The sequence below is a fragment of the Phytohabitans maris genome, from assembly GCF_031085175.1.
In the GTDB taxonomy this organism is placed as follows: Bacteria; Actinomycetota; Actinomycetes; order Mycobacteriales; family Micromonosporaceae; genus Phytohabitans; species Phytohabitans maris.
In genome coordinates, this window is record NZ_JAVHUY010000021.1 from 1 (window position 1) to 56,798 (window position 56,798).

General features: G+C 71.8%; 52 protein-coding genes and 1 pseudogene (1 of these 53 running past the window's edge). 29 read left to right on the forward strand and 24 right to left on the reverse strand.

The window, feature by feature from the left end:
* Nucleotides 1-15: 15 nt before the first annotated feature.
* Nucleotides 16-1,680, reverse strand: a complete 1,665-nt coding sequence (locus RB614_RS22315; RefSeq protein WP_308711885.1) for an ISAzo13 family transposase — start codon at nt 1,678-1,680, stop codon at nt 16-18.
* A 162-nt stretch (nt 1,681-1,842) separates the two neighbouring features.
* Here RB614_RS22315 and RB614_RS22320 point away from each other — a divergent pair, with 162 nt between their 5' ends.
* A complete protein-coding gene (locus RB614_RS22320; RefSeq protein WP_308714533.1) occupies nt 1,843-2,553 on the forward strand; it encodes a M23 family metallopeptidase in 711 nt (236 codons plus the stop codon).
* A gap of 1,142 nt (nt 2,554-3,695) precedes the next feature.
* Here the strand turns inward: RB614_RS22320 and RB614_RS22325 are convergent.
* The 5 genes and pseudogenes from RB614_RS22325 to RB614_RS22345 all read right to left on the reverse strand — a co-directional run bounded on the left by RB614_RS22325 (nt 3,696) and on the right by RB614_RS22345 (nt 9,516).
* Nucleotides 3,696-4,886 carry an aminotransferase class V-fold PLP-dependent enzyme gene (locus RB614_RS22325; RefSeq protein ID WP_308714534.1) on the reverse strand — a complete coding sequence of 397 codons (1,191 nt, stop codon included), beginning with the start codon at nt 4,884-4,886 and terminating at the stop codon, nt 3,696-3,698.
* Nucleotides 4,887-5,022: 136 nt separating this feature from the next.
* Nucleotides 5,023-5,910, reverse strand: a complete 888-nt coding sequence (locus RB614_RS22330; protein ID WP_308714660.1) for a tyrosine recombinase XerC — start codon at nt 5,908-5,910, stop codon at nt 5,023-5,025.
* Between the two features lie 273 nt (nt 5,911-6,183).
* A pseudogene (dprA, locus tag RB614_RS22335) lies at nt 6,184-7,473 on the reverse strand (DNA-processing protein DprA); the annotation flags it as partial.
* Nucleotides 7,470-8,990, reverse strand: coding sequence for a YifB family Mg chelatase-like AAA ATPase (locus tag RB614_RS22340; RefSeq protein WP_308714536.1), 1,521 nt, complete (start codon nt 8,988-8,990; stop codon nt 7,470-7,472). The pseudogene dprA and the gene RB614_RS22340, both read right to left, overlap by 4 nt.
* 166 nt (nt 8,991-9,156) lie before the next feature.
* Nucleotides 9,157-9,516 carry a YraN family protein gene (locus RB614_RS22345; protein WP_308714537.1) on the reverse strand — a complete coding sequence of 120 codons (360 nt, stop codon included), beginning with the start codon at nt 9,514-9,516 and terminating at the stop codon, nt 9,157-9,159.
* A 361-nt stretch (nt 9,517-9,877) separates the two neighbouring features.
* Here RB614_RS22345 and RB614_RS22350 point away from each other — a divergent pair, with 361 nt between their 5' ends.
* The 8 genes from RB614_RS22350 (at nt 9,878) to RB614_RS22385 (ending at nt 18,835) form a co-directional block, all read left to right on the forward strand.
* Nucleotides 9,878-10,660 (forward strand): hypothetical protein, encoded by a 783-nt coding sequence (locus RB614_RS22350; protein WP_308714538.1) that lies wholly within the window; start codon nt 9,878-9,880, stop codon nt 10,658-10,660.
* A gap of 1,122 nt (nt 10,661-11,782) precedes the next feature.
* Nucleotides 11,783-12,613, forward strand: coding sequence for a 30S ribosomal protein S2 (gene rpsB / locus RB614_RS22355; RefSeq protein ID WP_308714539.1), 831 nt, complete (start codon nt 11,783-11,785; stop codon nt 12,611-12,613).
* A 41-nt stretch (nt 12,614-12,654) separates the two neighbouring features.
* Entirely contained in the window at nt 12,655-13,485 is an 831-nt protein-coding gene (gene tsf / locus RB614_RS22360; RefSeq protein WP_308714540.1) for a translation elongation factor Ts, read from the forward strand.
* Nucleotides 13,486-14,050: 565 nt separating this feature from the next.
* Complete coding sequence (gene pyrH, locus RB614_RS22365) at nt 14,051-14,788, forward strand: UMP kinase (RefSeq protein ID WP_308714661.1); 738 nt, start codon at nt 14,051-14,053, stop codon at nt 14,786-14,788.
* A 38-nt stretch (nt 14,789-14,826) separates the two neighbouring features.
* Nucleotides 14,827-15,384 (forward strand): ribosome recycling factor, encoded by a 558-nt coding sequence (frr, locus tag RB614_RS22370; RefSeq protein ID WP_308714541.1) that lies wholly within the window; start codon nt 14,827-14,829, stop codon nt 15,382-15,384.
* Nucleotides 15,384-16,472, forward strand: coding sequence for a phosphatidate cytidylyltransferase (locus RB614_RS22375; protein ID WP_308714542.1), 1,089 nt, complete (start codon nt 15,384-15,386; stop codon nt 16,470-16,472). Before frr ends, RB614_RS22375 begins: the two co-directional genes overlap by 1 nt.
* 69 nt (nt 16,473-16,541) lie before the next feature.
* Nucleotides 16,542-17,675, forward strand: a complete 1,134-nt coding sequence (gene rlmN / locus RB614_RS22380; RefSeq protein WP_308714543.1) for a dual-specificity RNA methyltransferase RlmN — start codon at nt 16,542-16,544, stop codon at nt 17,673-17,675.
* Between the two features lie 5 nt (nt 17,676-17,680).
* Entirely contained in the window at nt 17,681-18,835 is a 1,155-nt protein-coding gene (locus RB614_RS22385) for a DivIVA domain-containing protein (RefSeq protein WP_308714544.1), read from the forward strand.
* A 491-nt stretch (nt 18,836-19,326) separates the two neighbouring features.
* On the opposite strand, the gene RB614_RS22390 is transcribed toward RB614_RS22385, so the two are convergent.
* Nucleotides 19,327-19,548: a DUF2631 domain-containing protein gene (locus tag RB614_RS22390; protein WP_308714545.1), complete on the reverse strand. Its 222-nt coding sequence runs from the start codon at nt 19,546-19,548 to the stop codon at nt 19,327-19,329.
* Between the two features lie 152 nt (nt 19,549-19,700).
* On the opposite strand from RB614_RS22390, the gene RB614_RS22395 reads away from it, so the two are divergent.
* On the forward strand, nt 19,701-21,263 hold the full coding sequence (locus RB614_RS22395) for a Rieske 2Fe-2S domain-containing protein (protein WP_308714546.1): 1,563 nt from the start codon (nt 19,701-19,703) through the stop codon (nt 21,261-21,263).
* 69 nt (nt 21,264-21,332) lie between these two features.
* Here RB614_RS22395 and RB614_RS22400 read toward each other — a convergent pair whose 3' ends face one another.
* Both RB614_RS22400 and RB614_RS22405 read right to left on the reverse strand, forming a co-directional pair.
* Nucleotides 21,333-22,871, reverse strand: coding sequence for a phytoene desaturase family protein (locus RB614_RS22400; RefSeq protein ID WP_308714547.1), 1,539 nt, complete (start codon nt 22,869-22,871; stop codon nt 21,333-21,335).
* A gap of 94 nt (nt 22,872-22,965) precedes the next feature.
* Nucleotides 22,966-23,682, reverse strand: coding sequence for a TetR/AcrR family transcriptional regulator (locus RB614_RS22405; protein WP_308714548.1), 717 nt, complete (start codon nt 23,680-23,682; stop codon nt 22,966-22,968).
* Nucleotides 23,683-23,790: 108 nt separating this feature from the next.
* Here RB614_RS22405 and RB614_RS22410 point away from each other — a divergent pair, with 108 nt between their 5' ends.
* The 7 genes from RB614_RS22410 (at nt 23,791) to RB614_RS22440 (ending at nt 32,555) form a co-directional block, all read left to right on the forward strand.
* Complete coding sequence (locus tag RB614_RS22410) at nt 23,791-25,941, forward strand: MMPL family transporter (protein WP_308714549.1); 2,151 nt, start codon at nt 23,791-23,793, stop codon at nt 25,939-25,941.
* A 62-nt stretch (nt 25,942-26,003) separates the two neighbouring features.
* Entirely contained in the window at nt 26,004-26,579 is a 576-nt protein-coding gene (locus tag RB614_RS22415) for a Uma2 family endonuclease (protein ID WP_308714550.1), read from the forward strand.
* 158 nt (nt 26,580-26,737) lie between these two features.
* Entirely contained in the window at nt 26,738-27,940 is a 1,203-nt protein-coding gene (dxr, locus tag RB614_RS22420) for a 1-deoxy-D-xylulose-5-phosphate reductoisomerase (protein ID WP_308714551.1), read from the forward strand.
* The gene (locus RB614_RS22425) at nt 27,937-29,217 is read left to right on the forward strand and encodes a M50 family metallopeptidase (protein ID WP_428983087.1); all 1,281 of its coding nucleotides are present in this window, start codon (nt 27,937-27,939) and stop codon (nt 29,215-29,217) included. Before dxr ends, RB614_RS22425 begins: the two co-directional genes overlap by 4 nt.
* Nucleotides 29,218-29,227: 10 nt before the next feature.
* Nucleotides 29,228-30,400, forward strand: a complete 1,173-nt coding sequence (gene ispG, locus RB614_RS22430; RefSeq protein ID WP_308714553.1) for a flavodoxin-dependent (E)-4-hydroxy-3-methylbut-2-enyl-diphosphate synthase — start codon at nt 29,228-29,230, stop codon at nt 30,398-30,400.
* Nucleotides 30,401-30,514: 114 nt separating this feature from the next.
* Nucleotides 30,515-30,745 carry a hypothetical protein gene (locus tag RB614_RS22435; protein WP_308714554.1) on the forward strand — a complete coding sequence of 77 codons (231 nt, stop codon included), beginning with the start codon at nt 30,515-30,517 and terminating at the stop codon, nt 30,743-30,745.
* 142 nt (nt 30,746-30,887) lie between these two features.
* Complete coding sequence (locus RB614_RS22440) at nt 30,888-32,555, forward strand: ABC transporter ATP-binding protein (protein ID WP_308714555.1); 1,668 nt, start codon at nt 30,888-30,890, stop codon at nt 32,553-32,555.
* Nucleotides 32,556-32,977: 422 nt separating this feature from the next.
* Here RB614_RS22440 and RB614_RS22445 read toward each other — a convergent pair whose 3' ends face one another.
* From RB614_RS22445 to RB614_RS22455, 3 genes are all read right to left on the reverse strand, one after another.
* Nucleotides 32,978-33,541, reverse strand: coding sequence for a PadR family transcriptional regulator (locus tag RB614_RS22445; protein WP_308714556.1), 564 nt, complete (start codon nt 33,539-33,541; stop codon nt 32,978-32,980).
* A gap of 166 nt (nt 33,542-33,707) precedes the next feature.
* Complete coding sequence (locus tag RB614_RS22450; RefSeq protein ID WP_308714557.1) at nt 33,708-35,207, reverse strand: glycoside hydrolase family 53 protein; 1,500 nt, start codon at nt 35,205-35,207, stop codon at nt 33,708-33,710.
* Nucleotides 35,207-36,757: a glycoside hydrolase family 53 protein gene (locus RB614_RS22455; RefSeq protein WP_308714558.1), complete on the reverse strand. Its 1,551-nt coding sequence runs from the start codon at nt 36,755-36,757 to the stop codon at nt 35,207-35,209. The genes RB614_RS22450 and RB614_RS22455 overlap by 1 nt, the downstream gene beginning before the upstream one ends.
* A gap of 169 nt (nt 36,758-36,926) precedes the next feature.
* Here RB614_RS22455 and RB614_RS22460 point away from each other — a divergent pair, with 169 nt between their 5' ends.
* The 5 genes from RB614_RS22460 to RB614_RS22480 all read left to right on the forward strand — a co-directional run bounded on the left by RB614_RS22460 (nt 36,927) and on the right by RB614_RS22480 (nt 40,633).
* Nucleotides 36,927-37,766, forward strand: a complete 840-nt coding sequence (locus tag RB614_RS22460; RefSeq protein ID WP_308714559.1) for a GNAT family N-acetyltransferase — start codon at nt 36,927-36,929, stop codon at nt 37,764-37,766.
* Nucleotides 37,767-37,992: 226 nt separating this feature from the next.
* Nucleotides 37,993-38,535 (forward strand): hypothetical protein, encoded by a 543-nt coding sequence (locus RB614_RS22465; RefSeq protein WP_308714560.1) that lies wholly within the window; start codon nt 37,993-37,995, stop codon nt 38,533-38,535.
* A gap of 67 nt (nt 38,536-38,602) precedes the next feature.
* A complete protein-coding gene (locus tag RB614_RS22470; RefSeq protein ID WP_308714561.1) occupies nt 38,603-39,052 on the forward strand; it encodes a MarR family winged helix-turn-helix transcriptional regulator in 450 nt (149 codons plus the stop codon).
* Nucleotides 39,049-39,831, forward strand: a complete 783-nt coding sequence (locus tag RB614_RS22475) for an ABC transporter ATP-binding protein (RefSeq protein ID WP_308714562.1) — start codon at nt 39,049-39,051, stop codon at nt 39,829-39,831. The genes RB614_RS22470 and RB614_RS22475 overlap by 4 nt, the downstream gene beginning before the upstream one ends.
* Nucleotides 39,815-40,633 (forward strand): ABC transporter permease, encoded by an 819-nt coding sequence (locus RB614_RS22480; protein WP_308714563.1) that lies wholly within the window; start codon nt 39,815-39,817, stop codon nt 40,631-40,633. The genes RB614_RS22475 and RB614_RS22480 overlap by 17 nt, the downstream gene beginning before the upstream one ends.
* Nucleotides 40,634-41,009: 376 nt before the next feature.
* Here RB614_RS22480 and RB614_RS22485 read toward each other — a convergent pair whose 3' ends face one another.
* From RB614_RS22485 to RB614_RS22540, 12 genes are all read right to left on the reverse strand, one after another.
* Nucleotides 41,010-41,438 carry a hypothetical protein gene (locus RB614_RS22485; protein ID WP_308714564.1) on the reverse strand — a complete coding sequence of 143 codons (429 nt, stop codon included), beginning with the start codon at nt 41,436-41,438 and terminating at the stop codon, nt 41,010-41,012.
* Nucleotides 41,435-42,052: a RipA family octameric membrane protein gene (locus RB614_RS22490; protein ID WP_308714565.1), complete on the reverse strand. Its 618-nt coding sequence runs from the start codon at nt 42,050-42,052 to the stop codon at nt 41,435-41,437. The genes RB614_RS22485 and RB614_RS22490 overlap by 4 nt, the downstream gene beginning before the upstream one ends.
* 62 nt (nt 42,053-42,114) lie before the next feature.
* Nucleotides 42,115-42,510 (reverse strand): hypothetical protein, encoded by a 396-nt coding sequence (locus RB614_RS22495; RefSeq protein WP_308714566.1) that lies wholly within the window; start codon nt 42,508-42,510, stop codon nt 42,115-42,117.
* Nucleotides 42,507-42,806 (reverse strand): hypothetical protein, encoded by a 300-nt coding sequence (locus tag RB614_RS22500; RefSeq protein ID WP_308714567.1) that lies wholly within the window; start codon nt 42,804-42,806, stop codon nt 42,507-42,509. The genes RB614_RS22495 and RB614_RS22500 overlap by 4 nt, the downstream gene beginning before the upstream one ends.
* A gap of 339 nt (nt 42,807-43,145) precedes the next feature.
* On the reverse strand, nt 43,146-43,952 hold the full coding sequence (locus tag RB614_RS22505; protein WP_308714568.1) for an IclR family transcriptional regulator: 807 nt from the start codon (nt 43,950-43,952) through the stop codon (nt 43,146-43,148).
* Nucleotides 43,945-44,403 carry a 4-carboxymuconolactone decarboxylase gene (gene pcaC / locus RB614_RS22510; protein WP_308714569.1) on the reverse strand — a complete coding sequence of 153 codons (459 nt, stop codon included), beginning with the start codon at nt 44,401-44,403 and terminating at the stop codon, nt 43,945-43,947. The genes RB614_RS22505 and pcaC overlap by 8 nt, the downstream gene beginning before the upstream one ends.
* Nucleotides 44,396-45,163 carry a 3-oxoadipate enol-lactonase gene (gene pcaD, locus RB614_RS22515; RefSeq protein WP_308714570.1) on the reverse strand — a complete coding sequence of 256 codons (768 nt, stop codon included), beginning with the start codon at nt 45,161-45,163 and terminating at the stop codon, nt 44,396-44,398. Before pcaD ends, pcaC begins: the two co-directional genes overlap by 8 nt.
* Complete coding sequence (gene pcaB / locus RB614_RS22520) at nt 45,160-46,455, reverse strand: 3-carboxy-cis,cis-muconate cycloisomerase (RefSeq protein ID WP_308714571.1); 1,296 nt, start codon at nt 46,453-46,455, stop codon at nt 45,160-45,162. Before pcaB ends, pcaD begins: the two co-directional genes overlap by 4 nt.
* Nucleotides 46,430-46,978, reverse strand: a complete 549-nt coding sequence (gene pcaG, locus RB614_RS22525) for a protocatechuate 3,4-dioxygenase subunit alpha (RefSeq protein ID WP_308714572.1) — start codon at nt 46,976-46,978, stop codon at nt 46,430-46,432. The genes pcaB and pcaG overlap by 26 nt, the downstream gene beginning before the upstream one ends.
* A 156-nt stretch (nt 46,979-47,134) precedes the next feature.
* Nucleotides 47,135-47,854, reverse strand: a complete 720-nt coding sequence (pcaH, locus tag RB614_RS22530) for a protocatechuate 3,4-dioxygenase subunit beta (RefSeq protein ID WP_308714573.1) — start codon at nt 47,852-47,854, stop codon at nt 47,135-47,137.
* 172 nt (nt 47,855-48,026) lie between these two features.
* Entirely contained in the window at nt 48,027-48,779 is a 753-nt protein-coding gene (locus RB614_RS22535; RefSeq protein WP_308714574.1) for a CoA-transferase subunit beta, read from the reverse strand.
* Nucleotides 48,776-49,594 carry a CoA transferase subunit A gene (locus tag RB614_RS22540; protein WP_308714575.1) on the reverse strand — a complete coding sequence of 273 codons (819 nt, stop codon included), beginning with the start codon at nt 49,592-49,594 and terminating at the stop codon, nt 48,776-48,778. Before RB614_RS22540 ends, RB614_RS22535 begins: the two co-directional genes overlap by 4 nt.
* A 202-nt stretch (nt 49,595-49,796) precedes the next feature.
* Here RB614_RS22540 and RB614_RS22545 point away from each other — a divergent pair, with 202 nt between their 5' ends.
* From RB614_RS22545 to RB614_RS22575, 7 genes are all read left to right on the forward strand, one after another.
* Nucleotides 49,797-50,732, forward strand: coding sequence for an ABC transporter substrate-binding protein (locus RB614_RS22545; RefSeq protein WP_308714576.1), 936 nt, complete (start codon nt 49,797-49,799; stop codon nt 50,730-50,732).
* Entirely contained in the window at nt 50,729-51,496 is a 768-nt protein-coding gene (locus RB614_RS22550) for an ABC transporter permease (protein WP_308714577.1), read from the forward strand. The genes RB614_RS22545 and RB614_RS22550 overlap by 4 nt, the downstream gene beginning before the upstream one ends.
* Nucleotides 51,493-52,272, forward strand: a complete 780-nt coding sequence (locus RB614_RS22555) for an ABC transporter permease (RefSeq protein ID WP_308714578.1) — start codon at nt 51,493-51,495, stop codon at nt 52,270-52,272. Before RB614_RS22550 ends, RB614_RS22555 begins: the two co-directional genes overlap by 4 nt.
* A 10-nt stretch (nt 52,273-52,282) precedes the next feature.
* Nucleotides 52,283-53,113: an ABC transporter ATP-binding protein gene (locus RB614_RS22560; protein WP_308714579.1), complete on the forward strand. Its 831-nt coding sequence runs from the start codon at nt 52,283-52,285 to the stop codon at nt 53,111-53,113.
* On the forward strand, nt 53,070-54,497 hold the full coding sequence (locus tag RB614_RS22565) for a benzaldehyde dehydrogenase (RefSeq protein WP_308714580.1): 1,428 nt from the start codon (nt 53,070-53,072) through the stop codon (nt 54,495-54,497). Before RB614_RS22560 ends, RB614_RS22565 begins: the two co-directional genes overlap by 44 nt.
* A gap of 2 nt (nt 54,498-54,499) precedes the next feature.
* Complete coding sequence (pcaF, locus tag RB614_RS22570; protein ID WP_428983088.1) at nt 54,500-55,693, forward strand: 3-oxoadipyl-CoA thiolase; 1,194 nt, start codon at nt 54,500-54,502, stop codon at nt 55,691-55,693.
* Between the two features lie 125 nt (nt 55,694-55,818).
* Nucleotides 55,819-56,798: the 5' portion of a putative bifunctional diguanylate cyclase/phosphodiesterase gene (locus tag RB614_RS22575; RefSeq protein ID WP_308714663.1), read on the forward strand. The gene runs 1,162 nt beyond the window's last position; 980 of the gene's 2,142 nt are visible here — the first part of the coding sequence; its start codon is at nt 55,819-55,821; its stop codon lies beyond the right edge, outside the window.

Consider the following 56,798-nt stretch of genomic DNA (forward strand, 5'->3'; position numbering starts at 1 on the left):
AGGGATCGCAGATAATCAACTCGCAGGCTCTGTCTGTTCTGTAATGGTTTGCAACAGGTGGGTCAGGGTGGTCGGTTCCGGCATGGGTGCGATCGTGGTTCCGTGCAGTTTCAGCAAGGGCTGGATTTCGTTGATGGCTCGGCGGATGGTGTGGCGGCTGGTGGTGAACATCGCCGCCAGGGTCGGCTCAGGCAGTTGCAGGCGTAGGTGCAGGATCGTGGCCAAGACCTGGTCGGGCAAGGTGAATCGGGGTGGCCGGCCGGACCTTGGCGCGTGGGTGCGTTTGCCTTGCTGTTGGGCGAGGCGGGCGGCCTGCTCGTGTCGGGCGTCGCGGTGGGTTTGGCGCAGCTCGTCGAGGTCGGTGGTCAGCTGTTGGAGGTCCTGTGTGGACAGTCCGGTCAGCAGCGGATCTGATAGCAGGGCTGGGTCGGGCGCCGGACGGTCGGGCTGGTGGGCGGCGTCCCCGATCGTTGGTTGCGGGTGCAGGGTGTAGTTCCAGTCGCCGTGGAAGGCGTGTCTGGCGATCGGCACGGCGGCCATGTCGGCGTCGCTGACCTCGACGCCGGTCGGGTACTGGCCGGTGTCCAGTTCGGCGTGCACGCGTAGCCCGGTGCGGGTGGTCGTGGCGGCGATGGATTGCACGACGACCTCGTGGCTTTCCAGGGGCCGGCCGCGCCAGTTCATTGTGATGTGGCTGAAGAGCCGGTGCTCGACCTTGTTCCACTTCGAGGTGCCGGGTGGGAAGTGGCAGACGGTGACCCGCAGCCCGGTCTGTGCGGCGAACGCGGCCAACTCGGTCTTCCAGGCCCGGGTGCGGTAGCCGTTGGACCCGCCCGCGTCCGCGGTGATCAGCAGCCGCCCGGCGGTCGGGTAGTCGGCGCGACCGATCGCGTTCCACCAGCGGCGGATCGACTCGACCGCGAACGCGGCGGTGTCGTGATCGGTGCCGACGTTGACCCAACCGGCGTCAGCGGCCAGATCGTAGACGCCGTAGGGCACGACCTTGCCCAGGCTGTCGCTGGGAAAGTCGTGCGTGCGCGTGGCGACCGGTTCGCCCTTGGGCCGCCACTGCCGGCCCGGGTTGCTGAACTGCCCGACGAGTTCCTTCTTCTTGGTGTCCACGCTGATGACCGGATCTCCAGCGTCCTGATAGTTCTTGACCTGGTCGTTGATGTAGCGGAACTGGGCGTCCCGGTCCGGGTGCCGCTTGCCCTCGATGGTCTTGGTCGGGGCCTGCAGGCTGAATCCCTCCGCCCGCAGCAGGTCAGCGACAGTGTCCGCGCCGATGCGGTGGCCCTGCCGGGTCAACTCCTCGGCCAGTCGGCGGGTGGATTTCGTCGTCCACCGCAGCGGCGACATCGGATCGCCCCGCTCGTCCGGCTCGACCAACGCCAGCAACGCCGCGCGCAGCTCAGGATCCAACTCGACTAGCCGCTTCCGACCACCGCCAGGCCGACGCGTGCGACCCAACGGCTGACCGCCAGCGTCTAGATCGGACACTCCACGAGCCACCGTGTTCTCGGCCACCCCGGCAGCCCGCGCCACCGCCCGGATCCCGCCATACCCCAACGCGCGAGCCTCGGCAGCCATCAACAACCGACGCTGCCGCTCATCCAAATGCGGAAACAGCACCCGAAACTTCCCCGCCAACACCAACTCGGTCTCCACCGTCACGGCCATACCACATCAGACACCCGCACGAAGCAGAAACGCTAGTTATTCTTCGGTGATCCCTTAGCAGATCAACCAGATTTCCGGACGTTATCCACAGCAGGCCCGCCCATCCACAGGCTGACCGTGGCCCGATTGTCCTTCTCCCCGAGCCGCCCGATGCTGCCCTCCATGCAGGTGTTGGTGTGGCTATTTGCGATCATGCTGTCCCTGGTCGGTCCGCCGCCCGTAGTGGCTGGAGCCCCCGGGTCTGCCCGGCCCGCTTCTGCCCGGCCCGCTTCTGTCCAGCCAGCTTCTGTCCAGCCCGCGCGGTTCGTTCAGGCCCCGGGCTTCCCGCAGACCTCGGGCTTGGTGCGGCTCTCGGGTCCCGTGCCGCCTTCGGTCTTCGTCCGGGTCGTCGCCGTGGCGCCGGTGCCCGCCGGGGAGTTCCGGTGGCCGCTGGACGGACCGCCGCATGTGGCGCGACGCTTCGACCCACCACCGCGCCCGTGGCTGGCCGGCCACCGCGGCGTCGACCTTGCGGCCACGGCGGGCGTCCCGGTGCGCGCGGCGGGCGGCGGCACAGTCCACTTCGCCGGCAGCGTGGCGGGCCGCGGCGTCGTGAGCGTCACCCACCCGAACGGGCTACGCACCACCTACGAGCCCCTGGAGCCCACCGTCCACGCCGGACAGACAGTGGCACCCGGCGACCAGATCGGCACGCTGGCCGCCGGACACGCCGGCTGCCCTGCGGCGGCCTGCCTACATTGGGGCCTGAGGCGCGGCGACGAGTACCTCGACCCACTGGCCCTCCTCGGCCTGGGCCGTGTCCGCCTACTGCCCCTGGCAGCACCGGCACAGACCGCCGGTGGTGCAGCGTTCGGTCTGCGAGTGCTCCGATGACCCCCGAGCCCCAAACTGCCAAGCGCCCATCCGACGCCGCGCGCCCGCCTGACGCCGCACGCTCGTCCGGTGCTGGGCGGCCGTCCGGCGGTGAGCGTCGGTCGAGCGGCGACCGATCGTCTAGCGTTGATTCGCGTTCTGGTGGTGAGCGGTCGTCCGGTGGTGGCGGGCGGTCGGGTGATGAGCGTTCGTTCAGTGCTGAGCGGCTGTCCGGGGCTTCGCGGCCGTCCGGCGGTGAGCGTCGGTCGAGCGGCGACCGATCGTCTAGCGTTGATTCGCGTTCTGGTGGTGAGCGGTCGTCCGGTGGTGGCGGGCGGTCGGGTGATGAGCGTTCGTCCAGCGCTGAGCGGCTGTCCGGGGCTGAGCGGTGGTCCAGCGTCGAGCGATCGGCCGGCGGTGACCGGCCCTCCCATAGCGCGCGGCTTTCCGGCGGTGACCGGATGTCCAGCGGTGACCGATGGTCCAATGTCGATTCGCGTTCCGGTGGTGAACGGTCGTCCGGCGGTGGCGGGCGGTCGAGTGGTGAGCGTTCGTTCAGTGCTGAGCGGCGGGGCGGGCCCCAATGGTCGTCGGATGGACCTGAGCGGTCGGATGGGCCTGAGCGGCCGGTCGGCGAGGCTGCGATGGAGGCCATCGCCGATGAGCCGGAGTGGCGAGTGCGCATCCGAGCCGCCATCGAGCGAACTGCGCGACGGCGAGCCGTCCAAGCCGAGCACCGGCGATTGCTCGCTGCCCGCCGGATGGCCGGCCTGCAGGCCCGTCATGCCTCCCGCCTGGCCCGAGCCTACGAGCCGGAGATCGACCCGCCCTGATCTGCTGTAGTCCTGGTCCGGCCCGTCCGCCCAGCGGAGGCATACTCTTGGAGCCTTTGTTCAGCGGAGGCGTTGTCTGGGGCCCGCCGGCTCAGTGGAAGCGGTGTCTGGTGGCCCACTTGCCTACCGGAGGCGTTGTCTGGGGCCGCCGGCTCGGCGGATGCGTAGCTGTCGGGCCGCTGGTGTGGGCTTGTCGGGCCTCTGCTCAGTGGAGGCGTTGTCAGCGGGCCGCTGGCGCAGCGGGTGCCTTATTAGGAGTCGCCGGGCCGGCGGTGCCTGCGCTTCAGGGTCGCGGGCTCAGCGGTGCGTGCGTGATCGAGGCTCCCGGGCTCAGTGAAGGCGGCGCAGAAAGGCAGGCAGCCGCTCGGCTAGGCGGTCGTACTCGTCGTGGCGGTTGTAGACCTGGCCGCACAGCCGCAGCCACCCACGGCCGCTCCACGACATTACCGCCACGACGGTGGCCAGTTCCTCCTCGATCCGGGTGGCGAGGCGCTCCGCCGCCTCGAAGGTGGTCGCGACGCCCGCCGGCAGTGGCAGGATGCGCATCGCGATCTCGGGAGCGCCTGGGTCGGGCAGTTCCTCGGCCGTCAGGCCGAGCGCGGCCCCCACCACTCGCTGACCGTAGGTGGCCAGGTCGGCGTTGTGGGCTCGCACCCGCTCCGCACCGAGTGTCCGCAGCACGAAGAGTCCGGTCGGTGCGGCGAGCCACGGCGTGTAGTCCAGCGTGCCTTGCCACTCCACACGAGCCGGGTAGCCATTGTGCTGCTGCCACGAGACGGCGAGCGGGTCGATACGGTCGCGCCAGCGCGGGGCGACGCTCAGCAGGGCGGTGCCGCGTGGTGCGTACGCCCACTTGTGCAGGTTGCCGACCCAGAAGTCGGCGCCGATCGCGTCCACCGCCGTGGGTAGCATGCCGGGGACGTGTGCGGCATCGACGAGGACGGGCACGTCGCGTTCGCGGGCGGCCGCCACGATCTTCTCGACCGGGAAGAGGCGGGCCGTCGGCGAGGAGATCTGGTCGACGATGAGCAGCCGGGTGCGGCCGGGCTGGAGGGCCTTCGCGACCGTAGCGGTGGCCTCCTCGTCGTCCGCGTCGAGCGGCACGCCGACCGTGCGTACGGTGGCGCCGGTGCGACGGCACTCGCGCTCCGCGGTGAAGGCGATCGCACCGTACCGGTGGTCGGTCATCAGCACCTCGTCACCCGCGCGCAGGCCGAGAGACTGGAGCACGATCGCCGCACCGATGGTGGTGTTGCCCACTAACGCTGAGCCTTCCGGGTCCGCCCCAAGGAAGGCGGAGATGAAGCGCCGAGTGTGCGCGATGCGCTCGGGCAGGTCGCGGAAGTAGCGGATCGGGTTGGTCTCGCCCTCGTCGCGTACCCGCTGCTGGGCTCGCTGCACCGCGACCGGGACGGCACCGCGGGCGCCGTGGTTGAGGTACGCGATGGCGGGGTCGAGGGAGAAGCTCTCCTGGATCCGGTCCCAGCCGACGTGCACGCCCTCGACCACCGCACCTCCCACGCGCCAACCCTACGCGGCCCCCGCACCGCCGTCCTGCGTGTGATTCAACCGGACGCGTCTGCCCTCAACTCCGGCGCGGGTCCGCACATCGCGCCGGATCGTCCCTCTCCTAGGCGGGCGAGGCGGCGAGATGGCGTTAGGCGCGGGGATGAGCCTGGCGGTACGCGGCGCGGAGGCGTTCGACGGAGACGTGGGTGTAGATCTGGGTGCTGGACAGGGACGCGTGGCCCAGCAGCTCCTGCACCGCCCGCAGGTCGGCGCCTCCCTCCAGCAGGTGGGTGGCGGCGGAGTGGCGGAGGCCGTGCGGGCTGGTGTGTGGCAGGCCGGCGGCGCGGGCGTAGCCGCTCACGATGCGCCTCGCGATCGTCGGCTGTAGGCGACCGCCGCGCGCGCCGAGCAGCAGGGCGTCGCCACTGGACCGAGTGGAGAGGGCGCCGCGGCCCAGGCGGAGCCAGTCGTCGATCGCCTGCTCCGCGGGCAGTCCATAGGGGACGGAGCGCTCCTTGCCGCCCTTGCCCAGTACGCGCACCACGCGGCGACCACGGTCCACGTCGGCCACGTCCAGCCCGCACAGCTCGCTGACACGGATGCCCGTGGCGTACAGCAGCTCCAGCAGCGCACGGTCGCGCAGCAGCACGGGGGAGGCCTCGTCTCCGGGGGCGAGTACCAGTGCTTCGGCCTGGTCGGCGCGGAGCACGGCCGGCAGGTCCCGGTGGGCCTTCGGGCTGGCCAACTGGGCGCCGACATCGGTGGCGAGCCGGCCGGCGCGATGAGCCCAGGCGCTGAAGGTACGGGCTGAAGCGGCCCGCCGAGCCAGGGAGGCACGGGCTGCGCCCAGCGTGCGGAGCTTGGCCAGCCAGCTGCGGAGCACCGCGATGTCGATGTCACCCGGTGCGGCGCAACCCATCAGTGCGGCGTGCTCCAAGAGCGAGACGACGTCGCCGACGTACGCACGGACCGTGTGCGCCGAGCGGTTGTCGACGCGGGCGAGGTGGTCCGCGAAGTCGTCGACCGCGTCGCGCATCGGCTGGGGGAGACCCTCGTGGATCGCCCGGATGCTGACGCTCTTTCGCTTCACACCGCTGACCGTGGAAGCCGGGGCCGTAGGGTGTCAAGACGCCGCGCCGGTCTCGCGCTCTTTCAGGGCTCGCGACCCGGCCGCGCGACGAGTACCGCTGACGGCGGCCGCGCGGTGGTCGCCGTCGAGGGGCGGCGCTGAGGCTGGCACGGCCTTGAGGCTGTCGGGCGGAGGCGCGCCGGCAGCGGCCCTGCGGCGACTGGTGCTGGTGGTCGTGGGAGCTGAGTCGGCGTTGGGTGGTAGTGCGCTGGCGGCGGCCTTGCGGCGGTTGGTGCTGGCGGTCGAGGGCCCCGGCCCGGCGTCGGGCGGAGATGCGCTAGCGCGGGACGAGCGGGGCTTGGGAGCCAACACGTACCCGCTGGCGCGGCGAACGACGAAGCCCAGGCTCTCCAGCAGCGTGAGCTTGCGCATCGCCGTGCGGATGTCGATGCCAGCCTTTGCGGCCAGCTCGTCCGGGCCGGCGGAACCGCGGCGGGGGACCGACTCCAGCACCATCGCCGACTCGGCGTCGAGGCTGTCGTGCGGGCGCTGGGGGCCGCGTGGGCGGGGTGCCAGGTCGCTGCCGATGTGGCCGACCTCTTCGAGCACGTGGGCGGCGCCGGTGACCAGTCGCACTTCAAGGTGGTCGCGCAGCAGCTCGTGGCAGCCAACCGACATCGCTGACGTGACCGGGCCCGGCACCACCATCGGGCGGCGGCCGAGCGCGATCGCGCGGCGGAGGGTCTGGCTGGCGCCGCTGCGCGCGGACGCCTCGACCACCACGGTGCCACGGGTGGCGGCCGCGATGACGCGGTTGCGGATCAGGAAGCGGTGGCGGACCGGCACCGTGCCGGGCGGCCACTCGCTGACCAGGAGCCCCGCGTCAGCGATGCGGTCGAAGAGGCCGGTGTTGCCGGACGGGTACGGCCGGTCGACGCCACAGGCGAGCACGGCGACGGTGAGCCCGCCGGCGTTGAGAGCGCCGCGGTGGGCGGCGGCGTCGATCCCGTAGGCGCCACCGGAGACGATCGTCCACTCCCGCTCGGCCAGCTCGTAGGCGAGGGTGGTCGCCACGTGCTCGCCGTAGTGGGTGGAGGCCCGGGCACCGACCACCGCCACCGACTGGGCGAGCGACTCGTCCAGCCGGGGCGTGCCGCGCACCCACAGGCACAGCGGTGGTGCGACGTCGCGGTCGATGCGGTCGTCGGCCGGGCGGCCGAGCAGCTTGGTCAGGTCACGCACCGTCCGCGGCCACTCGTCGTCTTCCGGGATGACGATGCGAGCGCCCAGCCGCTCGGCGCGTTCGAGGGCCATCTCGGCCACCTTGTGCGGGTCACCGGCGCCCATCCTGGCGGCGGCTGCGCCGCGCAGCTGGGGGTCGGGCACGTCACCTTCGACGAGCCGCTCCAGTGCGCGGAGCGGGCCGTTGGCGTTGACCATGCGGTGCACGGCCTCGTTTCCCGGCTCGACCAGCCAGTGCAGGGCGATCCGGGCCAGCCGCAATCCCTCGTTCACGGAAACCTCTCTCATGGGGCTATGCCAGTGCGGAGCTGGGTCGCCTCGAACACGTCGTCGCCGTCCGGCCGATGGCGACCGTCGAGGTCGGCGATCGTCCAGGCGAGCCGGAGGATGCGGTCGAAGCCGCGGGCGGAGAGCGAGCCGTGGTCGAGGCGCGTGCGTAGCGCCTTGGTGTCGGCGGCCGGCAGGCGCCAAGGTGGGCGCCGCAGCGCCGCGCCGGGAACGTCGCCGTTGGTCCGCCAACCCTGCTCGGACCAGCGTGCGGCCGCCGCCGCTCGTGCCTTGAGCACCCGGTCGGCCACCACGGCGGACGGCTCGCTCCCAGAGTGGGGTGCCAACAGCTCGGCGGCACCGAGCGGGTCGAGCGTCACCTGTACGTCGATCCGGTCGAGCAGCGGACCGGAGAGGCGGCCGATGTATCGCCGGCGGGCAAGGGGGCTGCACTCGCAGAACTGGTCACCGGCCGGCTTTGCGCAGGGACAGGGATTGGCCGCGAGCACCAGTTGAAACCGTGCCGGGTACTCAGTCGCGCCGTCGGCACGGCGCAGCAGGATGCGGCCCGTTTCCAGCGGCTGGCGCAGCGCGTCGAGGGCTCGTCCGGTGAATTCGGCTGCTTCGTCCAGAAACAGCACCCCTTGGTGTGAAAGCGACACGGCTCCGGGGCGGGCCAGACCGGAGCCGCCGCCGACCAGGGCCTGGACGGTGGCGGTGTGGTGTGGGGCCTGGAAGGGTGGGCGGCGCCGCAGCTGACCACCGGGTGGCAGCACGCCGGCCACCGAGTGCAGCGCGGTCACCTCCAGAGCGGCCTCGTCGTCGAGCTCTGGCAGGATCGACGGAAGGCGCTCGGCCAACATCGTCTTGCCCGCGCCGGGCGGGCCCAGCAGTGCCACGTGGTGACCGCCCGCCGCCGCCACCTCGATCGCCCGCCGGCCGAGCGCCTGACCCGCCACGTCGGCGAGGTCGGGCCCGTCGGGTTCTGTCTCCGGCCCGCTCTCCGGCGGGTCGAGCAACGGCGCGCCATCGCGCACGAAAGCCACCAGCCGGTGCAGCGTGTCGACGGCTTTGACCTCCACACCGGGCACGACTGCCGCCTCCCCAGCGTTGCCGATCGGAACGACCACCCGGCTGATCCCACCCTTGGCGGCTGCCGCCACCATCGGCAGCGCGCCGCGCACCGGGCGGACGGTGCCGTCGAGCCCGAGCTCGCCGAAGATGGCCACCCCGTCGAACGCGGCCAGTGGCAGCTCGCCCGCCCCGCCGAGCAGTACTACCGCGATGGCCAGGTCGAATGCCGAGCCGGTCTTGCGCATGCCCGCCGGCAGCAGGTTGACCGTGATGCGGCGGCTGGGCCAGCGTTGCCCCGAGTTGACTATCGCGGCCCGGACCCGGTCGCGGGCCTCGTTGAGCGCGGTGTCGGGCAGGCCGGACAGCACCACGGCGGGCAGCCCCGGCGACAGGTCGGCTTCGACCTCGACCAGCTGGCCGGTGACACCGGCCAACCCCACCGACAGCACCTTGGCGTAACTCATCGCCGGCCCCGCTCGGCTGCGGATGGCCGCGAATCCTGGTGCATGCTGGACCTGCCTTGCTTCGGCGGGGGTGGCCACGAGCCCCGGTGCACGCTAGGCCTGTCTTGCATCGGCGCGGGTGGGCACGATCTCCCGCACTCGGCGGCACGTCTCTCGCGGTCGCTCATCAGAACGCCCCGCGCAGGTGCTCGACGCGGGCCGCGCCCCGCCGCTGCGGGAGCACGGACACCACGTCGAAGCGCACGTCGCGGCAGTGGACTTCGTGCTCGTGCAGCCAGCGCACAGCGAGTCGGCGCAGCCGTCGTGCCTTTGCCGACACCACCGCGGCGGCCGGCGGTCCGAACTCCAGGCTGCGCCGCGTCTTCACCTCGCAGAAGACGATGTCGTCGCCATCCCGGGCGACGATGTCGATCTCCCCATCGGCGCATCGCCAGTTGCGCTCGACGATCCGAATGCCCGCCTCGACCAGGTGGGCGACCGCGCGCCGCTCGCCGTACGCACCGACCGCCAATGTCGCCGTCGTCATGGGAACGAGCATGTGGGGGAGGGGGTGGGTGGGGTGGGAGTCCAAGATCGATTTGTGGACGGGTGGGTGGGCTGTGGAGAGCCGGACGATCATGCGGTGGGTGTGTTATGAGGGTGTGCGGTTCCCCTGCTTCCGCGGTGGTCGGGCGAGATCTACCCGCCGCCGCGCTGCCCGGCCTCCGTCCCCGGCCGCATCCGGAATGTTCACGCCGTCCCGCCTTTCCACTGTGGACGGAACGGAGGATGGTGCGACGCATGTCGAGCGCCGGCACACGCGGCTGGCTTCGCGGCGACGCCGTTCACGTGTCTTTGCCCGCTTTGTGAAGGTGGCCTTATCGAGCCAGGTCGCATACCGTGCGGCCGTGGACCCACAACGGAACGCCCCCGACCAGGCAGATCGCGGCTGGTACGACCGCCGGCACGGTGAGCCGGAGTGGGAGGGGTACCGGCTGCCCGGGCCGCGTGGGGCGGCGGACGCGCTGGAGGCAGACCCACTTTCGGGTGGCACGCACGCCCCGTCCCAGTCCGCGTACGACCAGCAGAGCGGCTACAACCCGCTCGCGGGGCCGGCGATGGAGGTACCCGCCTACGGGGCGCCACCGTCCGCCTACAGTGCGCCGCCCGCTGTGGCGGTCCCCGCGCCGGCCGCGTACGAGGTGCCGCCGGCCGCCGCACAGCCACCTCCGCCACCGGGATACAAGTCGTTCGAGGAGCCGACCGGTGCGGTGCCGCCGGTGACGCCCCGGCCCGAGGCGGAGCCGATCGAGACCCAGCGCTTCCACACCGAGGCGATCGACCGGGCCGCCCTGCGCCGGCCGGCAGGACCGCCTGCGGACGGGGTGTACCGGACGAAGCGGCCCGCGGCGGGCATCGTCCTCGCGGTACTCGCGGTGGTTTTCGAGATCCCGGCGCTGCGCCTGCTCGCGGACGCTGCGATCGGCGGGCCCGTGGTTGCCTCTGGCGTGGTGGCCGGCACGTTTCTGGTGGCGGGGCTGCCGCTGGTGGCGCTGGGACTGTATGCGCTGGTCACTGGCGCCAACCGCCTGCCCGGCGACGGCGGCGGTGCGCACGCGTGGCTGCGGCCACCCACCGCGTATCTCCCGGTCGGGCTCGTACTACTCGTCGCGGCCGCGTTGGCGGCCTGAGCGCGCCAGCAGCGGTAAAGCACAGCAACCCATCCCGCCGAAGTCACCGTCGCCCGGCCAAAAAATGACAAAAGCACCATCGGGTGCGGTGATCACTAAACCTTTGCCGGAGCGGATGACCAGCGGTCGAAGATCACCTGGCGAACGTCGGCCGCCACGGCATCAGCGTGTACACGCGGGCACCAGCAGCCGGACCGGACAGAAGCGACAGGGCGCCTCGGGACCGGCTGGCCATGAGCAACGCACGGGTGGCCCGGTAAGGCGGCGCCCGGATCGCCGCCAGGCGAGAGCGTTACGGGCCGACGCCTTCGCGAAACAGCGCCCGCAGCCGGACCGTTTGAGGCGGGAAGGTCCGGACGGCCCGCGACGCCTTCGTGAAACAGCGCCGGCAGCGGGACCATTTCAGGCGATAAGGTCCGGACGGCCCGCGAAAGACAGTGCTGGCCGGAGGGTCACCAGGGAGTGCGCGGTCGCTGCCCGGCGGCCCGAAGGTTGCCGGACGGCCCGGAGCACAGCACGGGTGGCCGGACCAGGACGGCGGGCCGGACCGCCACCAGGAGAGAGTGTCGGGTCGGAGCCGGGACGGCCCACAAACAGCGCCGACAGCCGGATGGCCAGCGAGAGTGCGGCTGCCAGGGAGAACAGCCACCGGCGGGGAGAGCGGCCCCCAGGGGAGAGCGGCCCCCAGGGGAGAGCGGCCCCCAGGGGAGAGCGGCCCCCAGGGGAGAGCGGCCCCCAGGGGAGAGCGGCCACTCAACGGCCTGCTGCTACGGGCGAAGGCGGCAGGTGCCCGAACAACAGGGCCGCAGGTACCCGAACAACAGGGCCGCAGGGTGCCCGAACAACAAGGCCGTAGGTGCCCGAACAACAGCGCCCAGGGCCACCGCCGGAGGCGACGAGCCCGGCCCGCTCGGCGACCGGGCCGCGCGGGGCGTACACTGGTCGACTGGCGACCGCCTTAGGCGGCCGACCTCGCGCGCCCTCCCCACGGCTCCGTCCATGGGGCGACGGTCCCCTGGTCCCGACGCATGTCGGGCCCACCCTGGCCGGCGATCAGGCGCCAGGACGCCTGACCGACCGGTCCGGCGTGACAACCAGGGAGCATACGAGGAGCACCCCACCATGGCCGTAGTGACCATGCGCCAGCTGCTGGAGAGCGGTGTCCACTTCGGGCACCAGACTCGCCGCTGGAACCCGAAGATGAAGCGGTTCATCTTCACCGAGCGTAACGGCATCTACATTATCGACCTGCGCCAGACGCTCGACTACATCGAAAAGGCGTACGACTTCGTCCGCAACACCGTCGCCGAGGGTGGCAGCATCCTGTTCGTCGGCACCAAGAAGCAGGCCCAGGAGGCGATTGCCGAGCAGGCGACGCGGGTCGGCCAGCCGTACGTCAACCACCGCTGGCTCGGTGGCATGCTGACCAACTTCCAGACCGTGTACAAGCGGCTGCAGCGGATGAAGGAGCTGGAGTCGCTCGACCTGACCGGCACCGCCGCGGGGTACACGAAGAAGGAGACCCTCCAGCTGTCCCGCGAAAAGGACAAGCTGAGCCGCACGCTCGGTGGCCTGCGCGACATGCAGAAGGTGCCGGCCGCGATCTGGGTGGTCGACACCAAGAAGGAGCACATCGCCGTTGACGAGGCGCGCAAGCTGGGTATCCCGGTGATCGCGGTCCTCGACACCAACTGCGACCCGGACGAGGTCGACTTCCCGATCCCGGGCAACGACGACGCGATCCGTTCCGCCGAGCTGCTCACCAAGGTCGTCGCCTCGGCCGTCGCCGACGGCCTGATCGCCCGCTCCGGCCGCGCGACCCGCACCGGTGCCGAGGAGAAGCCCGAGCCGGGTGTGGTCGGCGCCGACGAGCCGCTGCCCGAGTGGGAGCGCGAGCTGCTCGAAGACACTGAGAAGAAGGCGGAAGAGCCGGCGCCGGCCGCCGCCGAGTAGGACCGCAAGCCAAGTCGACAACCACGACCAAAGAGAGAGTCATGGCCAACTTCACCGCCGCGGACGTCAAGAAGCTCCGCGACCTCACCGGCGCCGGGATGATGGACGCCAAGAAGGCGCTCGACGAGGCGGAGGGCGACTTCGACAAGGCCGTCGAGATCCTGCGCATCAAGGGTGCGAAGGACGTGGGCAAGCGGGCCGGGCGCACCGCCGCCAACGGCCTGGTGGCCCACTCGGGCAAGGCGCTGCTCGAGCTCAACTGCGAGACCGACTTCGTCGCCAAGAACGCCGACTTCGTGGCACTGGCCCAGCGCCTGGTCGAGCACGGTGACCAGGCGGGGCTGACCACCACCGAGGAGCTGCTCTCCTCGAAGCTGGCCGACGGGCAGACCGTGGCCGACGCGGTGCAGGAGCTGTCCGCCAAGATCGGCGAAAAGCTGGTGCTCAACCGCTACGGCGTGGTCGACGGCACGGTCGCGGTCTACCTGCACCGCAAGAGCCAGGACCTGCCGCCGGCGGTCGGCGTGCTGGTGGAGTACGCCGGCAAGACCGACGAGGCGGGCGACGCCGACGCGCGTGGCGTGGCGATGCAGATCGCCGCGATGCGCCCGAAGTACCTCACCCGCGATGAGGTGCCGGCCGACGTCGTGGAGTCGGAGCGCCGCATCGCCGAGCAGACCGCGCGCGAGGAGGGCAAGCCGGAGGCGGCGCTGCCCAAGATCGTTGACGGTCGGGTGAACGCCTTCTTCAAGGACTTCGTCCTGCTGGAGCAGGCGTCGGTCGCCGACAACAAGAAGTCGGTCAAGCAGGTGCTGGCCGAGGCCGGCATCGACGTGACCCGCTTCCTGCGCTTCGAGGTCGGCCAGGCCTGACACCGGGCCTGGCCGGAGAGCAGGGTCGGCCAGGCTGGGTTGGGCCACCGCAGAGCAGAGGCCGGCCGGGCCTGACCGGGCCCGGCCACGGCGCAGAGGTCGGCCAGGTCAGACCGGGCCTGGCCACAGAAAACAGGGGCCGCCGAGGTCCGACCGGGCCCGGTCAACGAGCGGGGACCTGAGCGGGCCCGGCCACGAGGCAGTGGCCAGCCAGCCGGCCGTGAAGCGGCGGCCAGCCGGCCATGAAAGCGGCGGCCAGCCACGAGACACAAGCCGGCCGGAACGGAAGCCAGCCGGCCGCGCAGCAGAGGATGGCCGGAGCGGAGGTCGGTCGGAGCGGGAGCCGGCCAGCCCGAGCGAAGAAGCGCGAGTACAAGATCGAACAGCCAAGGAGGCCGCCGGTGGACGTGACAGTCACGGCGGCCTCCTTGTCACGTAGTGTGAGCGGCAGCAGCGGCGACGCCGGCGCGCGTCACAACGGCACCACCGGCACCACACGCAAGACAGCCAACGACGGCGGAAGGCGGACCGGATGACGCAGACAGTGGCGGGAGAGCCCGCGACGATGGACGATCCGACCGCACCGCCCCCCGGGCGTTCGCGCCGGGTGGTGCTCAAGCTCTCCGGCGAGGTCTTCGGCGGTGGCGCGGTCGGGGTCGACCCCGATGTCGTACAGGCCGTGGCCCGGCAGATCGCGACCGTCGTACGGCGCGGCGTGCAGGTCTCCGTCGTGGTCGGCGGCGGCAACTTCTTCCGCGGCGCAGAGCTGCAAAAGCGCGGGATGGACCGGGCCCGCGCCGACTACATGGGCATGCTCGGCACGGTCATGAACTGCCTGGCCCTCCAGGACTTCCTGGAGAAGGAGGGCATCGAGACCCGGGTGCAGACCGCGATCAACATGGCCCAGGTCGCCGAGCCGTACATCCCGTTGCGTGCCATCCGCCACCTGGAGAAGGGGCGGGTCGTGATCTTCGGCGCGGGCGCCGGCATGCCGTACTTCTCCACCGACACCGTCGCCGCCCAGCGGGCGCTGGAGATCCGCGCCGACGTCGTGCTGATGAGCAAGAACGGCGTCGACGGCGTCTACACCGCCGACCCCCGCACCGACCCCACCGCCGTCAAGCTCGACACGATCACCTTCGACGAGACGCTGCGGCGGGGCCTTCGGGTCGCCGACGCCGCCGCGTTCAGCCTGTGCCGTGACAACGGGCTGCCGATGCTGGTGTTCGGCGCCGAGGGCGACGACACGATCGTCAAGGCCGTGGGCGGAGAGCGCATCGGCACGCTGATCACCGCAAACTAGCGAGCCTGCTACTAGCCAGAAGGGAGGCGACGGGGCAGGTGATCGACGACACCCTCCTCGAAGCCGAGGAAAAGATGGAGCGCGCGGTCGAGCACGCCAAGGAGGAGTTCGCGGCGATCCGCACCGGGCGCGCCAACGCGGCGATGTTCTCCAAGATCATCATCGACTACTACGGCAGCCCCACCCCGCTGACCCAGATGGCCTCCGTGGGCACCCCCGAGCCGCGGATGGCCATCATCAAGCCGTACGACGCGTCGCAGATCGGCGCCATGGAAAAGGCGATCCGCGACTCCGACCTCGGTGTCAACCCCAACAACGAGGGCACCCAGCTGCGCATCCTCCTCCCCCAGATGACCGAGGAGCGCCGCCGCGACATGATCAAGGTGGCCCGCCACAAGGGCGAGGAAGCCAAGGTCGCGATCCGCAACGTGCGCCGCAAGGCCAAGGAAGAGCTGGACCGCATCGTCAAGGACGGCGAGGCCGGCGAAGACGAGGGCCGCCGCGCGGAGAAGGACCTCGACGACACCACCCACCGGTACGTGACGCACATCGACGAGCTCGTCAAACACAAGGAAACCGAGCTGCTCGAGGTCTGATGTCGCAACTCGACCCCTACGGCAACCAGACGCCCAACCGGACACCCGACCCATGGGTGCCGGATCCCTGGATGGACCAGCCCGACCGCGAGCCGGCCGGGGACTGGCCGCCCCGCAACGGGCGCGTCGACGGACCGTACACCGGGTCGGGTGATCTCTCGTACTCGGAGAGTGAAGCCGAGACAGCCGCGTACCCGCAGGTCCGCCGCCGGCAGCAACCACCCGCGGAGCCGGAGCCCGAACCGGTGCGGCCGCGCCGCCCGGGTCCCGGAAAGCGGCGGGCGACCGGCCGGGCCGGCCGCAACCTGCCGGCGGCGATCGGCGTGGGCGTCACGCTCGGCGCGGTGGTCATCGCGTCGCTGTTCGTGTGGCGGCCGGCCTTCCTCGCGGTGATCGTGATCGCCCTCGGCGTCGCGATCTGGGAGATGAGCCGCGCGGTGCGCGCGGTGGGCGCGCATCCGCCGGCGGTGCCGCTCGCCGCCGGGGGCCTGGTCACGATCGGCATGGCCTGGTACGCCGGTGAGGACGCCCTCCTGCTCGGCTTCGTGGTCACGCTGCTGGCGACGCTCGTGTGGCGGCTCGCCGACGGCCTCTCCGGCTACGGGCGGGACGCGGCGGCGGCCACGCTCATCGCGGTCTACGTGCCATTTCTCGGCGGCTTCGCCGCACTGCTGGCCGAGCCCGACGACGGCGCGCGCCGCGTGATCGTCACGCTCGCCGCCGTGGTGCTCTCCGACACCGGCGGGTACGTGGCCGGCGTCTTCTTCGGCAAGCACCCCATGGCGCCCACGATCAGCCCCAAGAAGTCCTGGGAAGGGCTGGCCGGCTCGCTGGTGGCGACGGCGGTGGGGAGCGCGATCCTGCTGTTCGTGCTGCTCGACGTGGAGCCGTGGTGGGGTGCCGTGTTCGGCCTGGCACTCTCCGTTGTGTCGGTACTGGGCGATCTAACGGAATCGATGCTGAAACGCGACCTGGGCATCAAGGACATGAGCAACCTGCTGCCCGGACACGGTGGCCTGATGGACCGGCTGGACTCCATCCTCTTCGCGCTGCCCGCCGCGTACCTGCTGCTGGCGATCTTCACCTGAGCCGGGCCGGCCGGAGGCACCCGACACGAGTCCGCGCCAAATGCGGGCGCATGGGAGACTGGACGAGCTATGACGAGCCTGCCCGTACTCCCGCTCAGCCCCGACGCACCGGGGCGCCGCCCGGCGCTGCCCCCGCGACACCTCGCCGACCTCGATCTGGCCGGTCGGCAGGCGCTGGTGGCCGAGCTGGGCGAGCCGGCGTTCCGGGCCAAGCAGCTCTCCACCCACTACTTCGGCCGGCTGGTGCGCGACCCCGCGGGGATGACCGACCTCCCCGCCGCCAGCCGCGACCGGCTCGCCGAGTCGCTGATGCCCCGGCTGCTCACGCCGGTGCGCGAGCTGGCCTGCGACGGCGGTGCCACGCGGAAGGCGCTGTGGCGGCTGCACGACGGTTCGCTGGTGGAGAGCGTGCTGATGGGCTACCCCGACCGGGTCACCGTCTGCATCTCCAGCCAGGCCGGCTGCGGCATGGCCTGCCCGTTCTGCGCCACCGGCCAGGCCGGCCTCACCCGTAACCTGTCCACCGCCGAGATCGTCGACCAGGCCGTCTACCTGGCCGGCGCCGCCGCGTCCGGCGCGGTCACCGGCTCGCCGCCACGGCTGTCACACGTCGTGTTCATGGGCATGGGCGAGCCCCTGGCCAACTACTCTCGGGTGGTCGAAGCGGTCCGGCGGTTGTGCGCACCGGCGCCGGAGGGCCTGGGGCTCTCCCAGCGCCATGTGACGGTCTCCACGGTGGGGCTCGTGCCGGCGATGCGTAGGCTGGCCGGAGAGGGACTCTCCGTAACCCTTGCGCTGTCGTTGCACGCGCCCGATGATGAGCTGCGCGACGAACTCGTGCCCGTCAACCAACGCTGGAAGGTCGCTGAGGTGCTGGACGCCGCGTGGGACTACGCCTCCCGCACGGGTCGCCGCGTGTCTGTCGAATACGCGATGATCAGGGATGTGAACGATCAGCCGTGGCGAGCCGACCTGCTGGGGCAGCTGCTCGCCGGGCGGCTGGCCCATGTAAATCTCATCCCGCTCAACCCGACGCCAGGCAGCCGCTGGGACGCGAGCCCCAAGCCGGTCGAGCGGGAGTTCGTCCGGCGGTTGCGGGAGGCGGGCGTTTCGACCACGGTGCGTGACACGCGGGGTCGGGAGATAGACGGCGCGTGCGGACAGCTGGCCGCCAGCGAGACCGGCAGCGCGGACGGAAGGTGACATAGGTGGCTAGTCAGGGTCAGCGGTTCCGGCGCCGGGCGCTGCGTCGCGGTTACAAGGTCGACGAGGTTGACAATTTCCTCGACCGCGTGGAGGCCACCCTGGCGGGCGAACCAGTGGGTGCACCGGTCGCCTCGCAGGAGGTCCACGACGTCGTCTTCCGCGTCCGCTTCGGTGGCTACGACGAGTGGCAGGTCGACCTCCACCTCGACCGCGTCGAGCGGCAGCTCGCCGAGCTGGAGGAGCGCGGCGGCTACGGCCGTGGCCCCGACCGCCTCGGCCCACCCGACCGACTCGCGCCGGCCGATCGCATGGGTCCGCCCGACCGGATGGGCCCACCGGATCGCATGGGCCCGCCCGACCGCATGGGTGGCGGCCCGATGACCGAGCGTATCGGTCCTCCGCTCCGCGATGACCGCATGCCCCCGTCCGGCCCGCCGATGCCCCAGCGGCCGATGCCCGCGCAGGCCGGCCCGTCCCGCGACCCGTATGGGCGCTATGACGATCAGGGCGGTTACGACCAGGGCGGTTACGACCAGACCGGTGGCTACGGCAGCAACGGCGGCTTCGACGGCCCACCCGGCCGCGGTGGTTTCGACGGTCCGCCCGGGCGTGGTGGCGGCTTCGACGGTCCGCCCAGCCGGGGTGGTTTCGACGGTCCGCCCGGGCGTGGCGGTGGCTTCGACGGTCCGCCCGGCCGCGGTGGCTTCGACGGCCCGCCGACCGGTGGCTTCGGTCCGCCCCCCGGCGGCTTCGGCGGCCCGCCCGACGACCGGTACGGCGGGGGCGGTGACGACCGCTTCGACGGCTTCGCCGAGCCCGGCCGCCACGGCAAGGCCGACATGACCGCCGAGATCCGCCTCGGTGGCCCACCCATGGGCGGCCCCCCGCCCGGGATGGCCGGACTCCCGCCCGAGTTGCAGCGGATCGACCAGCTGCGGCGCGGTTTCCAGGTGCGCCGGTTCGGCAGCGGCTACGACCCGGCCCAGGTCGACCGCCTCTTCGAGGGCATCCTCAACGCCGTGACCGGCCGCGGCCCGATGCCGATGAGCCCCAACGAGATCGACCGGGCCCAGTTCGGGCTGGTGCCGGGCGGCTACTTCGAGGCCGAAGTGGACGCCGCGCTCAAGGAGGTCAAGGACATCCTCCGCGGCCAGTAGATCCCGCTCCAGCCGCGACACCCATCACCCACCACGCCCCTCCGGCGCGAGTGGCCCGCATCCGCGCGCCCGGACCGCCGGCGATTCCAGCTCCGCCACACCTGTGGCCTTTTGCGGCCCAGCGCGGGCCTGCGGTCGCCGACCGTCTCGCGGCACGGCTCAACGAGGCGCTGCCGACCGAGATCTAGAACGTTTAGGGCTCTATATCCGCCCTAAACGTTCTAGATCTGCGAGGTGGCTTCGGTCGTTGGCGGTTTGGGCGGATCCGAACCCCGAAGAAGAGCATTTGGGCTGCGGCAGCTCGGATCTGTCTTGTGATGGAGCGGTCTAGGGCCTGTATCAAGTTCCTTGCCGGGCTGCGCCGGGCCCAGGCGCCGCCATGCGGCGTCGGGCGTAAGGCCGCATACAACACCGGTATGCGACCTTGCGCCCGCCACCACCTGACGCCGCCTGGACTCCGGCTCGCACCGACAAACTCTTTGATACAGGCCCTAGGAGCGCAGGCCGTTGCGGCGGAGGACGACGTCGCCGACGAGGATCAGGGCCAGCGCGGCGGCGATGACGATGAGGAAGATGTCCTCGATGCGGCCGGTGTGGTTGCCGATCAGCATGGACAACAGCACCAGGATCGTGAACACCGCGCCGATGCGGGAAGCCTTGCGGCTGCCCGGCTTGCGCTGGTCCGGTGAGGTCACCGGCTCGCTACCCGCCACCTTCGGGTCCTTCCCCTCGATCCGATCTGCGGTAAGTCTGGCATGCGCGAGAATGGCGCCCCGCGCCGGGATGTGGCGGTGGGCCCGGTAGCGTCGGTACGTAACCTCGGCTGCGAGCGTCAGACGCGTCAAGACCTAGTGGAGGCAGTGCGGTGCGAGTGACGGGTACGGGGCACGCGAGCATGCGGATCGACACGGCCGCGGGCAGCATCCTGTGCGACCCGTGGGTCAGTCCGGCGTACTTCGCCTCCTGGTTTCCCTTCCCGGACAACTCCCAGCTCGACTGGGAGAGCCTGGGGCAGACCGACTACCTGTACGTCTCGCACCTGCACCGGGACCACTTCGACGCCGAGCACCTCAAGCGTTTCGTGTCGAAGAAGGCGACCGTGCTGCTGCCGGCGTACCCGACGAGCGAGCTCGAAGACGAGCTGCGTGAGCTGGGCTTCACCAGCTTCGTCGAGACCACGACCAACGAGGTGGTGGAGCTCGACGGCGGGCTCAGGGTGATGATCCAGGCGCTGACCTCGCCCACGGACGGGCCGATCGGTGACTCCTCACTCTGGGTGGAGTACGACGGGGTGCGGCTGCTCAACCAGAACGACGCGCGCCCCACCGACCTGTCCGTGTTTACCGAGCTGGGGCACGTGCACGCGCACATGCTGCAGTTTTCCGGTGCGATCTGGTACCCGATGGTGTACGAGCTGCCGCAGACGGCGAAGACCGCGTTCGGCAAGCAGAAGCGGGAGCGGCAGTTCGACCGCACGTGGCGTTACATCGACGACCTCAAGGCGTCGTACGTCTTCCCGATCGCCGGGCCGCCCTGCTTCCTGGACGACGAGCTGTGGCAGTTCAACGACATCTTCGGCGACGAGGGCAACATCTTCCCGGACCAGTCGGTCTTCATCCGGGAGTACGCCAAGGTCGGCGGTGACAACGGCGTGGTGCTGCTGCCCGGCTCGGTGGCCGAGCTCACCACGGAGTCGTGCACGACCACCCACCCGACCGACGTCGACCAGTTCTTCGCCAACAAGAAGGCCCACCTGGTAGAGATGCGGGAGCGCAAGCGCCCGGTCATCGAGGCGGCGAAGGCGTCCTGGCGGCACCCCGAGATCGACGTGCTCAAGGAGATGAAGCGGGTCATCGAGCCGCTGCTGGACGAGTCGATCTACCTGGCCAAGGGGGTGGGCGGCCCGGTCCGCTTCGACCTGGTCGGCTACGACGGCGAGTCGGTCGAGTCGATCGTGGTGGACTTCCCCGGCAAGCAGGTGCGCCCCTACGGCGACGAGAAGGTCCGCTACCGCTTCCGCACCGACCGGGCGCTGGTGGAGCACCTGCTGCACACCGGCGAGGTCGACTGGGTCAACTCGCTCTTCCTCTCCTGCCGGTTCTCCGCCGCCCGGATCGGCCAGTACAACGAGTTCGTCTACGCCTTCTTCAAGTGCCTGTCCGAGGAGCGCCTGCAGTACGCCGAGGGCTGGTACGACGAGCACTTCCAAAACGCCGACGCCGAAGACGTCCGCATCGGCGACTGGGTGGTCCAGCGGCGCTGCCCGCACCTCAAGGCCGACCTGACCCGCTTCGGGATCATCGAGGGCAACCAGCTCACCTGCCAGCTGCACGGGTGGCGGTTCGACCTGGCCAGCGGCCGGTGCCTGACCAGCGTGGGCCACCAGATCCGCGCCAGCAAAGCGCCCGAGCAGGCGAATCGGGAGTAACGCCCTCGACCGACTGCTGTTGATCAGGGACTTTGTGGAGCGGCGCGCCGACCACCGGGGGCCGGGGGGTTAGCTGAGGTCGCGGAGGATGCGCTGGGCGGCGTTGTGGCCAGCGGCCCCGATCACGCTGCCGGCGGGGAAGCAGCCCGCGCTGCCGGCGTACACGCCGGGCACGCCCGTGGCGTAGGGCATGCGGTCGGTGAAGGAGACCGTGTTGTCGACGTGGTGGATGTGGCCGCCGGTGATGCCGAAGTGCCGCTCGATCCCGGCCGGCGTCAGCGGAAACGTGTCCGCCACGAGCGCTGACGTACCCGGGGCGTACGAGTCGCAGATGGAGAGCAGACGCTCCACATAGGAGGGTAACTGGTCGTCGCTGATCGTGGCCGGCACCGACTGCACGAACAGCGCCGACGAATGGTGCCCGCCCTCGTCCCGCAGCGATGGGTCCACTGTGGTGTGCAGGTACCACTCGATGGTCGGCTCGGCCGGCAGCCGCCCCGCCGCCACGTCCGTCCACATCGCACGGAGCGAGGCCATCGGCGAATCCTGGTACGGCAGCAGGTGGATCGTCGCGCCGAACGGGCTGGGCGCGTCCGCCGGCAGGCACGAGAAGCGGGGCAGGTCGGAGAGCGCCATGTTGACCTTGAGGGTGGTGCCGGGGCGGCGGACCTCCGCCATCCGCGCGGTGAGCTCCGCCGGCAGCGCGCCGTCGGGGATCAGCTCGATCAGCCGGTACGGGTCACACGCACCCAGCACCACCTTGGCGCGCACCGCCCGCCCGTCGTCCAGGACCACGCCCGCCGCCGCGCCGCCGTCGAGGGTGATCTCCCGCACCGTCGTACCCGTGAAAAGCTGGGCCCCGGCGGCGCGTGCCGCGTCGGCGAAGGTCCGGGAGACGGTGCCCATGCCGCCCTTGGCGATCATCCAGGTGCCGTCGGCGCCGGGGAGCCGGCACATGTTGTGCACCAGGAAGTTGTGGCCGGTGCCGGGGTCGTCCGGGCCGGCGTTGAGGCCGGAGAGCCCGTCGGTGACCGCGTACATGGAGACGAGCAGCTCCGACCGGAAGCCGAACCGGGCCAGGTAGTCGGCGACCGACCCGCGTACCAGGTCGACGAAGGTCTGCTGGAGCGCGGGCCGGATGTAGCGGTCGGCGGTCTCCTCGACGGGCAGCGGCTCGGCCAGCCAGGCCGGACCGAGGTCGTCGCGGAGCGCGCCGATCTCGGCCTGCATCGCGTCGTCGGCCGCCACGTCCTCGGGCGAGAAGAAGCGTGCCATCTGCGCGCGGGTGGCCTCCCGGTCGGCGCCGAAGAGCAGGTACGCGTCACCCCGCGTGGGCAGGAAGTAGTGCGGGTCGCGGCGCAGCACCGGGATCTCCACGTCGAGCGTCTTGAGCAGCTCGGGCGGCATGAGACCGAGCAGGTACGACCCGGTGGAGTGCCCCAGCCCCGGCACCCGCGGAAACGGGTGCTCGGTGCGGGCCGCGCCGCCGAGCACGCCGGCCGCCTCCAGCACCACCACGTCGAGGCCGGCCCGGGCCAGCAGCACCGCCGAGACGAGCCCGTTGTGTCCGGCTCCGACAATCACCACGTCCGCGCGTTCAGGCACCATGCCCTCATTCTGGCCCGCGCCGCGCGGAGTCGGGGTGATGGGCAGTGATCGAAGCTCCATTCAAGTCGCTAGAACGGCTTGAGGGGAGCTTCGATCACGGACGTGGGTCGGGCAGCGCGCCGACCTGGCTCAGGAATTGGACGATCTCCGCCTCGAAGAGCGCCTCCGGCCTGGTCAGCGCCCACCGCACCTGGTGGAAGACCTCCATCGCGACCATGCCGTAGAGCCGCGCCCAGCCGGACAGGAACGTGTACGCCACCTCGATCGGCAGGTCGCCGTGGGTCTCGCGGAGCGGTCCGAGGTAGGGGCCGAGGTGCTCCAGCATGTAGTCGCGGGGCGGCGTCGGCCACGGCTCGCGCTGCCACAGCCTCAGGAACGCGGCCAGGAACGGCCGGCCCAGGTCGGCCCCCGGGTCGTCCGGCAGGCACTCCAGGCCGAGGTCGCCCACGCCCGGGACCGGCGCGCCGAAGACCAGGCCGAACTCGACCGGGTTGGCGACCGCCCAGGCCCGGTACCCGCGGGCCATCGCGGCGAGCTGGCGGCCCGGGTCGTCGCCGGCCGCCTCGCCGGCCGCCGCAACCTCGCCGGCCACCTCGTCCATCAGGTCTTCGGCGAGCGCGACCACGAGCGCTTCCAGGCTGGGAAAGTAGCGGTAGATGGCCGGGGCGGTCATGCCCATGTCGCGGGCGATCTGGCGCAGCGAGATGGCCTGGGGGCCACCGGCCACGAGCAGCTTGCGCGCCCCCTCCTTGATCTCGGAAACGGTCGCGGACCGCAGGCGCTCCCGGCGCGTGGGTGACGAAGCCGTCATACCCGCGAACCCCCTTGACCCGTGAGAACGACGATTGCGATAGTAAACATCGTTCACCTGACTGATCGGCTATTACAGCTTAGCGGCGGCGCGCTGTGGGGGTGGCGGATGTTCGCATGGTGGGGGAAGACCGTCGTCCGGCTGCGGTGGGTCGTACTCGCGGCGGCCGCGGTCCTGGTCGTGGTGGGCGCGACCTGGGGCGCCGGGGTCTTCGACAAGGTGACCGGCGGGGGCTTCGACGACCCGGCCAGCGAGTCGACCAGGGCCCGCGACCGGATCATCGCCGAGCTCGGCAACCAGGACGTCGACATCCTCGTCCTCTACTCCAGCGACACCGCCACCGTCGACCAGGCGGCCTTCCGCGACCCGGTCACCGCGACGCTCACCCGCCTGCGCGGGCTGCCCGAGGTGGCGAGCGTGACCAGCTGGTACGACACGCAGGCGGCCAACCTCGTCTCGACCGACCGCCACGCCACGTACGCGGCCGTGCAACTGCGGGCCGTCGAGCCGGACGACAAGACCAGCGCGTACGAGCGGGTGGAGCCGGCCCTCGCCGCGCCGGGGCTGACCACCGAGGCGGGCGGGACGGTGCCGTTCGCGTACGAGGCCAACCACCAGACCGAGCGTGACCTGGTCCGCGCCGAGACGCTCTCGCTGCCGGTACTCCTCGTGCTGCTCGTGGTGATCTTCGGCGGGCTCGTGGCGGCCGGCATGCCGCTGCTGGTCGGCGGGCTGGCGATCCTCGGCGCCTTCGTGGCGGTCCGCCTGCTCACGCTCGCCACCGACATCTCGGTCTTCGCGATCAACGTGATCACCCTGATCGGCCTCGGCATGGCGATCGACTACGCGCTCTTCGTGGTCAACCGCTTCCGCGAGGAGCTGGCCGCCGGCCACGACACCCCGGCCGCCATCGCGCGGACGATGAGCACCGCCGGCCGTACCGTCCTGGTCTCCGGCCTCACGATCGCGCTCGCGCTGGCCAGCCTCCTGATCTACCCGCAGGCCTTCCTCCGCTCGATGGGGTACGGCGGGATGGCCGCGGTGCTGGTGGCGATGCTCGGCGCGCTGACCGTGCTCCCCGCGCTGCTCGCCGTCGTCGGCCGGCGGGTGAACGCGCTGCGCATCCCCACGCCGTGGCGCCGCCGCACCGCCGGCGAGGGCTGGGCGCGGGTCGCCCGCAGCGTGATGCGCCGCCCCTGGCTGTACGTGGTCGGCGTGGTCGCGATCCTCGCCGTCTTCGCCGCCCCGGCGGTACGGATGGAGTTCGGCGGCTTCGACGAGCGGGTGCTGCCGGCCGGCACCGAGCCGCGCGTGGTCGCCGACCGGCTGGCCGCCGAGTTCCCGGGCAGCACGGTGGGGCCGATCGAGGTGCTGGTCAGCGGCGTACCGGTGGCCGAGGCGCGGGCGTTCGCCGAGCGGGTCGGGCAGGTGCCGGGCGTGACCGGGGTACGGGTGACCGCCAACCGGGGCGAGGCGACCCTGCTCTCCGCGACGTACACCGGGGAGCCGACCGGCGACGCGGCGCAGGACGCGGTGCGGGCGATCCGCGACCTGCCCGAGCCGGAGGGCGCCGACGTGCTCGTCACCGGCCGTACCGCCGCCGACCTCGACCTGATCTCCAGCCTCGCCTCGCGGCTGCCCTGGATGGCCCTGATCATGGCGGCGGCCACGCTGGTGCTGCTGTTCCTCGCGTTCGGCTCGGTGGTGCTGCCGGTCAAGGCGGTGCTGATGAACCTCGTCTCGATCGGCGCCTCGTTCGGCGTGGTGGTCTGGATCTTCCAGGACGGGCACCTCGCCGGCCTGCTGGGCTTCACGCCGACCGGTTTCATCGAGCCGAGCAACCCGATCCTCATGCTGGCCGTCCTCTTCGGACTCGCCACGGACTACGAGGTCTTCCTGCTCTCCCGGGTGCGCGAGGAGTGGGACCGTACCGGCGACAACACCGCGTCGGTGGCGCACGGCCTGGCCGCGACCGGGCGCATCATCACGGCCGCCGCGCTGCTGCTCATCGTGGTGGTGGCCGGCTTCGCGACCGGCGGCATCATGTTCATCAAGCTGATCGGGATCGGCATGATCGTCGCCATCGTCGTCGACGCGACCCTCGTCCGCGCCCTCCTGGTGCCGGCGACGATGCGGCTGCTCGGCCGCTGGAACTGGTGGGCTCCGGGCCCGCTCGGCCGGGTCTACCGCCGCTACGGCCTCCGCGAGGCCCAAGCCCCCGGACAGATCCGCGAACCGGAACCCGCCGCTCAAACCTGATTTGGGCGGCTAGCACCACTAGGCTTGAGGCCGCACGATACTCCGCGGAGGGGGTGAGCCCGATGGCACAACCGGCGTCGTTCGACTGGCTTGCGAAGATCAACCGATCCTGGACCGCGCGGCTTGCCCTCGACCTGTTGCCCGAAAACAAAGGCCCAAAGGTCGAAGTGTTCCGCGGGAGCGTGATCGTGACACCGCACGCAGTATTCGATCATCAGGAGATCGAGCTGGAATTGGCCCACCGCATGAAGCGCGCCGCACGTCAAACCGGCTTATGGCTCTACCACGAGGTCAATCTCGTCTCGGGTGACGATCTTTTCATTCCGGACATAGTCGTGCTGAGGTCGTCGGGCGCTGGCAAAGTCTCGGTGGATATTAGTGAGGCGGTCTTACTCGGCGAGATCGTCTCCAAGGGCAGCCGGCGCAAGGACGTGATCGACCGGCCGCGGGAGTACGCCGCCGCCGGCGTGCCGTGGTTCCTGCGGATCGACTTCCGCAACCGGGTGCCGGCGCTCGCCCTGTTCGCACTGGAGGACGGCGAGTACCGGCCGACCGTCGCGGCCGCGGCCGGCAGCGTCTTCGCGATGAAGGAGCCGTTCGAGTTCGAGATCGACCCGGCCGACCTGGTCGAGGACTAGGCGGATCTCTGCGGCGGGCCCGGACGACGACCAGCGGCACCGGATCGCCGCCTCGACCTCGCCTCGCACCTACAAGATCCACCAGATAGGCCCTAGCTAGCTTCGATCACGGGCGCCACCGGGCGCCGGCTCCTGGCGGGCGCTGAGAGAATGGGCGGGTGAGTTCTCCCCGCGAGATCGTGCTCCTCGGCTCGACCGGGTCGATCGGCACGCAGGCGATCGACATCGTGCGGCGCAACCCCGACCGGTTTCGGGTGGTGGCCGTCGGCGCGGGCGGCGGCAACGTCGAGCAGCTCGCCACCCAGGCGCTGGAGCTGGGCGTCGAGGCGGTGGGCGTGGCCAAGGCGTCGGCCGCCCAGGACCTGCAGCTCGCGTTCTACGCCGAGGCGTCCCGCCGGGGGTACGCGACCGGCGACTTCAAGATCCCCAAGATCCTGGCCGGGCCGGATGCCATGACGGAGCTCGCCGAGTGGCCGGCGGACACCGTCCTCAACGGTGTGGTCGGCTCCCTCGGGCTCGCGCCGACGCTGGCCGCGCTGCACGCCGGGCGTACCCTCGCGCTGGCCAACAAGGAGTCGCTCGTGGCCGGCGGCCCCCTCGTCAAGGCCGCGGTGGCGCGGCCGGGGCAGATCGTGCCGGTCGACTCGGAGCATTCGGCGCTGGCCCAGTGCCTGCGCGGCGGGGCGGCGGGCGAGGTGCGGCGGCTGGTGCTGACCGCGAGCGGGGGAGCGTTCCGGGGGCGGCGGCGCGAGGAGCTGGTCGGCGTGACGCCGGAGCAGGCGCTCGCCCACCCGACCTGGCAGATGGGGCCGGTGGTGACCATCAACACGGCCACCCTGGTCAACAAGGGCCTCGAGGTGATCGAGGCGCACGAGCTCTTCGGGATCGGGTACGAGGCGATCGAGGTCATGGTCCACCCGCAGTCCGTGATCCACTCGATGGTGGAGTTCCTGGACGGGTCGACGCTCGCCCAGGCCAGCCCGCCTGACATGCGGCTGCCGATCGCGCTCGCGCTCGGCTGGCCCGACCGGGTGCCCGACGCGGCGCCGGCGGTCGACTGGACGAAGGCGCACACCTGGGAGTTCACGCCGCTGGACGGCGCGGCCTTCCCGGCGGTGCGGCTGGCCAAGGAGGCGGGCGCGGCCGGACGCTGCCGCCCGGCCGTCTACAACGCGGCCAACGAGGAGTGCGTGGCCGCGTTCGTGGCCGGGCGCCTGCCGTTCCTGGGGATGGTGGAAACGCTCGAACGGGTACTGGACGAGGCTCCGGACTTCGGCGAACCAGGTACCGTCGAGGACGTGCTTGCGGCGGAGGCATGGGCGCGGTCACACGCCCAGCGGATCATCGGTGAAGGAGCTTGATGGAGTTCTTCGGGATCCTCCTGTTCGCGCTGGGCATCATGATTTCCGTCGCTCTCCATGAGGCCGGACATATGGGCACAGCACGGATGTTCGGGATGAAGGTCACCCGGTTCTTCGTGGGCTTCGGGCCGACGCTCTTCGCGTTCAAGCGCAAAGAGACCGAGTACGGGTTGAAGGCGATCCCCGCCGGCGCGTTCGTGAAGATCGTCGGGATGACGCCGCAGGACGACGACGTCGCGCCCGAGGACCAGCCGCGCGCGATGTGGCGCTTCCCGGTGTGGAAGCGGACGGTCGTGATGAGCGCCGGCTCGGTCACGCACTTCGCGCTCGGCATCCTGATCCTCTGGGGACTGTTTTCGTTCGTCCCGCTCAACGACGATGCCAAGCTGCAGAGCCAGCCGGTCACGATCGCGAGCGTCTCGCCCTGTGTCGAGCAGCAGTGGAGCGTCGACCCGGCCACCCAGCGCGAGCGCGCCTGTGAAAAGGGCGTCGACCCGGACAGCGCGGCGGTCGTGCTCGGCCTCCAGCCCGGCGACACCATCACCGCGCTCAACGGGCAGGAGATCCGCGGCTGGGACGCGCTGACCACCAAGATCCGCTCCTCCGGGGGCGAGCAGGTCAGCATCACGTACGAGCGGGACGGCGCCACGACGACGAGGTCCGTCACGCTCCCCGTGGCGGAGCGGGTCAAGCAGCAGGTGATCCGCGACGACCCGGACCGCGCGGCCACCGACATCACCCCCGCCGACCTGGAAAAGGTCGGCATGCTGGGCATCACGCCGGAGATCCCGCGCAGCGCGGCCGGTCCGATCGACGGCGTCGGCGAGGCCGTCGACCAGACGGGCGTGATGTTCCAGGGCACGTTCAGCGCGCTCAAGCGGTTCCCGGAAAAGGTGCCGGCGCTCTGGTCGGCGCTGACCGGCGAGGAGCGCGACCCGGAGACGCCGATCAGCGTGGTGGGCGCCAGCCGGATCGGTGGCGAGCTCTTCGACCGCGGCGAGTGGCCGACGTTCATCCTGCTGCTGGCCGCGCTCAACTTCTTCATCGGCATCTTCAACCTGCTGCCGCTGCTCCCGCTCGACGGCGGGCACATCGCGATCGCCTGGTTCGAAAAGGTGCGCTCCTGGCTGTACGCGCGGCTCGGCCGGCCGGACCCGGGTCGGGTCGACTACTTCAAGCTCATGCCGGTCACCTACGTGGTGATCCTGATATTCGGCGGGTTCACCTTGCTGACCGTCGCCGCGGATATCGTCAACCCGATCCAGCTGCCCTTCTGAGGTGAGTTCCATGACGGCCGTGTCCCTTGGAATGCCAGCGGTACCACCGCCACCGCTGGCGCCGCGCCGCGAGTCGCGGCAGATCATGGTCGGTCCGGTGCCGGTGGGCGGCGGCGCGCCGGTGTCGGTGCAGTCGATGACCACCACGCTCACCGCCGACGTCAACGCCACGCTCCAGCAGATCGCCGAGCTGACCGCGTCGGGCTGCCAGATCGTGCGGGTGGCGGTGCCCTCGGCCGACGACGTGGCGGCGCTGCCGGCGATCGCGAAGAAGTCGCAGATCCCGGTGATCGCCGACATCCACTTCCAGCCCAGGTACGTGTTCGCGGCGATCGATGCCGGCTGCGCGGCGGTGCGGGTCAACCCGGGCAACATCAAGGCGTTCGACGACAAGGTGGCCGAGATCGCCCGCGCGGCCGCCGACGCCCGGGTGCCGATCCGGATCGGTGTCAACGCCGGCTCGCTCGACAAGCGGCTGATGACCAAGTACGGCAAGGCGACGGCCGAGGCGCTGGTCGAGTCGGCGCTCTGGGAGTGCTCGCTCTTCGAGGAGCACGGCTTCCGCGACATCAAGATCTCGGTCAAGCACAACGACCCGGTCGTGATGATCCGGGCCTACCGCCAGCTCGCCGAGCAGTGCGACTACCCGCTGCACCTCGGCGTGACCGAGGCCGGCCCGGCGTTCCAGGGCACGGTGAAGTCGGCGGTCGCGTTCGGCGCGCTGCTGGCCGAGGGGATCGGTGACACCATCCGGGTGTCGCTCTCCGCGCCGCCGGTCGAGGAGATCAAGGTCGGCAACGCGATCCTGGAGTCGCTGGGCCTGCGCGATCGTGGCCTGGAGATCGTCTCCTGCCCGTCGTGCGGCCGCGCGCAGGTCGACGTGTACACGCTGGCCGAGCAGGTCACCGCCGGCCTGGAAGGGCTGCCGGTCCCGCTGCGCGTCGCCGTGATGGGCTGCGTCGTCAACGGTCCGGGTGAGGCCCGCGAGGCCGACCTCGGTGTCGCGTCCGGCAACGGCAAGGGACAGATCTTCGTCAAGGGCCAGGTCATCAAGACCGTGCCGGAGTCGCAGATCGTCGAGACGCTGATCGAAGAGGCGCTGCGCCTGGCCGACGAGATGGGCGCCGAGCTGCCTGAGGAGCTGCGCGACCTGGTGCCGGGGCCGCAAGTAACTGTCCACTAGGGACAGTGGTCGGCGAAGAAATCGATATGGTGGTGCCGGGGTGATCGGTAGCCTCGGCCTATGCCACCCCAGCTCCCTCATCCGGATCCTGGTGTTCCGGACACGAGGGGGCCGATGCGGTACATCTGGTGGCTGGTCCGGCGCCAGCCGGTGCGGGTGCTGCGCGGCAGCCTGATCGGCACCGCGTGGATGGTCGGGCTCTCGGTCCGGCCCTACCTCGTCTCCCGCGCGATCGACGACGGCCTGCGCGCGGGCGACCGCCGGACCCTGGCGCTGTGGGTCGCCGCGATCGTGCCGCCGGGTTCGGCCTGGCGTACGTGGGCATCATGCGGCACCGCACGATGACGTTCGTGCGCGAGGACGCCACGGCGCGTTCCGCCGGCGTCCTGCTGCGCCACCTGGCCGGCGTCGGCGCCGTGCTGCCCCGCAAGCTCGCCGTGCCACCCTCGACCTCATCGCCCAGGACCGCCGCGCGGCCGCGATCGTCGTGGCCCTGCACAGCGCCGCGGCGGTCGCCGGCCTCGCCACGCCGTGGCTGCTCGGCCGCATCGTCGACGAGGTGGCGGCCGGTGCGGGCGCCGGCACCGTCGACCGCCTGGCGCTGCTCATCGCCGGATGCGTGCTGGTGCAAGGGCTGCTGACCCGGTACGCGCAATACGCCGGGCACCGCTTCGGCGAGCGGGCGGTGGCCCGGCTGCGCGAGCGGTTCGTCCGGCAGGTGCTCCAGCTGCCCGTCTCCGTGGTCGAGCACGCCGGCACCGGCGACCTGGCCACCCGCAGCTCGGTCGACGTCGGCACGGTCGGCACCACGGTCCGGGACGTACTGCCGGTGATCGTGCTCGCGACGGCCGAGCTGACCCTCCTGTTTGGAGCGATCTTCCTGCTCCATCCGCTGCTCGGGGCGGTCGCGCTGGTGGGGCTCCCGTCGATCCTCGCGGCCACCCGCTGGTACCTGCGCCGGGCCAGCGCGGCGTACCTCGCCGAAGGCGCCGCCACGGCCGAGCTCACCGACGCGCTGACCACGACCGCCGAGGGCGCGCGCACCGTCGAGGCGCTCGACCTGCGTGACGAGCGCATCCGGTACGGCACCGAGCGGATCGGCCGGATGTGGGCGACCCGGCGCGCCACGCTCGCGCTGCGGTCGGTGTTCTTCCCCGGCATCGAGGGCAGCTACGCGCTCCCCATCGCGGCCGTACTCCTGGTCGGCGGGCTCTTCCTGTCCAGCGGGCGGTTTACGCTGGGGGAGGTGGTCGCCGCCGCGCTCTACCTCCAGCGGGCGATCGAGCCGCTCGACCGGCTGCTCCAGTGGGTCGAGCAGGCACAGCGCGGCATCGCGTCGTTCGCCCGGGTGCTCGGCGTCGGCCAGGTACCGCCCGAGCCGCGCCGCCCAGCCGAGCCGGCGCCGGCGGGCTCGGAGCGTGACGGCCAGGCGGGCGAGCGGATCGTCGTGCGCGGCGCGCGGTTCGCGTACGCCGAGGGGCACGACGTGCTGCACGGCATCGACCTCGACGTCAACCCCGGTGAGCGGCTCGCCGTCGTCGGCCCCTCGGGCGCGGGAAAGTCGACGCTCGCCCGGCTGCTCGCCGGCATCGACGCGCCCCGCGAGGGCGTGGTGAACGTCGGCGGCCGCCCGGTCGTCCAGCTCGACCCGGCCGAGCGGCGCCGCCGGATCGCGCTCGTCACCCAGGAACACCACGTCTTCGTCGGCTCGCTCCGCGACAACCTGGCCTTCGCCGCGCCCCACGCCACCGACGACCAGATGCGCTCCGCGCTCGCCGCGGTCGGCGCCGACTGGTACACCGGCCTGCCGGAAGGGCTCGACACGCGGCTCGGCGACGGCGCGCACGAACTCAGCGCCGCCGACGCACAGCAGCTCGCGCTGGCCCGGCTCGTCCTCGCCGACCCGCACACGCTGATCCTGGACGAGGCCACCGCCGCGCTCGACCCGACGACCGCCCGGCGCACCGAGCGGGCCCTCGCCGCCGTCCTGACCGGCCGCACCGTCGTCGCGATCGCCCACCGGCTCAACACCGCACACGACGCCGACCGGATCGCCGTGCTCGATGACGGCCGGGTCACCGAGCTGGGCAGCCACGACGACCTGGTCCGCGCCGGCGGCACGTACGCCGCCCTCTGGCGCTCCTGGCACGGCTAGGTCTATGTCTACCCCGGCCCGCCTCAGCCGCGGACCGCATGCGTGGGGTCCCCGGGAAACGTGGAGCGTCTTCTTGGGGTGCTTTCCCGCGGGCACCGCTCCGGCCGGCGGCTCGGCTTCGCTGGCGCTGGCCGAGCCCTCGCTCACCGCCCTGCTGGACCTCGCTCGGCGGGCATCAGCGGTACCACAGATACGTTATGGGCGGGCCATAACGTATCTGTGGTACCGCTAGTGAAGGCCCGGCCCCGCGGCCGGCGATCCTGGACGCGGCTCCCAAGCGGTCATCGCGTTGATCACGCGCGCCACCGACCGCAGCCGCGAAGCGAAGCCAACCGCCGGCGCGGGCCTGGCAGCGGAGGCTGTCTGCTTGAAGAAACGCGGTCGGGGCCAGCGCGATGGCGCTGGCCCCGATCATGGATGCCTTACTCGGACTCGGCGAGGATGGCGTAGAGCTTGCGCTTGGTCTCGTTGAGCACCTCGAGCGCGCGCTGGCGCTGCTCGGGCGTGCCGTTGAAGCCGACCTGGCGCAGCGCGTTCATGATGCCGAGCGCGGCGTCGCGAAAGTCCTGAGCCTGCGACACGGTGTCGTCGGCGAACTCCTGCCACGGCGGCGCCTCGGCCGCCTGGCTGCCCTCCTCACGGCCGGCCTCGGTGAGCGCGAAGCGCTTGCGGCCCTCGCCGGTCTCGGCCACGATCAGGCCCTCGTCCTCCAGCAGCTGGAGGGTCGGGTAGACCGAGCCGGGGCTCGGGCGCCAGATGCCGCCGGTGCGGCTCTCCAGCTCGCGGATCATCTCGTAGCCGTGCATCGGCCGCTCGGCGAGCAGGGCGAGCACGGCCGCCCGTACGTTCTGCCGGCGACCGCCGCGACCCCGGCCGTGCCGGTGGCCGTGCTCGTGGCCCCAGCCACCGCCCCAGCCCGCGCCGCCGAAGCCGAACCCGCGCATGCGGGCCTCGTGCATGTCCTGGAAACCTCTGCGGAATCCCATGGTGCTTCCCCCTCGTGAGTAGATCTTCGTTCTGTCGTTGATACGTTGACGATATATCGGTAACCTATCGTCGACAAGTGGCCGGGGGAGAAAGTGACCCGGGCGACGCACGAAAGAGCCCGGCCGGTCCAACGGGGGGACCGGCCGGGCCGGGGTCGAGCTGGGCTCAGGCGGTGCCGAGCACCGACAGGGCGGGCAGCGCCCGGTCGCCGTAGTCGAAGAGGGCCTGGTTCTCCCAGCCGTTGCCGGAGGAGGGGTTGGTCGGGTCCCAGCCGTTGCCGGCGACCGCGGTCCAGGTCGGCTCCCAGTAGAAGACGCCGAGGCCGCGGCCGTTGGGTACCGCCTTGACCGCGTTGACCACCGCACGCAGCGCGTCGGCCTGGCCCTGCGCGGTCGCCGGGTAGCCGCCGGCCTGCTGGAGCGAGGAGTTGAAGATGTTCGGCTCGCTGTCGTCCGGGGCGAGCGTGAAGCCGTACGCCGTCTCGGCCACCACGATCGGCTTGCCGTAGCGGGAGGCGAGGTCGTTGATGTTCGACTGGAGGCTGGCGACCGAGCCGTGCCAGTAGATGTAGTGCGACACCCCGATCACGTCGAACGGCACGCCCCGGCTCACCGCCTGGTCGAACCACCACCGGTGCTGGCTGTTGTTGCCCCCCTCGGCCAGGTGCAGCATCACCTGCGTGGAGGAGTTGACCGCCTTGACCGCGTTGCTGCCGGCGGTCAGCAGCGAGGCGAGGTTGGCCCAGTTGTCGGAGCGGCCGTCCGGCCAGAGCATGCCGTCGTTGATCTCGTTGCCGACCTGCACCATGTCGGCCGCCGTACCCTGCGCCTTGAGCGCGTTCAGCACGTCGTACGTGTGGTCGTAGACCGCCTGCCGCAGCGCGCTGAACGACAGCGACGCCCACGCGGCCGGCTTGTTCTGCTGGCCCGGGTCGGCCCACGAGTCGGAGTAGTGGAAGTCGACCAGCAGCTTCATGCCCTGCCCCTTGATGCGGCTGGCCATGGTGAGCACGCGTGCCTTGTTGTTGTACCCGTCAGCGGGGTTGACCCACACCTTGAGCCGCCCGTAGTTCGCCCCGCTGGAGCGGAGGATCGCGAGCGCGTCGCCTTGGACGCCGGCGCTGTCCCGGTACACGCCGCCGCGGTCCTCGCTCTTCTTCAGAGTGGAGACGTCCACCCCGCGGATCTGGATCGTGCCGCTGGTCGAGCCGGCGGCGAACGTGACGTCGTCGAAGCTGGCCCAGTTGCCCGCGTTCGCGTCGGAGAAGAGGCTCACCGTGCACTGTCCATTCGAGACGGTGGTGGTCACGGAAATCTGCGCCCAGGCGTCGGTCGCGGGTACGGTGGCCCGCTGCTCGGCGCCGCCGCAGTTCTTGAGCGCGAGGTACGCGGCGTTCTGCCCGCCGCCGGAGCGCACCCAGACCCGCGCCGTGTAGGAGCCGTTGCCCAGCCCGGTCAGCGTCTGGGTCGTCTCCCACCGGTACGCGCCGGAGGCCCAGTGGGTGAGCCGGAGGCCGGAGCGCCCGCCCGACTCGGTGTAGCCGTTGCCGGTCCAGCCGCTCAGTCCCGACTCAAACCCGGCATTGGACAATGTGGACGCCGCCGTCGCGGGCGCGGCGGGGATCAGTAGCAGGGCGCCGGCGAGAATCACCGCGAGACGTCTCATCACAACCTCCCGAAGACCTTCAGGGCCGGCAGCGCGCGGCCCGAGTAGTCGAAGACCGCCTGGTTTTCCCAGCCGTCGCCGGAGGTCGGGTCGGCCGGGTCCCAGCCGGCGCCGTCCACCGCGGTCCAGGTGGGCTCCCAGTACACGACGCCGAGCGCGCCCGGCACCGCGGCCACCACGTTGAACATGTCGCGCAGCGCGTCGGCCTGCCCCTGCGGTGTCGCGGGGTAGCCGCCGGCCTGCTCCAGCGAGGCGTTGAAGATGTTCGCCTCGTGGTCGTTCTCTTCGAGCGTGAAGCCGTACGCGGTCTCCACGACCGCGATCGGCTTGCCGTAGCGCGCGGAGAGGTCGAAGAGGTTGGCCTGGAGCGCGCCGAGCGGCCCGTGCCAGTAGACGTAGTGCGAGACCCCGATGACGTCGAACGGCACGCCGCGCGCGATCGCGTTGTCGAACCACCAGACGTGCCCGCCGTTGTTTCCGCCCTCGGCGAGGTGCAGTACCACCTTTGTGGACGGTGAGGCCGCCTTGACCGCCTGGCTGCCGGCGGTGAGGAGCGCGGCGAGGCCGTCCCAGTTGTCCCAGCGGCCGTCCGGCCACAGTAGACCGCCGTTGATCTCGTTGCCCACCTGCGCCATGTCGGCCGGGGTACCCTGCCGGCGCAGCGCGGAGATGACGTCGTACGTGTGGTCGTAGAGCGCCTGGCGCAGCCCGTCGAAGGGGAGGTCGGCCCAGGCGGCCGGCTTGTTCTGCTTGCCCGGGTCAGCCCAGGCGTCGGAGTAGTGGAAGTCGATCAGCAGCCGCATGCCCTGCGCCTTGGCCCGCTTGGCCATCGCGAGCACCCGCGCCTTGCTGTTGTAGCCGTCGGCCGGGTCCACCCAGACCTTGAGGCGGGCCAGGTTCACGCCGTTCTCCCGGAGGATCCGGACCGCGTCGCCACGCTTGCCGCGGTGGTCGCGGTAGACGGCGCCGTAGTCCTCGTTCTTGGTCAGGTGGGAGAGGTCGGCGCCCTTGACCCGCACCGGGTCGAGCGCGCCGGGCGTGAGCGTGACGTCGTCGGCGTGCGCCCAGCCGCTCGCCGAGGAGAGGCGGACCAGGCAGCGGCCGGAGGTCACCCGCGCGTCGACCGCCACCTGCACCCACAGGTCGGCGCCGGTCTGCGGGACCTCGACCCGGCGGCCGGGCCCGCCGCACTCCAGGCTCACCGCCGCGGCGCCACCGCCGCGGACCCAGACCCGCAGCGTGTACGGGCCGCGGGCCAGCCCGGAGACCCGCTGCGTGGCCTCCGCCGGGGCTGGCCTGTGAAGCGACGCAGGAGCCAGGCCAGGTCCGGCCGAAACGGACTCAGCGGCGGCGGAGAGGGTGAGGCGGGTGGTGCCAGTGTGCCCGCCCTCCTCGGCCGAGGCGGCACCGGCGGTGGCCCAGCCGGCGAGCCCGTCTTCGAAACCCGCGTTGTGCACGCCGGCTCCGGAGGCCCGTGCCGGAACCGTTCCCAATACCCCGCCGACAAGGGCCGCGGACACCGCGACCGCGACCAGCCGTAACCACCTCATAGCCAGCCTCCTGTGAGCGCTCACAGTCGATTGAAATGGAGTTATCCCCGTAACATCGCCGTCATACTGTGAGCGCTTACAGCGACGACTGTCAAGGTCTTGGGTCCCGGGCGCAGTTGCCCACATCCGGCCGGTTCGCTCGGCGCCGCTTGCATATAGGCTGGCAGATGTGCTGACGGTGCCCGTGCGGCAGCTCGGCGAGACCGAGCGCGGTGCGGTCGAGCGACTTCTCGACCTCGATCCGTTCGGTGCTGCCCAGGTCGCGGAGCGGGTCGCCGCGCACGGGCTCTCCTGGTGGCGGGCCGACGGCCGGATCTTCGGATACGGCTCGCGCCGGCACCTCGAGGCTCTGTGCTGGTTCGGTGGCCATCTGACGCCCGTGCTGGCCACGCCGGCGGCGGTCTCCGCCTTCGCCGAGCTGATCCTCTCCGAAGACCGCGGCTGCTCCTCGATCGTGGGGCGGGCCGACGCGGTGCTCGGCCTCTGGGAGCACCTCGGGCCACACTGGGGGCCGGCCCGCGACGTCCGGCCCTACCAGCCGCTGCTGGTCGCCGACGCGCCGCCCGCGATCCCGGCCGACCCCGGCGTGCGGCTGGTCCGCCCCGACGAGGTCGACCTGCTGTTTCCGGCTGCCGTCGCGATGTACACCGAGGAGGTCGGCGTCTCGCCGCTGGCCGACGACGGGGGCCGCGGCTACCGGCGCAGGATCGCCGACCTGGTGCGCGCCCGCCGGGCGTACGTCCGGGTCGTGGGTGGCAAGGTCATCTTCAAGGCCGAGCTCGCGGTCGTCACCCGGCACACCGCGCAGGTCCAGGGCGTCTGGGTGGCACCGGAGTGGCGCGGCCGCGGCCTGGCCGGCCCGGCGATGGCGGCCGTGGTGCGCGACGCGCTGCGACGGGCGGCGCCGACCGTGAGCCTGTACGTCAACGGCCACAACGACCGCGCCCGCCGCGTCTACGCCAGGTGCGGCTTCCGCCCGGCCGGCGAGTTCGCCACCGTCCTCTTCTAGCCCGCGCGGGCCGGGCCCGGCGCCCCGCGCAACGGTCCGGACCACCGCGGACGTCGCGGTAGCTCAAGATCTTTGTCTCGCAATTGATCGTCTGCGCCCACCTGGGCGGCTTACCGCCCAGTATCTGGGAGAGTGGTAGGCGTTTTCAGCAAGGATCCGGCACTCTCCGCTCCTGCTTGCCTACGCTACGTAACGACCGACCGCGATGCAGGTTACGGCCAGTGGGGTGAGCACCGCGATGGGGCGGATCGTGAAGCAGGTCTCCGAGGGGACCACGAAGTATTACTGGTACCCGGGTGACAAGAAGGAGTGGATCCGCGCGGCCGTGGCGGTCGGGGTCGGCTTGGCGGCGTTCGGCCTGCTGATGCTCTTCGTCCGGGACGTCCTGCTGGCGACCGTGGTGGGCACCTCGGTCACGGCCGTGGTCGCCGGCGCCAACTTCGGCCGCCGCGACGCGCGCGCCCTGGCCGGCTTTCCCGACCTGAGCGACCGGGCCGCCCGGCGTGCCGTAGCGGGGCAAGCGGGGAAGGCGGTGTGGCGGGGGTTCGCGCACGGCCTGGGCGGCGCGGCGGCGGCCGTGCTGATCCTGAACCTCCCGCACCGCGGCATCATCGCCGACTGGGTGCTGCCGGTGGTGCCGGCGGTCGCCGGGGCGCTGGCCCATCAGGCCGGCATGCTCTACGAGCAGCTGACCGCCTCGGCCTCGACGGCCGGTCCGGCGGCGTCGGCGCCGGCCGCCCCCACGCCGGAGCCCGCGCTCTCGAAGTAGGTGGGCCACCTCGTGTGGCATGTCACATGACGGCAAATTACCTCGGTGTCCGAGGTAGTTTGGAGCGGTGGATACCGCAGTCGCGAGCGAGCTGACGCGGGTGCTCGCCGGCATGCGGCGGGTCGTGCGCCGGCGCCTTGCCGCGTCCCGGCCGCCCCGGCTGCCGGCCGCACAGATCGAGCTGCTGATCGCGGTCGAGGAAGAGCCGGGCATCGGCGTCGCGGCCGCCGCCCGCGTGCTGCACCTCGCGGACAACTCGGTGAGCGGCCTGGTCAACGTCCTGGTGGACGCCGGTTACCTCGCCCGCGAGACCGACCCGGCCGACCGGCGCGCCGCCCGGCTCTTCCTCACCCCCGCCGCCAGCGACCGCCTCACCGGGTGGCGGGTGGCGCGGGCCGAGCTGGTCGGTCGGGCGCTTGAGCGGCTCGACGAGGCCGACCGGGAGACGGTGGCGGCCGCGCTGCCCGCGCTGCGGCGGCTGCTGGATCAGATGCGTGACGAGGAGGAGCCGGCATGACTTCGGCGGTCAGCGTTCGCGGCCTGCGGTACGCGTTCGGCGACACGGTGGCGGTCGACGGCATCGACCTCGACGTCGAGCCGGGCGAGATCTTCGGGTTGCTCGGCCCCAACGGGGCTGGCAAGACGACCACCATCCGCTCGATCACCACGCTCCTGCCGGTGCCCCGCGACACCGTGTCGGTCTTCGGCCTCGACGTGCGGCGCCGGCGGATCGCGGTGCGCCGCCTGATCGGATACGTGCCGCAGATGCTCTCCGCCGACGGGGCGTTGACCGGCCGGGAAAACGTGAGCCTCTTCGCCCGGCTCTACGACGTGCCCCGCCGCGAGCGGGCCACCCGCGTCGACGAGGCGATCGCCGCGATGGGGCTGACCGAGGCGGCCGGCCGGGTCGCCCGCACGTACTCGGGTGGCATGATCCGCCGCCTCGAGCTGGCGCAGGCGCTCGTGAGCTCGCCGCGGCTGCTCGTGCTCGACGAGCCCACGATCGGCCTCGACCCGGTCGCGCGGGCCGGTGTGTGGGAGCGGATCGCCCAGGTCCGCCGCGAGACGGGCATGACGGTGCTGGTCACCACCCACTACATGGACGAGGCCGAGCACTCCTGCGACCGCGTCGCGCTCATGCACCGCGGCCGCGTCCGGGCCGTGGGCAGCCCGGCCGAGCTGATCGCCAGCCTGGACGCCGCCGGCCCGGCCAGCCTCGACGAGGTCTTCAAGGTGTACGCCGGGGACGACTGGGACGAGGAGACGAAGGGACTACGCAATGTCCGCCAGACTTGACGCACTGCCGCTCGGCTCGGTTGACGGCTGGGGCGCCAGCCTCCGTGCGCTGCCCGGCCGGGTCGGCACGATGTGCCTGGTCGAGCTGCAAAAGATCCGGCGTGACCGGACCGAGCTGCTCTTCCGGGCGGTGCAGCCGGTGCTGTGGCTGCTGGTCTTCGGCGTCACGTTCACGAAGATCAAGGCCATCCCGACCGGCGGCGTGCCCTACCTGGACTACCTGACGCCCGGTGTGATCGCCCAGTCCGCGCTGTTTGTCTCGATCTTCTACGGCATCCAGATCATCTGGGACCGCGACGCCGGCATCCTCGCCAAGCTGATGGTCACGCCGACTCCGCGGGCGGCGCTGGTGACCGGCAAGGCCTTCGCGGCGGGCATGCGGGCGCTGAGCCAGGTGGTGGTCGTGCTGGTGCTCTCCGCCCTGCTCGGCGTGTCGCTGACGACAAACCCGCTACGGCTGCTGGGTGTCGTGGCGGCGGTGCTGCTCGGCTCGGCGTTCTTCTGCTGCCTGTCCATCATCATCGCCGGCCTGGTGCTCTCCCGGGACCGCATGCTCGGCATCGGCCAGGCCATCATGATGCCGCTCTTCTTCGCCTCGAACGCCCTCTACCCGGTCGCCATCATGCCCGGCTGGCTCCAGGCGATCAATCACGCCAACCCGCTCAGCTACCAGGTCGAGGCCCTGCGCGGCCTGCTCATCGGCTCACCCGCCCGCCTCTGGCTCGACTACGCGGTGCTGCTCGGCGCCGCCGTCGCGGCGATCGCGGTAGCCAGCGCCCTCTTGACCCGCCTGGCAAAGTAACCCTGCTCTTCCCTCCCTTCCGCCCCGGCCCTACCGCGTTGATCAGGGAGTTGGTGGGCGTGTCGGTCGGCGTGTCCCCGCATGAGCTCCCTGATCGACTAGAGCAGGGCCGCACGCGGTCGAGCGGATCTGGATGATGCGACCGGCCGGCGGCGGTGGGCGGGCGGGTTGGCGGCGGCGGGCGTGCCACGGCGGTGGACGTGCGGGCGTACCGAGTTGCGCGCGGGTGGAAGGCGAGCGGGCGTGCCGCGGCGGCGGGCGTGTGGACGGCGGTGGGCGGGGTGCCGCAGTAGCGAGCGTGTGAGGGCGAGCAGGCGCGCGGCGCGGTGCGCGTGTGAGGGCGGGCGTGCCGGAGGCAGGGTGAGCCGCCTGGGGGTCAGGGGGTCTTGGCGGCCGCTCTCGTCCTGGTCCGGGGTGCCGTGGCGATCGGGCGGAGCACGCGGGTGAGCTTTGCCGACAGGTCGTCCAGCGAGTCGTAGAAGATCACCTTGTCGCGGTCGTGGGCCTGGTGGATCGGGGTGCCGCGCTCGGCGACCAGCACGACCCTCCGGTTGAGCGCCTGTGCCAGCCCCACCTCGTAGTAGCAGCTCGGCCGCTCCAGCGTCAGGTCGGCCAGCACGACCCGGGCGCGCCGCAGGTCGCGGCGGGCGTGCTCCAAGTCGAACGGCACGTCGGCGTGCTGCCGGTCGGCGGGCAGCAGCGTCGCCAGCCCAAGCGCGGCGGCGGCCTCCTCGATGGTGGCGCGGCGGCGCTCGTACGCCGGGTCGGACCCTACGGGCATGATCACGTAGACCACGGGTGTCACGGTGTGCCCCCTCCGCCCGCGTCGGCGCCGGTGAACGGCGAGATCTGGTCGAACACGGCGTCGTGGCTGATCGCCGCGAACACCACCGTCACCACCAGGATCGTCGCGAAGAGCACCCGGAACGCCCTCGGAATGAAGTATTCAGCACCCGAGGAGCTCAGCGCCAACGTGTGACGCAGCCGCCCGGTCGGGACCTTGCTGACCGCCCGCTGCTGCTGTAAGTCGTCCCACTCCCGCTCGAACGGCCGGTAGGACCGGGCGGCGGACGGCCCGCTCGGCCCGTCGAAGACGATCAGCGGGGCCATCTCGTTGAGAATGCGGAACTTCGCCGCGTTGAGCGACTTGAAGTCGCTGATCTGCTGGATCCAGTACGTGCACAGCAGGATCGCCGCGACCGACAGCACCACGACCCCGCAGACGCCGACCAGCACATACGACGGGCGGGTCGTGGACCAGGTCAACACGGCCCCGATCGCGAGGAGGGTGGCGACCAGGATCGAGTAGTTCCACCGGTTCAACGCGAGCCGCCGGTCGGTCACCCGCTCCGTGGTCGCGTGGTAGAGGCGGAACTCCTCGAACGAGACCGGCTCCGGCGGCCCCGGCTGCTGCGTCATCGGCGACCCTCCCTGCGCACCGCGACCTTACCCGCCGGGTGTGACAGCGCAGGTCTCCCCGATCACAGCGTCATGGTCTCGACGGCGAAGTCCCGGTAGCGGTCGGGGTGCATGGTCACGATGGGCTGGCCCGTGGCCAGCGCCCGCGTCGCCGCGTGGGCACCGGCCCAGTCGAGCGCCGGGCAGGCGGCGCGGACGTGGTCGAGCCCGCCGTCGCGGACGAACTCGCGCACCGCGACCGCGCCCGAAGGTGCGGAGGCGACGAGGTCGGCCACGTGCCCACCGATCGAACGGCGGGCGGTGGCGGCCTCGGACAGGCAGAGGGCCGGCACGTCCAGCGGTGGACCGCCATGGATCGCGTCGTGGATCAGCAGCGACATCTCGCGGCGCTCGTGCTCTCCGGCCGTGGCGGCGAGGCCGGCGACCAGCGCGAGGTCGTCCAGGATGTAGCCGGTCACGACGGATCGGCCAGATAGGCGCCCAGCGCCTCCGCCGCGACGGCGAACAGGACCTGCCGGGGATCGCGCTCGTCGTCGACGCCGCGAAGGTCGTTCGCCGCGGCCTGGATCGCGGCTGCGACGGGCTTGGGCGAAGGGTAGCGCCCGGTCGTGTCGCGCACCCACGCGAGCGCCTCGGCCTGGGCGTGGATGACGTCGACGCCCCGGCGGGCCGCCGCGTCGGGCACGCCGAAGATCTTGTCGATAAACGCGTGCAGCTCGCTGGGGTCCAATTTGGTGGGAATGAGAGCGGCCATGAGGGGAGGGTACGACCGGAGTAGGACAGGCGCAGCCCCGTAAACGCCGATCAAGGGATGGGGTGTACAGGTTACCGATGGGGGTGCGTTTACCACGCACCCCTTGTCGACCAGCCGGCGCAGCCCTTTGGCGGTACGCGGACGGGGACTTCTCTCATCGGCTCCGCTGCGAGGCTGCGAGGCTGCGAGGGCTTCGAGGCTTCGAGCGGCTTGGACTTCATCCTTTCCCGAGCGCCCTTCGCGTACCTCCGCCAGGTGGCGTATTCACGTCCGATGCAATTTGCGCGCTGGCGGAGGCTGCCGCCGGGCGGCGACCGGGAGCACGGCGGCGGTCGCCGGTCAGCCCACGCGGTGCCGAGTCCGGCGCGGGTTGGCGATCCGCAGGTCCGCGTCGATCCTCGCGACCGTGGCGAGCAGCTGGGGCAGCAGGTCGCGGCGGATCGACTCGACCGAGTTGCGGCTGGCGTGCACCGAGACGTTGGCCGCACCGATCACCGCGCCGCCGCGGTCGCGGATCGGGGCCGCCACCGAGCGCAGCCCCTCCTCCAGCTCCTGGTCGACGATCGCGTACCCCTGGGCGCGCACCTTGCGCAGCTCGGTGCGGAGCGCCGCCGGAGTGGCGACCGTACGGGCCGTGAGGCGGGACAGCTTCACCCGGTCGAGGTACGCCTCCAGCTCGTCGTCGGGGAGCCCGGCCAGCAGCACTCGACCCATGGACGTGGCGTACGCGGGGAAGCGGGTGCCGACGTTGATCGCGACGGTCATGATCCGTGAGGTGGGGACGCGGGCCACGTACACCACGTCGTCGCCGTCGAGCACGCACACCGACGACGACTCGTGCACCTGGGCCACCAGCCGTTCCAGGTGTGGCTCGGCCACCTCCGGCAGCGACAGCGCGGACAGGAACGCGTAGCCGAGCTCCAGCACCCGCGGCGTGAGGCTGAACATGCGGCCGTCGGTGCGCACGTACCCCAGGTCGGCGAGGGTCAACAGGAAGCGGCGGGCGGCGGCGCGGGTGAGGTCGCAGATGCGGGCCACCTCGCTGAGCGTCAGCTCAGGATGGTCGGCGTCGAACGCGCGGATGACGGCAAGCCCACGCTCCAGCGACTGCACAAAATGAGCCTCCCGCCCCACCTCGTCAGTCATCCACTTCCTCCCCGTCGCGTGAACCTGCCGCGTCCCGTGAACCTGCCGCGTCGTGCGAGTCGGCCGTGTCGCGTGAACCGGCCGCGTCGAGCGAGTCGAGCACCCGCTGTGCCACCGCCATGGCGCTGTTCGCGGCCGGCACACCAGCGTAGACGGCGGTGTGCAGCAGCACCTCGCCGATCTCGTCAGGGCTGAGGCCGTTTCGGCGGGCGGCGCGCACGTGCATGGCCAGCTCCTCCTCGCACCGCAGGGCGGTCAGCACGGCGAGCGTGATGCAGCTGCGGGTCCGCCGGTCGAGGCCGTCGCGACCCCAGACCGAGCCCCACGCGTACCGGGTGATGAACTCCTGGAACGGCGCGGTCAGCGGCGTGGTCTTCGCGACCGCCCGGTCGACGTGCGCGTCGCCGAGCACCTCCCGCCGCACCGCCATGCCCCGGTCGTAGTCACTCATCCGTCCCCCCGAGATGTTCGATGATCAGCGCGGTCACCACGTCGACCTGCTCCACATTGGCCAGATGGGCGGCGCCGCGCACCAGCGTGAACCGCGCCCCGGGCACCGCCGCCGCGATGTCCGCGCCGTGCGACGGGAGGATCGCCGGGTCGTCCGCGCCGTGCAGGACCAGCGTGGGCGCGGCGATGCGGGGGAGGGCGGCGGTGAGGTCCAGCTTTTCGAGCACGCCGCAGCAGGCCGCGTACCCCTCGGCGGGCGTGGCGGCCAGCATCGCGCGCAGCCGGGCGACCGTGCCCGGCCGGCGGGACGCGTACCCCGGCGTCAGCCACCGGCTCACCACAAGGTCGGCGATCGCCCCGGTCCCCTCAGCCCGCACGGTGGCCGCGCGGTGCGCCCACGACTGCGGTGCGGCCGGTCGGGCGGAGGTGCAGCAGAGCACGAGGCGGTCGATCCGCTCCGGGGCGTACGCGGCCAGCCACATGCCGACCATGCCGCCCAGGGAGAGCCCGCAGTAGTGGGCCCGCGCCACGCCGAGCTCGTCGAGCAGCGCGAGCACGTCGCCACCCAGATCCCCGATCGTGTACGGCCCGTGCGGCACCGCCGAGCGGCCGTGCCCGCGGGTGTCGAAGCGGACCACGCGGTACCGCTCGGCAAGCGCGGGCACCTGCGGCTCCCACATGTCCACAGTGGTGCCCAGCGAGTTCGCGAGCACGAGCACCGGCGCGCCGGCCGGACCATCCACGATGGAGTACGGCGTCACGGCCGTTCCCCGTGCCGCTTGAGCGCGCGGTCGGTGAGCGCGGGCGCGGCACCGAGGTAGGCGGCCGGGTCGAGCAGGGCGGCGAGCTCCGCAGCGCTCAGGTGCCCGGCGAGGGCCTCGGCGAGCGGGCGGCCAGCGGCGACCGCGTCGCGTACCAGGTCGTGCGCCTCGCCCGCGCCGATTCGCGGGGCGAGCGCGGCGCTGACCCGTTCGGCCAGCAGGGCCCCGCCGGTGAGGTCGAGGTTGGCCCGCATCCGCGCGGCGTCGACGCGCAGGTGGGCCAGGCACCGCGCCAGCCAGTGCGCCGCCGAGCCGGTCGCCCGCAGCAGACCGGTGAACGGCGCCCACTCCGCGTGCCACGCGCCGGCCGCCCGCTGGTGCTCGTGCCCCATCGACCCGAGTAGCGTGGCGACGAGGCCGGGTGCCTGGGCGGCGCAGGCGCGGGCCGAGACGGCGGCGACCGGATTCTGCTTGTGCGGCAGGCTGGACGAGCCGCCCGGCTCCCCCTCGGCCAGCTCACCGACCTCGGTCTGGGCGTAGAGGACGACGTCGCCGGCCACCTTCCCCACCACGCCACAGGCCGTGCCGAGCACGCCGGCGAGGTCGGCGATCCGGGTGCGGTCGGTGTGCCACGGCAGGGCGGGTACGGGCAGGTTCAGCTCCACCGCCAGCCGGTCCACGATGGACGGCGAGTCGAACGCGGCGAGCGTGCCGGCCGCGCCGCCGAGCTGGACGGCGAGTCCGGTGTCGCGTACGGCGGCGAGGCGGTCGCCGGCCCCGTCCAGCGCGGTCAGCCAGCCCGCCGCAACGAGCCCGAACGTGGTCGGCAGCGCCTGCTGCATCAGCGTTCGGGCGGCGACCGGGGTGTCCCGATGCGCCTCGGCGAGCCCGGCCGTCGCCGCCGACGCGGCCGACAGGTCGGCCAGGATCAGGCCGAGCGCCTCCCGGGCCACGAGCATCGCCGCGGTGTCGAGGATGTCCTGGCTGGTGGCGCCGCGGTGCACGTGGCGGGCGGCGTCCGCCGAGACGGCCGCCCGGAGCGCCCGGACCAGCGGTACGACGGGGTTGCCGGACTCCGCGGCGGCCACGCCCAGAGCGGCGATGTCGAACCGCTCGGGCCGGCACGCAGCGGCCACCTCCGGCGGCGCGCCGCCGGCGCGGGCGAGCGCCGCCTCGACGTCGAGCATCGCCCGCAGCCACGCGGTATCGGAGGTCGCCGCGCGCACGGGGCCGGCGGCGAGCACGCCGTCGAAGAGACCGGGCGGCTCAGACGGCGAAGAAGACGGTCTCATCGTCGCCCTGCAACCGGATGTCGAACCGGTAGCCGGTCCCGTCCGGCACCGCCAGCAGCGTCGCGCGCCGCGCCTCGGGTACGCCGGCCAGCACGGCGTCGGTCGCGTTGGCCGCCTCCTCGTCGGCGAAGTACACCCGGGTGACGACCCGGTGCAGCAGCCCTCGCGCGAAGACGGACACGTCGACGTGCGGCGCCTGCGGTGCCCCGCCGGGGCCGGGGACCGGGCCGGGCTTGAGCGTCCGGATCCCGTACCGTCCACTGTCGTCGGTCGGGCAGCGGCCGAAGCCACGGAAGCCGGAGACCGCGCCGCGCGGGTCGTCCGGGTGGTCGAAGCGGCCGGCGGGATCGGCCTGCCATGTCTCGACGAGCCCGTCCGGGACCGGCTCGCCGGCGCCGTCGGTCACCACACCGTGCAGCCAGAACGCGCCGGGCACGCCCTCGGCGACCACGTCCGGCCCGTCCGGCCAGGGCAGGCCGATCGACAGGTACGGCCCGACGGTCTGCGACGGCGTCTCGCTCACGGCCGTCCTCGCTTCGCTGCGGGCGGCCGCGAGGCTCCAAGCGCGCTGTGTCTGATGGTTCGCTCGCTACGCTCGCTCACGGCCGTCCTCGCTTCGCTGCGGGCGGCCGCGAGGCTCCAACCGCGCTGTGTTTGATGGTTCGCTCGCTACGCTCGCTCACGGCTCCTCCGTCGGGGTCGCCTCGCGTCCACGTAGGACGATGTCGAACTCGAAGCCGAGCGCCCACTCCTCGACCGTCGCGGAGAGGTCGAAGCGGGACACCATGCGATGCCGCGCCTCCTCCGGTACCGAGTTGTAGATCGGGTCGTGCGGGAAGAGCGGGTCGTCCGGGAAGTACATCTGCGTCACGAGCCGCTGGGTGAACGCCCGCCCGAAGAGCGAGAAGTGGATGTGCGCCGGCCGCCAGGCGTTGAAGTGGTTGCGCCACGGGTACGCGCCGGGCTTGACGGTGACGAACCGGTACCGCCCCAGCGAGTCGGTGAGCGCCCGCCCCACGCCGGCGAAGTGCGGGTCGAGCGGGGCGTCGTGCTGGTCCCACTTGTGCCGGTAGCGCCCGCCCGCGTTGGCCTGCCACACCTCGACCAGCGTGTCGGGCACCGGGCGGCCGTCGCTGTCGCGCACCTGCCCGTGTACGACGATCCGCTGCCCCTGCGCCTCCCCGTCGGAGTACCGGGTGAGGTCGGAGTCGTCCGCCGTGACCCGCCCCTCGCCGAGCAGCGGCCCGGTCACCTCGGTCAGCGTGTGCGGCAGCAGCAGCGGAGCCTGGCCCGGCGCGCGCAGCACGGTCGACTTGTAGCCGGGCGAGAGCAGCGGCGGATGGGTGCCGGCATCGTCCCGGCGGTATCCCGGCACGACAAGCCGGTCAGCGACACTCATGGCCGTCCTCGCTTCGCTGCGGGCGGCCCTGAGGCTTTATCCACGCTGAGCCCAATGATTCGCTCGCTACGCTCGCTCATGGCCGTCCTCGCTTCGCTGCGGGCGGCCCTGAGGCTTTATCCACGCTGAGCCCAATGATTCGCTCGCTCATGGGAAGCCCTCCTCACGAGAGTCAATCCTGCCGTTCCAGCAGCCGCAGCGCGGCCAACTCGGCCGGGCTGGGGTCGGGCGTGACGCGGAGCGAAGGGGCGACGGCGAGCGGCCAGCCGGTGGCCTCGGCGGCGCGGGCCGCGTCGACGCCCGGGTGCAGCTGGGTGAGCGTGAGCTCGGCCGTCCGCGGGTCGGGCTCGAGCAGCCCCAGGTCGGTGATGACCAGGACCGGGCCGCGGCCGGTGAGGCCGAGCTTGGCGCGGTCGTCCGGGCCGGTGCCGTAGCCGACGGAGGTGACGAAGTCGACCCGCTCCACGAACGTACGCGGGCTGTGCTTGACGATCACGATGACCTCGCGGCAGGAGGCCGCGATCTCCGGTGCGCCGCCGGCGCCGGGCAGCCGCACCGCGGGGTCGTGGTAGTCGTCGCCGATCACGGTGGTGTTGATGTTGCCGTACCGGTCGATCTGCGCCGCGCCGAGGAAGCCCACGTCGATGCGGCCGGGCTGGAGCCAGTAGTTGAAGATCTCCGGCACCGGGACGACGGCGTCGGCGGTGTCGGCCAGCACGCCGTCGCCGATGGAGAGCGGCAGCCGGGCCGGCTTGGCGCCGATCGTGCCGGACTCGTAGATGAGCACGAGGTCGGGTGCGTGGGTGCGGCGGGCCAGGTTGGCGGCGGTGCTGGGGCGGCCGATGCCGACGAAGCAGCGGGCGCCGTCGCGCAGGGCCCGGGCGGCGGCGACGGTCATCATCTCGTCGGCGGTCCAGCCGGTCATGTCGCCGGTACCCGATTGAGCACGTGCTCCTCCAGCCACCGGGTGAACGCCGCCCGGTCCCGGCTGATCGCGTCCCAGGCCAGGTAGTAGTCGTTGTCGCGCTCGCTGTAGCCCATCGCGTACGACGGGTGGGCGCCGCCGGGCACCTCGGCCACGAACGTGACCGCCCAGCTCGGCAGGATGACCGCGCCGGGGCGGGGGTCGAGCTCGTCGACGACCTCTTCGACGGTCACCAGCGACCGGCGGGAGGCGAGCACGACCTCCTTGTGCACGCCGGTGATGCCCCACATCTGCACGTTGCCGGCGCGGTCGGCGCGCTGGGCGTGCACGATGCCGACGTCCGGGTTGAGGGCCGGCACCGCGGTCAGCACCTCGCCGGTGAACGGGCAGGTGATCGGCTTGATCGTCGCGGTGTGCACGGGCAGGTCCGTGCCGACGTACCCGCGGAGCACGGCGAACGGCAGCCCGGACGCGCCGGCCACGTACCGGTTGGCCATGCCGGCGTGGCTGTGCTCCTCGATCTGCAGGGGAGCGGGCCAGCCGCGCTGCACGGCGTCGCGAAAGCGGTGCAGCGAGCCGACGCCGGGGTTTCCGGCCCAGGAGAAGACCAGCTTGCGCGCGCAGCCGGCGCCGATCATCTGGTCGTAGACGATGTCCGGCGTCATCCGGACGAGCGTGAGGTCGCGCCGGCCCTGCCGGATGATCTCGTGGCCGGCGGCCACCGGGATCAGGTGCGTGAACCCCTCCAGGGCCACCGTCGCGCCGTCGCGCACCAGCTCGGCGACCGCTTCGGGCAGCGAGGCAATGACCCCCATCGACATCCCAACTTAGTGCGCTTTTAGAACTATGGTTCGCTATCCGAACGTAACGGCGCTCCTCTGGAGCTGTCAATCGGCCGCGAGACGTGACATTGACGTGAGAGCGGTCACGCCGTACGTTCACGATGAGAACCAGCGTTCGTATGCCGTACGCACTCACCGGAGGTCCCCCTTGCGCCGGTCCTTCGCAGTCTTCGCCGTGGCCACCGCCCTGCTCGGCGCCACGGCATGCGGCTCGTCCGACTCCCCATCGACGCCCGCCGGCGAAGGCGCCACCAAGGTCACGGTCGGCGTCATCCCGATCGTCGACGTGGCGCCGATCTACCTCGGCAAGGAGCAGGGCTTCTTCGCGAGCCGCGGCATCGACCTGGCCATGGAGAGCGGGCAGGGCGGCGCCGCCATCGTCCCCGGCGTGCTCAGCGGCCAGTTCCAGTTCGGCTTCAGCAACGTGACGTCGCTGATGCTCGCCCAGACCCAAAACGTGCCGATCAAGGTGGTGGCCAACGGTGTCGCCTCGACCGGCAAGGTGGACGCCGACTTCGGCGGCGTGACGGTCAAGGGCGACAGCCCGATCCAGTCCGCCAAGGACCTTGCCGGCAAGAAGGTCGCGGTCAACACGTTGAAGAACATCGGCGACACCACCGTCCGCGAGTCCGTCCGCAAGGCGGGCGGGGATCCGAGCACGATCGAGTTCGTCGAGATCGGCTTCCCGCAGATGCCGGCCGCGCTCGCCGCCGGCCAGGTCGACGCGGCCTGGGTGGTGGAGCCGTCCCTGTCGGTGGTCAAGTCGCAGGGCGGCCGGGTCGTCGCGTGGAACTACGTGGACGCCGCGCCCGACCTCACCGTCGCCGCGTACTTCACCTCCACCAAGCTCCTGCAGGAGAGCCCGGACCTGGTCAAGCGCTTCACCGAGGCGATGAACGAGTCGCTGACGTACGCCTCCGAGCACCCCGACGAGGTGCGGCAGGTGCTGGGTACGTACACGCAGATCGACCAGAAGACCCGGGACGCGATGACGCTGCCGCTGTGGCCCACCGAGATCAACAAGGCGTCCGTCGAGACGCTGGCGACGCTCGGCAAGAACGACGGCGTCTTCGGCGACAAGACGCCCGACCTCGCCAAGCTGCTGCCGTGACCCGAGGAGCGCTCGGGCTCTCCGGGCTCGCCGGCCTCCTCCTGATCGTGGAGGTACTGCCGTACACCGGCCTGGTGTCGGCGGACTTCCTGCCGCCGACCCACCGGATCGCCGCCGCGCTGGCCGACGAGATCGCCGACGCCGGGTTCTGGCTGGCGCTCTGGGACACGCTGGTCGCCTGGGCGGTCGGGCTCGCCATCGCGGTGGTCGCCGGCATCGTGGCGGGCATCGTGATCGGCGCGGTACCGGTGCTGCGGGCGCTCACCGCGTCGACCATCGAGTTCCTGCGGCCGATCCCGTCGGTGGCGCTGATCCCGCTGGCCGTCCTGCTCTACGGCACCCAGATCCAGTCCACGCTCATGCTCGTCGTGTACGCCGCGTTCTGGCAGGTGCTGATCCAGGTGCTCTACGGCGTGCGGGACGTCGACCCGATCGCCGACGAGACCGCGCGCAGCTACGGGCTCGGCGCGTGGGCCCGCGTGCGGTACCTGCTCTGGCCCACCGCCCTGCCGTACGTGATGACCGGCGTCCGCCTCGCCGCCGCGGTGGCGCTGGTGCTGGCGATCACCGCCGAACTGGTCATCGGCGCGCCCGGGCTGGGCAGCCGCATCGCGGTCGCGCAGAGCTCCAACGCGGTGCCCAGCATGTACGCCCTGATCGCGGTCACCGGCCTGCTCGGCGTCACCATCAACCTCGCCGCCCGCGGCGTCGAGCGGCTGCTGCTCTCCTGGCACCAGTCGGTGCGCGGGGAGGTCCTCGTATGACCCGCGTACTCACCAGGATCGGGCTGGCGCTCCTCCTGCCGGTGGTGCTCTTCGCGGTCTGGTGGTTCGCCACAGCCAACAGCCAGAACTTCTACGTGCCGCCGCTGCGCGAGATCCTGAGCACGTTTCCCGAGGTGTGGACCGGGCAGCGGCTCCGCACCGACGTGCTGCCCAGCCTGATCAGGCTCGCCGCCGGCTACACGGTCGCGGTGCTCGCCGGCGTCGCCCTCGGTGTGCTCGTCGGCGGCAGCCGGCGGGTACGGGCCGTGCTGGAGCCGGTGCTGGAGTTCTTCCGGGCCATCCCGCCGCCGGTACTCGTGCCGGTCATCATGCTCTTCGCCGGCATCGGCGACACGATGAAGGTCGTGGTCATCGCGGCCGGCTGCGTGTGGCCGATCCTGCTCAACACCGTCGAGGGTGTGCGGGCCGTCGACGGCGTGCTGGCGGACACCTGCCGCTCGTACGGGATCACCGGTGAGGCGCGCCTGCGCCACCTGGTGCTCCGCTCGGCGAGCCCGCAGATCGCGGCCGGCATGCGGCAGGCGCTGTCGATCGGCATCATCCTGATGGTCATCAGCGAGATGTTCGCGGCCAGCAACGGGCTCGGCTTCACCATCGTGCAGTTCCAGCGCGGCTTCGCGATCCCGGACATGTGGAGCGGCATCCTCCTGCTCGGGCTGCTCGGCCTCGCCCTGTCCGTCCTCTTTCGACTCGTGGAGAGCTGGGCCCTGCGCTGGTACCACGGCCAGCGCCGCGTCCAGCGTGGACGGTCCTGAAAGGACAAAGATGCTGCTCGAAGTCCGCGACCTCAAGAAGGTGTACGAAGGCCGCCAGCGCCCGGTCGAGGCGGTACGCGACCTGACGTTCGGCCTCGACGCGGGCGACCTCGTGTGCCTCGTCGGGCCCTCCGGCTGCGGCAAGACCACGCTGCTCAAGTGCATGGCCGGGCTGCTCGCTCCGACCGGAGGCGAGGTGCTGCTGCGGGACAAGCGGGTCACCGGGCCGCCGCCGGGCATGGCCGTGGTCTTCCAGGAGTACGGCCGCAGCCTCTTCCCGTGGATGAGCGTGCGCGACAACGTGGAGCTGCCGCTGCGCAACAAGGGCATGCCGCGCCGGCAGCGCCAGGAACTCGTGGCCGGCGCGCTCGCCGCGGTGGGGCTCGCCGACGCCCACCACGCGTACCCGTGGCAGCTCTCCGGGGGCATGCAGCAGCGCGTGGCCATCGCGCGCGCGGTCGCGTACCAGCCGGATGTGCTCTTGATGGACGAGCCGTTCGCGGCCGTCGACGCCCAGACCCGCGCGGACCTGGAGGATCTGATCCGCGACCTCTGGCGCGAGTTGGGCGTCACCATCCTCTTCGTCACGCACGACATCGACGAGGCGGTCTACCTCGGGCAGCGGGTGATCATCCTCTCCTCCTCGCCCACCGTGGTGCGCGAGGTGCTCGACGTCGACCTGCCCGACCAGCGCGACCAGCTGACCACGCGGTCAGACAGCCGCTTTACGGAGCTGCGCTCCCACGTCTACGCGCAGATCCAAGCCGCCAAACGAGAGTCCACAGTGGGGAGTCACGATGCTGCTCGACAGACCGACCTGGCAAGGCAAGTTCTTCAGTAGCGGCTGGGTTTCCGGCGAGGGTGGCGACGCGGCCGTCGTCGAGCCGGCCACGGGGGCGGAGATCGGGCGGGTGGGCATCGCCGGCCCGGGTGACGTGGCCGCCGCGGCCCGCGCCGCGGCCGCCGCGCAGGCCTCGTGGGCGGCGCAACCCCATCCCGAGCGGGCGGCGGTGCTGCGCCGGGCGGGCGACCTGTGGCAGGCGAACGCCGAGGAGGTGCGCGACTGGATCGTCCGCGAGACCGGTGCCGTGCCGCCCAAGGGCGACTTCGAGATCCTCGTGGCCACGCAGGAGTGCTACGAGGCGGCGGCGCTCCCCTCCCGCCCGTACGGCGAGCTGCTGCCCAGCCTCGACGGCCGGCTCAGCATGTCCCGGCGGGTACCGGCCGGCGTGGTCGGCGTGATCTCGCCGTTCAACTTCCCGCTGATCCTGTCGATCCGCTCGGTGGCGCCGGCGCTCGCGCTCGGCAACGCGGTGCTGCTCAAGCCCGACCGGCGTACCGCGGTCAGCGGCGGCCTGCTGCTGGCCGGCATCTTCGCCCAGGCCGGGCTCCCCGAGGGCCTGCTGCACGTGCTGCCCGGCGGCCCCGAGGTGGGCGAGGCGGTCATCGCCGACCCGCGGGTACGGGTCGTGTCGTTCACCGGCTCCACCCGGGCCGGGCGGCGGGTCGGCCAGGTCGCGGCGGCCAACCTGACCCGGGCGCACCTGGAGCTCGGCGGCAACTCCGCGCTCGTGGTGCTCGACGACGCCGACCTCGACCGGGCGATCTCCGCCGGCGCGTGGGGCTCGTTCAACCACCAGGGGCAGATCTGCATGACCACCGGCCGCCACCTGGTGCACGAGTCCCTCTACGACGAGTACGTGGAGCGCCTGGCCAAGAAGGCCGACGCGCTGGAGCTCGGCCCGGTCATCGACGCCGGCCAGCGCGACAAGATCCACGCGCTGGTGACCGGCAGCGTGGACCGGGGCGCGCGCCTCGCGGCCGGCGGGACGTTCAGCGGGCTCTTCTACCGCCCGACCGTGCTGGCCGAGGTGACGCCCGAGATGCCCGCGTACGCCGAGGAGGTCTTCGGCCCGGTCGCGCCGGTCGCCCGCTTCGGCAGCCTGGAGGAGGCGGCCGCGCTCGCCTCCGGCACCGAGTACGGCCTGTCGCTGGGCATCATCACCCGCGACGTGACGAAGGGGCTGGCGCTCGCCGACCGCATCCCCACCGGCATCGCGCACATCAACGACCAGACGGTGAACGACGAGGCGAACGTCCCCTTCGGCGGCGTCGGCGCGTCCGGGACCGGTGCCCGGTTCGGCGGGGCGGCCGCGAACGTCGAGGCGTTCACCGAGACCCGCTGGGTGACCGTCCGCGGCGACGTGCCGGCGTACCCTTTCTGATCATGGATGCTTTCATCGTCGACGGGGTTCGTACACCGTTCGGAAAATATGGCGGTGCGCTGTCAGGTGTACGACCTGACGATCTGGCAGCGCACGTCGTTCGGGAGCTGACCCGCAAGCTGCCGTCCGTGGACTGGGCGGCGGTCGACGACGTCGTGCTCGGCTGCGCCAACCAGGCCGGCGAGGACAACCGCAACGTCGCACGCATGGCGCTGCTGCTCGGCGGGCTGCCGGAGCACGTGTCGGGTACCACCGTCAACCGGCTCTGCGGGTCCGGCCTGGACGCCGTCGCCATCGCCGCCCGGGCCGTCCGCGCCGGCGAGGCGCACCTCGTCGTGGCCGGGGGCGTGGAGAGCATGAGCCGCGCGCCGTTCGTGATGCCGAAGGCGACGAGCGCGTTCTCCCGTACCGCCGAGGTCTTCGACACCACGATCGGCTGGCGGTTCGTCAACAAGCTGATGCGCGACGGCTGGGGCATCGACTCGATGCCGGAGACCGCGGAGAACGTGGCCGCCGACTTCGACGTCAGCCGGGAGGCGCAGGACGAGTTCGCGCTGCGGTCGCAGGAGCGGGCGGCGAAGGCGCGGGCCCGCCTGGCGCTGGAGATCGCGCCGATCGAGGTACCGGCGGGGCGCGGGGCCACGAAGACCGTCGAGGCCGACGAGCCGCCCCGGGAGACGTCGCTGGAGAAGCTGGCCGCGCTCCCGACACCGTTCCGGGCCGGCGGGACGGTGACCGCGGGCAACGCGTCGCCGGTCAACGACGGCGCGGCCGCGCTGCTGGTGGCGAGCGCGGAGGCGGTCGACCGGTACGGCCTGACGCCGCTCGCGCGGGTGGTCGGCGGGGCGGCCGCCGGCGTGCCCCCACGGATCATGGGGATCGGACCGGTGCCGGCGACCCGCAAGCTGCTGCGCCGGCTCGGGCTGGAGGTGGCCGACGTCGACGTGGTGGAGCTCAACGAGGCGTTCGCCGCGCAGGCCGTGGCCGTCCTGCGCGAGCTCGGGCTGCCCGTGGACGCCGAGCACGTCAACCCGAACGGCGGCGCGATCGCCCTCGGTCACCCACTGGGCGCGAGCGGTGCACGGCTGGCGTTGACGGCGGCCGTGGAGTTGGGACAACGCGGGGCGCGCCGGGCGTTGTGCACCATGTGCATAGGCGTTGGCCAGGGGATCTCTCTCCTGCTGGAGGCCCCGTAGCGGTAGGGTGATCGCCAGCCTGGCCGGCACGACGCGGGGCCGGGTGGGCGTTCCTGCGGTCCGGCGCCTTCGGGGGCGCCGGCCACCGAGAGCGGGGCCGCCTAGGCTGGGGATGCGCCGCCGGGCTGCGGGAGGCGACGATCGACCAGTACAGCAGGGAGGGAGTGCGGCGGTACGCGCGGCTTTGGGCGCGTGCCGGGGCGGCGCTCGGCTACGTGCCGATGAGCCCGGACGAGACCGAGCGCGTGCTGCGTGACCACACCATGCTGCTGGCCGAGACGCTGGTGGCCGAGCCGTTCGTCGCCACGCCCGCGTACGGGGTGGGCCGGGCGCTCGTGGACGCGCACTTCACCGTTCCGGAGTTCCTCGACCAGACGCTGCTCACGTTCGGGCGGCGGTTTCTGGAGCTGGTCGTACCGGGCAGCTCGGGGAAGCACGCCGACCGGGCGGTGGCGCTGCAGGCCGCGCTGGCGGCCGGCTACGCGCGGGGGCTGCGCGACCGCACGTTCGCCCAGCAGGAACGCATCTCGCGGGCGGTCTGGTCGGCGCGCAACCAGGCCGAGCAGGACCTGCGGGCCAGCGAGGCCCGCTTCCGGGCGGTCTTCGCCGGCGCGGCCATCGGCATCGGCATCGCCGACCTGGACGGGCGGATCATCGACGTCAACCAGGCCTTCGCCGACATGCTCGGCTACAGCCTCGACGAGATGCGTGAGATCAACGTCACCGAGCTCTTCTACCCGGACGACGCACCGGGCATGTGGGACACGTACAAGGAGATGATCGAGGGCAAACGGGACGGCGCGCGGGTGGAGAAGCGGTACTTCCGCAAAGACCGCACGATCCTCTGGACCGACCTCTCCGTGTCGCTCATCCGCGACGAGGACGGGCAGCCGCGCTTCACCGTGGCGATGGTCGAGGACATCACCGACCGGTACGAGCTGCAGGAGCGCCTCCGCTTCCAGGCGCTGCACGACCCGCTCACCGGGCTGCCCAACCGCACGCTCTTCTTCGAACGGCTCGCCGCGGTCTTCGACGGCGCGGCCACCCGGGTGGGCGTGTGCTTCCTCGACCTCGACGGCTTCAAGGCGGTCAACGACAGCCTCGG

Excerpts from the sequence above, each read along its gene's own strand:
- pcaB (WP_308714571.1), bottom strand. The coding sequence starts at position 46,455 with ATGAGACCGTCTTCTTCGCCGTCTGAGCCGCCCGGTCTCTTCGACGGC.
- RB614_RS22435 (WP_308714554.1), top strand. The coding sequence starts at position 30,515 with ATGCGGTACATCTGGTGGCTGGTCCGGCGCCAGCCGGTGCGGGTGCTG.
- RB614_RS22480 (WP_308714563.1), top strand. The coding sequence starts at position 39,815 with ATGTCCGCCAGACTTGACGCACTGCCGCTCGGCTCGGTTGACGGCTGG.
- RB614_RS22560 (WP_308714579.1), top strand. The coding sequence starts at position 52,283 with ATGCTGCTCGAAGTCCGCGACCTCAAGAAGGTGTACGAAGGCCGCCAG.
- rpsB (WP_308714539.1), top strand. The coding sequence starts at position 11,783 with ATGGCCGTAGTGACCATGCGCCAGCTGCTGGAGAGCGGTGTCCACTTC.
- RB614_RS22500 (WP_308714567.1), bottom strand. The coding sequence starts at position 42,806 with ATGGCCGCTCTCATTCCCACCAAATTGGACCCCAGCGAGCTGCACGCG.
- RB614_RS22405 (WP_308714548.1), bottom strand. The coding sequence starts at position 23,682 with ATGACGGCTTCGTCACCCACGCGCCGGGAGCGCCTGCGGTCCGCGACC.
- RB614_RS22340 (WP_308714536.1), bottom strand. The coding sequence starts at position 8,990 with ATGAGTTACGCCAAGGTGCTGTCGGTGGGGTTGGCCGGTGTCACCGGC.
- RB614_RS22475 (WP_308714562.1), top strand. The coding sequence starts at position 39,049 with ATGACTTCGGCGGTCAGCGTTCGCGGCCTGCGGTACGCGTTCGGCGAC.
- tsf (WP_308714540.1), top strand. The coding sequence starts at position 12,655 with ATGGCCAACTTCACCGCCGCGGACGTCAAGAAGCTCCGCGACCTCACC.
- pcaH (WP_308714573.1), bottom strand. The coding sequence starts at position 47,854 with ATGAGTGTCGCTGACCGGCTTGTCGTGCCGGGATACCGCCGGGACGAT.
- RB614_RS22490 (WP_308714565.1), bottom strand. The coding sequence starts at position 42,052 with ATGACGCAGCAGCCGGGGCCGCCGGAGCCGGTCTCGTTCGAGGAGTTC.
- RB614_RS22445 (WP_308714556.1), bottom strand. The coding sequence starts at position 33,541 with ATGGGATTCCGCAGAGGTTTCCAGGACATGCACGAGGCCCGCATGCGC.
- RB614_RS22400 (WP_308714547.1), bottom strand. The coding sequence starts at position 22,871 with ATGGTGCCTGAACGCGCGGACGTGGTGATTGTCGGAGCCGGACACAAC.
- RB614_RS22555 (WP_308714578.1), top strand. The coding sequence starts at position 51,493 with ATGACCCGCGTACTCACCAGGATCGGGCTGGCGCTCCTCCTGCCGGTG.
- ispG (WP_308714553.1), top strand. The coding sequence starts at position 29,228 with ATGACGGCCGTGTCCCTTGGAATGCCAGCGGTACCACCGCCACCGCTG.
- rlmN (WP_308714543.1), top strand. The coding sequence starts at position 16,542 with ATGACGAGCCTGCCCGTACTCCCGCTCAGCCCCGACGCACCGGGGCGC.
- RB614_RS22410 (WP_308714549.1), top strand. The coding sequence starts at position 23,791 with ATGTTCGCATGGTGGGGGAAGACCGTCGTCCGGCTGCGGTGGGTCGTA.
- RB614_RS22455 (WP_308714558.1), bottom strand. The coding sequence starts at position 36,757 with ATGAGGTGGTTACGGCTGGTCGCGGTCGCGGTGTCCGCGGCCCTTGTC.
- RB614_RS22320 (WP_308714533.1), top strand. The coding sequence starts at position 1,843 with ATGCAGGTGTTGGTGTGGCTATTTGCGATCATGCTGTCCCTGGTCGGT.
- RB614_RS22375 (WP_308714542.1), top strand. The coding sequence starts at position 15,384 with ATGTCGCAACTCGACCCCTACGGCAACCAGACGCCCAACCGGACACCC.
- RB614_RS22345 (WP_308714537.1), bottom strand. The coding sequence starts at position 9,516 with ATGACGACGGCGACATTGGCGGTCGGTGCGTACGGCGAGCGGCGCGCG.
- pyrH (WP_308714661.1), top strand. The coding sequence starts at position 14,051 with ATGGACGATCCGACCGCACCGCCCCCCGGGCGTTCGCGCCGGGTGGTG.
- RB614_RS22330 (WP_308714660.1), bottom strand. The coding sequence starts at position 5,910 with ATGCGCGACGCGGTCGACGACTTCGCGGACCACCTCGCCCGCGTCGAC.
- RB614_RS22450 (WP_308714557.1), bottom strand. The coding sequence starts at position 35,207 with ATGAGACGTCTCGCGGTGATTCTCGCCGGCGCCCTGCTACTGATCCCC.
- RB614_RS22565 (WP_308714580.1), top strand. The coding sequence starts at position 53,070 with ATGCTGCTCGACAGACCGACCTGGCAAGGCAAGTTCTTCAGTAGCGGC.
- RB614_RS22535 (WP_308714574.1), bottom strand. The coding sequence starts at position 48,779 with ATGACCGGCTGGACCGCCGACGAGATGATGACCGTCGCCGCCGCCCGG.
- RB614_RS22415 (WP_308714550.1), top strand. The coding sequence starts at position 26,004 with ATGGCACAACCGGCGTCGTTCGACTGGCTTGCGAAGATCAACCGATCC.
- RB614_RS22505 (WP_308714568.1), bottom strand. The coding sequence starts at position 43,952 with ATGACTGACGAGGTGGGGCGGGAGGCTCATTTTGTGCAGTCGCTGGAG.
- RB614_RS22315 (WP_308711885.1), bottom strand. The coding sequence starts at position 1,680 with ATGGCCGTGACGGTGGAGACCGAGTTGGTGTTGGCGGGGAAGTTTCGG.
- RB614_RS22540 (WP_308714575.1), bottom strand. The coding sequence starts at position 49,594 with ATGGGGGTCATTGCCTCGCTGCCCGAAGCGGTCGCCGAGCTGGTGCGC.
- pcaF (WP_428983088.1), top strand. The coding sequence starts at position 54,500 with ATGGATGCTTTCATCGTCGACGGGGTTCGTACACCGTTCGGAAAATAT.
- pcaC (WP_308714569.1), bottom strand. The coding sequence starts at position 44,403 with ATGAGTGACTACGACCGGGGCATGGCGGTGCGGCGGGAGGTGCTCGGC.